At 46.8% G+C, this 57671-nt stretch carries 48 protein-coding genes (2 of these 48 running past the window's edge); 27 read left to right on the top strand and 21 right to left on the bottom strand.

Translation table 11 applies throughout. The features are described from left to right. On the top strand, window positions 1–982 hold the 3' portion of the coding sequence (locus tag H6F56_RS17640; RefSeq protein WP_190670746.1) for a hypothetical protein. 581 nt of this gene lie to the left of the window's left edge; 982 of the gene's 1563 nt are visible here — the last part of the coding sequence; the start codon falls outside the window, past its left edge; it ends in the stop codon at window positions 980–982. Window positions 983–1953: 971 nt separating this feature from the next. Next, the gene (locus H6F56_RS17635) at window positions 1954–2262 is read left to right on the top strand and encodes a DUF6679 family protein (protein WP_190670745.1); all 309 of its coding nucleotides are present in this window, start codon (window positions 1954–1956) and stop codon (window positions 2260–2262) included. Between the two features lie 303 nt (window positions 2263–2565). Here H6F56_RS17635 and H6F56_RS17630 read toward each other — a convergent pair whose 3' ends face one another. Beyond that, window positions 2566–4215: an MBL fold metallo-hydrolase gene (locus tag H6F56_RS17630; RefSeq protein WP_309236566.1), complete on the bottom strand. Its 1650-nt coding sequence runs from the start codon at window positions 4213–4215 to the stop codon at window positions 2566–2568. A 646-nt stretch (window positions 4216–4861) separates the two neighbouring features. Between H6F56_RS17630 and H6F56_RS17625 the strand changes: the two genes are divergently transcribed. The 3 genes from H6F56_RS17625 (at window position 4862) to H6F56_RS26930 (ending at window position 7657) form a co-directional block, all read left to right on the top strand. Next, complete coding sequence (locus H6F56_RS17625) at window positions 4862–5416, top strand: phycobiliprotein lyase (RefSeq protein ID WP_190670743.1); 555 nt, start codon at window positions 4862–4864, stop codon at window positions 5414–5416. A 1085-nt stretch (window positions 5417–6501) separates the two neighbouring features. Then, complete coding sequence (locus H6F56_RS17620; RefSeq protein ID WP_190670742.1) at window positions 6502–7545, top strand: phycobilisome linker polypeptide; 1044 nt, start codon at window positions 6502–6504, stop codon at window positions 7543–7545. Then, window positions 7535–7657 (top strand): hypothetical protein, encoded by a 123-nt coding sequence (locus H6F56_RS26930; protein WP_255513738.1) that lies wholly within the window; start codon window positions 7535–7537, stop codon window positions 7655–7657. The genes H6F56_RS17620 and H6F56_RS26930 overlap by 11 nt, the downstream gene beginning before the upstream one ends. An 88-nt stretch (window positions 7658–7745) precedes the next feature. Here H6F56_RS26930 and H6F56_RS17615 read toward each other — a convergent pair whose 3' ends face one another. Continuing rightward, window positions 7746–8150 carry a hypothetical protein gene (locus H6F56_RS17615; RefSeq protein ID WP_190670740.1) on the bottom strand — a complete coding sequence of 135 codons (405 nt, stop codon included), beginning with the start codon at window positions 8148–8150 and terminating at the stop codon, window positions 7746–7748. Window positions 8151–8786: 636 nt separating this feature from the next. Between H6F56_RS17615 and hslO the strand changes: the two genes are divergently transcribed. The 3 genes from hslO to H6F56_RS17600 all read left to right on the top strand — a co-directional run bounded on the left by hslO (window position 8787) and on the right by H6F56_RS17600 (window position 12807). Next, complete coding sequence (hslO, locus tag H6F56_RS17610; protein ID WP_190670739.1) at window positions 8787–9683, top strand: Hsp33 family molecular chaperone HslO; 897 nt, start codon at window positions 8787–8789, stop codon at window positions 9681–9683. A gap of 290 nt (window positions 9684–9973) precedes the next feature. After that, window positions 9974–12253 carry a chromosome segregation ATPase gene (locus H6F56_RS17605; RefSeq protein WP_190670738.1) on the top strand — a complete coding sequence of 760 codons (2280 nt, stop codon included), beginning with the start codon at window positions 9974–9976 and terminating at the stop codon, window positions 12251–12253. Window positions 12254–12435: 182 nt separating this feature from the next. Then, a complete protein-coding gene (locus H6F56_RS17600) occupies window positions 12436–12807 on the top strand; it encodes a hypothetical protein (protein WP_190670737.1) in 372 nt (123 codons plus the stop codon). Window positions 12808–13134: 327 nt separating this feature from the next. Here H6F56_RS17600 and crtD read toward each other — a convergent pair whose 3' ends face one another. Further along, a complete protein-coding gene (gene crtD, locus H6F56_RS17595; protein WP_190670736.1) occupies window positions 13135–14688 on the bottom strand; it encodes a C-3',4' desaturase CrtD in 1554 nt (517 codons plus the stop codon). 364 nt (window positions 14689–15052) lie between these two features. Here crtD and H6F56_RS17590 point away from each other — a divergent pair, with 364 nt between their 5' ends. Next, the gene (locus H6F56_RS17590) at window positions 15053–16357 is read left to right on the top strand and encodes a M16 family metallopeptidase (RefSeq protein WP_190670735.1); all 1305 of its coding nucleotides are present in this window, start codon (window positions 15053–15055) and stop codon (window positions 16355–16357) included. Window positions 16358–16451: 94 nt separating this feature from the next. Here the strand turns inward: H6F56_RS17590 and H6F56_RS17585 are convergent, their stop codons facing one another. Then, on the bottom strand, window positions 16452–17474 hold the full coding sequence (locus H6F56_RS17585) for a WD40 repeat domain-containing protein (protein WP_199313003.1): 1023 nt from the start codon (window positions 17472–17474) through the stop codon (window positions 16452–16454). A gap of 489 nt (window positions 17475–17963) precedes the next feature. Here H6F56_RS17585 and H6F56_RS17580 point away from each other — a divergent pair, with 489 nt between their 5' ends. The 4 genes from H6F56_RS17580 (at window position 17964) to H6F56_RS17565 (ending at window position 21184) form a co-directional block, all read left to right on the top strand. Next, window positions 17964–18437: a GUN4 domain-containing protein gene (locus H6F56_RS17580; RefSeq protein WP_190670734.1), complete on the top strand. Its 474-nt coding sequence runs from the start codon at window positions 17964–17966 to the stop codon at window positions 18435–18437. Window positions 18438–18543: 106 nt separating this feature from the next. Continuing rightward, window positions 18544–20055, top strand: coding sequence for a hydroxysqualene dehydroxylase (locus H6F56_RS17575; RefSeq protein WP_190670732.1), 1512 nt, complete (start codon window positions 18544–18546; stop codon window positions 20053–20055). Between the two features lie 257 nt (window positions 20056–20312). Then, a complete protein-coding gene (locus tag H6F56_RS17570) occupies window positions 20313–20654 on the top strand; it encodes a 2Fe-2S iron-sulfur cluster-binding protein (protein ID WP_190670730.1) in 342 nt (113 codons plus the stop codon). A 59-nt stretch (window positions 20655–20713) separates the two neighbouring features. Then, complete coding sequence (locus H6F56_RS17565) at window positions 20714–21184, top strand: hypothetical protein (protein WP_309236563.1); 471 nt, start codon at window positions 20714–20716, stop codon at window positions 21182–21184. A gap of 163 nt (window positions 21185–21347) precedes the next feature. On the opposite strand, the gene H6F56_RS17560 is transcribed toward H6F56_RS17565, so the two are convergent. Further along, window positions 21348–21632 (bottom strand): DUF2470 domain-containing protein, encoded by a 285-nt coding sequence (locus H6F56_RS17560; RefSeq protein ID WP_190670728.1) that lies wholly within the window; start codon window positions 21630–21632, stop codon window positions 21348–21350. Window positions 21633–21765: 133 nt separating this feature from the next. Further along, window positions 21766–22236 carry a tetratricopeptide repeat protein gene (locus H6F56_RS17555; RefSeq protein ID WP_190670727.1) on the bottom strand — a complete coding sequence of 157 codons (471 nt, stop codon included), beginning with the start codon at window positions 22234–22236 and terminating at the stop codon, window positions 21766–21768. Between the two features lie 695 nt (window positions 22237–22931). Here H6F56_RS17555 and glyS point away from each other — a divergent pair. The 6 genes from glyS to H6F56_RS17520 all read left to right on the top strand — a co-directional run bounded on the left by glyS (window position 22932) and on the right by H6F56_RS17520 (window position 30568). Beyond that, entirely contained in the window at window positions 22932–25097 is a 2166-nt protein-coding gene (gene glyS / locus H6F56_RS17550; RefSeq protein WP_190670726.1) for a glycine--tRNA ligase subunit beta, read from the top strand. A 418-nt stretch (window positions 25098–25515) separates the two neighbouring features. Continuing rightward, on the top strand, window positions 25516–26886 hold the full coding sequence (gene murD, locus H6F56_RS17540; RefSeq protein ID WP_190670724.1) for a UDP-N-acetylmuramoyl-L-alanine--D-glutamate ligase: 1371 nt from the start codon (window positions 25516–25518) through the stop codon (window positions 26884–26886). A gap of 222 nt (window positions 26887–27108) precedes the next feature. Next, a complete protein-coding gene (locus tag H6F56_RS17535; RefSeq protein WP_190670723.1) occupies window positions 27109–27585 on the top strand; it encodes a Mov34/MPN/PAD-1 family protein in 477 nt (158 codons plus the stop codon). Window positions 27586–27656: 71 nt separating this feature from the next. Further along, complete coding sequence (gene moeB / locus H6F56_RS17530; RefSeq protein ID WP_190670722.1) at window positions 27657–28829, top strand: molybdopterin-synthase adenylyltransferase MoeB; 1173 nt, start codon at window positions 27657–27659, stop codon at window positions 28827–28829. A gap of 92 nt (window positions 28830–28921) precedes the next feature. Then, window positions 28922–30160 carry an MFS transporter gene (locus H6F56_RS17525; RefSeq protein WP_190670721.1) on the top strand — a complete coding sequence of 413 codons (1239 nt, stop codon included), beginning with the start codon at window positions 28922–28924 and terminating at the stop codon, window positions 30158–30160. Window positions 30161–30358: 198 nt separating this feature from the next. Then, complete coding sequence (locus tag H6F56_RS17520; protein WP_190670720.1) at window positions 30359–30568, top strand: hypothetical protein; 210 nt, start codon at window positions 30359–30361, stop codon at window positions 30566–30568. An 85-nt stretch (window positions 30569–30653) separates the two neighbouring features. Here H6F56_RS17520 and H6F56_RS17515 read toward each other — a convergent pair whose 3' ends face one another. From H6F56_RS17515 to H6F56_RS17505, 3 genes are all read right to left on the bottom strand, one after another. After that, window positions 30654–32855 carry a tetratricopeptide repeat protein gene (locus tag H6F56_RS17515; RefSeq protein ID WP_190670719.1) on the bottom strand — a complete coding sequence of 734 codons (2202 nt, stop codon included), beginning with the start codon at window positions 32853–32855 and terminating at the stop codon, window positions 30654–30656. A 234-nt stretch (window positions 32856–33089) separates the two neighbouring features. After that, window positions 33090–33749: a deoxyribonuclease V gene (gene nfi / locus H6F56_RS17510; protein ID WP_190670718.1), complete on the bottom strand. Its 660-nt coding sequence runs from the start codon at window positions 33747–33749 to the stop codon at window positions 33090–33092. A 95-nt stretch (window positions 33750–33844) separates the two neighbouring features. Continuing rightward, window positions 33845–33991 (bottom strand): hypothetical protein, encoded by a 147-nt coding sequence (locus H6F56_RS17505; protein ID WP_190670717.1) that lies wholly within the window; start codon window positions 33989–33991, stop codon window positions 33845–33847. Window positions 33992–34119: 128 nt separating this feature from the next. Between H6F56_RS17505 and H6F56_RS17500 the strand changes: the two genes are divergently transcribed. From H6F56_RS17500 to H6F56_RS17480, 5 genes are all read left to right on the top strand, one after another. Continuing rightward, the gene (locus H6F56_RS17500; RefSeq protein ID WP_190670716.1) at window positions 34120–34968 is read left to right on the top strand and encodes a prohibitin family protein; all 849 of its coding nucleotides are present in this window, start codon (window positions 34120–34122) and stop codon (window positions 34966–34968) included. 800 nt (window positions 34969–35768) lie between these two features. Continuing rightward, window positions 35769–37091: a cytochrome P450 gene (locus H6F56_RS17495; protein WP_190670715.1), complete on the top strand. Its 1323-nt coding sequence runs from the start codon at window positions 35769–35771 to the stop codon at window positions 37089–37091. Between the two features lie 143 nt (window positions 37092–37234). Then, window positions 37235–37807: an FHA domain-containing protein gene (locus H6F56_RS17490; RefSeq protein ID WP_190670714.1), complete on the top strand. Its 573-nt coding sequence runs from the start codon at window positions 37235–37237 to the stop codon at window positions 37805–37807. A 44-nt stretch (window positions 37808–37851) separates the two neighbouring features. Continuing rightward, complete coding sequence (locus tag H6F56_RS17485) at window positions 37852–39816, top strand: FHA domain-containing protein (RefSeq protein WP_190670713.1); 1965 nt, start codon at window positions 37852–37854, stop codon at window positions 39814–39816. A 32-nt stretch (window positions 39817–39848) separates the two neighbouring features. Beyond that, complete coding sequence (locus H6F56_RS17480; protein ID WP_190670712.1) at window positions 39849–40277, top strand: hypothetical protein; 429 nt, start codon at window positions 39849–39851, stop codon at window positions 40275–40277. A gap of 250 nt (window positions 40278–40527) precedes the next feature. On the opposite strand, the gene H6F56_RS17475 is transcribed toward H6F56_RS17480, so the two are convergent. The 5 genes from H6F56_RS17475 to H6F56_RS17455 form a co-directional block, all read right to left on the bottom strand. Further along, window positions 40528–41937, bottom strand: coding sequence for a protein kinase domain-containing protein (locus H6F56_RS17475; RefSeq protein WP_190670711.1), 1410 nt, complete (start codon window positions 41935–41937; stop codon window positions 40528–40530). A gap of 120 nt (window positions 41938–42057) precedes the next feature. Next, the gene (locus H6F56_RS17470; RefSeq protein ID WP_190670709.1) at window positions 42058–42549 is read right to left on the bottom strand and encodes a hypothetical protein; all 492 of its coding nucleotides are present in this window, start codon (window positions 42547–42549) and stop codon (window positions 42058–42060) included. A gap of 198 nt (window positions 42550–42747) precedes the next feature. Then, window positions 42748–44034, bottom strand: a complete 1287-nt coding sequence (locus H6F56_RS17465; RefSeq protein WP_190670707.1) for an MFS transporter — start codon at window positions 44032–44034, stop codon at window positions 42748–42750. A gap of 122 nt (window positions 44035–44156) precedes the next feature. Next, a complete protein-coding gene (locus H6F56_RS17460; RefSeq protein ID WP_190670705.1) occupies window positions 44157–45227 on the bottom strand; it encodes a zinc-dependent alcohol dehydrogenase in 1071 nt (356 codons plus the stop codon). A 756-nt stretch (window positions 45228–45983) separates the two neighbouring features. After that, window positions 45984–47054, bottom strand: a complete 1071-nt coding sequence (locus H6F56_RS17455) for a glycosyltransferase family 4 protein (RefSeq protein WP_190670703.1) — start codon at window positions 47052–47054, stop codon at window positions 45984–45986. Window positions 47055–47209: 155 nt separating this feature from the next. Between H6F56_RS17455 and H6F56_RS17450 the strand changes: the two genes are divergently transcribed. Then, window positions 47210–47383 carry a hypothetical protein gene (locus H6F56_RS17450; protein ID WP_190670700.1) on the top strand — a complete coding sequence of 58 codons (174 nt, stop codon included), beginning with the start codon at window positions 47210–47212 and terminating at the stop codon, window positions 47381–47383. Between the two features lie 127 nt (window positions 47384–47510). Here H6F56_RS17450 and H6F56_RS17445 read toward each other — a convergent pair whose 3' ends face one another. The 7 genes from H6F56_RS17445 to H6F56_RS17415 form a co-directional block, all read right to left on the bottom strand. Next, a complete protein-coding gene (locus H6F56_RS17445; RefSeq protein ID WP_190670698.1) occupies window positions 47511–48440 on the bottom strand; it encodes a LysR family transcriptional regulator in 930 nt (309 codons plus the stop codon). A gap of 284 nt (window positions 48441–48724) precedes the next feature. Next, the gene (locus H6F56_RS17440) at window positions 48725–49570 is read right to left on the bottom strand and encodes a BMC domain-containing protein (protein WP_190670696.1); all 846 of its coding nucleotides are present in this window, start codon (window positions 49568–49570) and stop codon (window positions 48725–48727) included. 554 nt (window positions 49571–50124) lie between these two features. Beyond that, window positions 50125–50772, bottom strand: coding sequence for a carbon dioxide concentrating mechanism protein (locus H6F56_RS17435; RefSeq protein WP_190670694.1), 648 nt, complete (start codon window positions 50770–50772; stop codon window positions 50125–50127). Between the two features lie 143 nt (window positions 50773–50915). After that, entirely contained in the window at window positions 50916–52577 is a 1662-nt protein-coding gene (locus tag H6F56_RS17430) for a ribulose bisphosphate carboxylase small subunit (RefSeq protein WP_190670691.1), read from the bottom strand. Window positions 52578–52686: 109 nt separating this feature from the next. Then, entirely contained in the window at window positions 52687–52989 is a 303-nt protein-coding gene (locus H6F56_RS17425) for a EutN/CcmL family microcompartment protein (protein ID WP_190670689.1), read from the bottom strand. A 6-nt stretch (window positions 52990–52995) separates the two neighbouring features. Further along, entirely contained in the window at window positions 52996–53337 is a 342-nt protein-coding gene (locus tag H6F56_RS17420) for a carbon dioxide-concentrating mechanism protein CcmK (RefSeq protein WP_147689270.1), read from the bottom strand. 253 nt (window positions 53338–53590) lie between these two features. After that, window positions 53591–53902, bottom strand: a complete 312-nt coding sequence (locus H6F56_RS17415; protein ID WP_190670687.1) for a carbon dioxide-concentrating mechanism protein CcmK — start codon at window positions 53900–53902, stop codon at window positions 53591–53593. Between the two features lie 830 nt (window positions 53903–54732). Here H6F56_RS17415 and H6F56_RS17410 point away from each other — a divergent pair. Next, window positions 54733–56568 (top strand): NAD(P)H-quinone oxidoreductase subunit F, encoded by a 1836-nt coding sequence (locus tag H6F56_RS17410; RefSeq protein ID WP_190670686.1) that lies wholly within the window; start codon window positions 54733–54735, stop codon window positions 56566–56568. Between the two features lie 769 nt (window positions 56569–57337). Further along, on the top strand, window positions 57338–57671 hold the 5' end (the start) of the coding sequence (locus H6F56_RS17405; RefSeq protein WP_190670684.1) for an NADH-quinone oxidoreductase subunit M. Its footprint extends 1166 nt past the window's final position; the window shows 334 of its 1500 coding nt (coding positions 1–334); the start codon lies at window positions 57338–57340; the stop codon falls past the right edge of the window.

The following is a 57671-nucleotide window of genomic DNA, read 5'->3' as shown; positions in this document are numbered from 1 at the left end:
CACCATGTTCTCCTATTTGCATTGGAGCAGTTTTTTCTATCAATCACCGATACACGAATGGCAATGGTTTCATTTGCCAATTGGTAGGAATGTTGCAACTGTTCACGGTTTTATCATCCTTAGCCTTTGTCTTTGGACTTACTTGATTTGGAACTCTTTAAATCGCCGCTTTCGCAGCCCCAATACCACGCTAATCAGCAAGCAGCAAAGTTATTGGTCGGTTGCTTGTTTAGAAATGTGGCTAGTCGGATTTTTCGTCATAGAAAGATCCACTTCTGGCAGCAATGAATTTAAAGGAGAGTTGCAAGTAATTCTTTTGGCGCTGATTTTTATCAATTTGATGTGGTTTCTATTTTTAATCGCGGCTTTATCACCCCACCGGCAGGCTTTGCAAGATTGGTCTCGCTACCGGCACAAGCAGAATACAGACGTGAGAAGTCAGAGTCCAGAAGAAGTTTTGAATTCTAATTTCAGGCTCCAGATGCCTTCTGTATGCCAAGATTTGATTTGGGGAGAAAAAAGTCCGGCAGTTGTGGCAATTGGCATCAACTTAGCGATCACGGCTGCTATTTATTTACCTTGGATTCTGATGTGGCCGGCTGATACCGGCAAATTCCGGGCGATTACAAGTTTTGTCCTGAGCTTAAGTTTAATCTTGATATATTCGCTAATCGCCCAACTCATGCTGTTGTTAAAAACTAAAAAACGGGCAATGCTCGCGTTTAATGCTGTCGCGTTTGCCATTTTAGCGCCACCACTTCTTTTAATCCTGCTGTCAATTGATCCTAAAGTGCAGAGCGTGGTGTGGCTGCTGTCTACCGGCGCTTGGCCAGCTTTACAATACGCATCTGCCATGTCCGTTTTTCTGGCCTTCCTCGGTCAGTTGACTGTTATATCCTTGTTAAGTCTGCAATTGACGCGACAGCTACGGAAAGCCGGTGAATCTGCTTCAAAACCCTTGCTAACTTCATCTCCTTCTTAACCAAACTCATCTTTATTCTTTTCCCAAACGTATCATCGCTTACATTAAGTAAAGCGACGATATGCCTCAGCCCTGGACTATTGGCGCTCGTTTTGTTCCAAAGGGTAAAGCGTGAAAGGAGACATCAACAACTGTTCTCCCTTCACGCTTCACTGAATATCAATATCAAAAATTGGTGTAAAATATTAATAGGCTTATTTAAATGGCTGTGAAGTTAGTGTAAAGATTGACAGAATCAAGTAAAGATATCGGTAAGCTTCCGATTTGATACAAGAGTGTAAAGCCACTATTCAAGCTGAGGCTGAGCGGATAAACACAGTGATAAATTCACTTTGCCGCATCGTTGCCGGCTGTTACCAAAGAGGTTTTGAATAGCAATTGTATAGCTTTTGCATCGTGCTACACAAGATTGCCAACCGCTTGCTTGACCCAGATACAGGCGGATTCCAAGGAATTCATTGACCGATTAAAACCCCTGATAGCAAGCAAAATAGATGCGTCGGCTCGTTGACAACACGAAAGAGACTTCAGTAAATCACCTCTTGACACATAATCCCAAACCTGTGGCGATCATCTCCCCTGCCGCTGTTACAAGCCTCCCAGTGGAGATTCTCTAAAATCCTGCCAGTTGTTGTGCCGGCAGAGTACAATGAGCGCATAGATAAAACTTTTGAACAAACGTGAACCAGCCCGAAAATCTAGCCGAACCCTTGCCTGTTATAGTGGATGCACTCGGTCGATATTTAGCCCTTTTCAAGCTAAACTGTCAGAGCAAGAGCGAAAAATAAGCACAGTTCGGAGGCAATGAAAATTGAAGAAAGAGACAGTTGATGACTGAATCCCTCTGAACCCTGTACGCGAGACTGATCAGTCACATTTAAATGGGGTAAGAGACTCGCATCAACCCCCCATTAGGTCTGAGAATGATTCACAAAGCATTTGAAAAGTTACCTCCTCAGGAGAAGTCACCTATGCTAAACCGCAAGATCTATCAACTCTGTTGCGATGGTCGTGAAATCTGTGTTTTCTTGCGGGATCAGCAACGTTGGATTGAACGCGCTCGTATCATTGACATTGAAGGGGATTTGGTAACGATGCGCTATGAAACCGACGAAGAAGACGAAGTCTGTTCATGGGAAGAGATGGTTCGCTTAGAAAGTATTGGTGCGATTACCCAGAAACTAGCTTCAGTCCCACGCGGCAACGTTGAACCCCTAGTTTCCGACGATTGTCCGGAAGCCGAACAAATTCGCAACCCTTCAGACTCCAATCAAGACTAAAAAGCCGAGAAGGGGAAACGGTGAACGGTGAAAGCAGGACTCGCCCTCGCCCCTGATCCTCTTCTTTTTTTCCTGCTAGCAAAACAGTTTCAGATTGACGTGGGAGACTATCGGCGTCGAACTGGAACTGTTGCTTTTTTATAGGGTTCGTCGAATTGCTAGGGCTTTAAAATAATATGATATACGTTTAATTAGGCATTGTTAATCAAAAATCGCCCTGTTTAACCAGCAGCAACCTAGTTAAATCTCAATCGTTTATTAACTTTTTTTGATTAAGCGAGCGTTTAAAAGAAAATTAAATAACTATTCCTCATCGTCATCCTCAGCTTGTGCCGGTGGGGGTGCTTGAATTGGCTCAAAAACAGGACAATAGCCATCGCTAGTCACCTTGAACCCAAAAAGCGGTGAAGCTTGGTTCCAACAGCGCTGTCCCCGGTAGTGCCGGCAGTTGCCGCAGCACTCAATGTCAACCGGCACATCGCGTTCGGTAGCCTGACTCAGCAACTCCCGCTGCGATAGCCCCCGCAATACCAATTCCTCACCCTGCCAGCGGGCCTCCACCAAACCCGTATCCGCAAAATGCGGCCAGCGTGGATCAGCGGCGATCGCCTCCGGGAAGGTAATCGTCACCACCGTCCCCTGTTCCGTCAGCTCCCCTTCATAGTGCGTATCCGCCACCTCTGGCTGCATAAACGTCTCCCCAATGGGAAGTTCCACAAGCGTGCCGGCAGCGGGCAAATGCAACTGGTAGCGGTTACGCAACTCATCCAAATTTGTCAGATCAGCCAAGTAATTTGGAGATCCGTGAACAAAAATGACGTGCTGGGGGCGCAAATTATGGATCAGCTGGGTCGTAGCAGGGCCATCACAGTGCTGAGCTAGTAAATACGTTTCGACCGTAATCGAGTTTGGGGGTTGGGGGTGCCAAGTCAGCGGTTGATGGTTAACGAGTGGCTGACCCGGATGTTCAGGCATTAATACCAACCAAGGGCCGGTGTCTGGTTGGCAGAACTCGCTCAAATCAGCAGTATCGTCGGTAATCACGATACAGGGAGACTTGCCGATGGAATTGCGCTGTTCTGGACTCAGCCGGCGCACACGCGGACGCACTCGCTCATCCCAAAACAAAGGTTGGTGTCGCGCAAAATTTTGTACCGATGTGGGTAACTGGGGCAAAAGCTCCAAATACGCATCACAGCCGGTGGCCACCGCACCATCCACCCAGATATCCATATCGCGCCCTGTGAAGTGATGGTGACTCCGCAGCAGCATCAGCATTTCTTGCCCTAAACCTAGTGCCGATGTCGGCAGCAGGACGCAGCGCCGCTGGGCAATTGCCTGATTAATTCGCTCCGCCAGCTGGTTTTCTTGGTTGCGCCGGTGAGGATAGCGAGCTGTGCCGTAACTGCCTTCTAAAATTAGTACATCCGGCCCTAACCCCCGTAATTCCTCTAAAGGCAACCCGTCCACTAACCGCGAGTTCGATAAAAAACAGTCGCCGGTATACAGCAATGAGTAAGTTCGCTGCGGCGCGGTGTAGGTGAGCAAAATTGCTGCGCCTCCGGGCAAATGGCCGGCAGGGTAGAGTTGAGCACCCAGTCCGGTGCGGAACTCTACTGGCGATCGCCAAGGCAGCGCCTGACAGAAGAATAGTTTTTCTGCCGGCTCCACATCTGGCCAATTTAGTGGCAATAGCTGAGTCGTTACCTCAGTGCCGTAAATCGGCAACTTTGGGTATGCCTGGTGGAGTGCGAGCAAACCCCTGGCATGATCGGGATGAGCGTGTGTACACAGCACCAAATCTGCCGGTAGCGGCAGGTTACGCTCCGACACCAAGGGTGAGATATCTTCTAATCCACAGTCGAGTAAGATGCGGTATGGACCCATCCGCACCAACAAGCAAACCCCTTCATCTGCATGACCAACCCCATAGGGTAAACATTCGAGTTCTATCACGTTCGCGACACCTCTCCCCTGGAGAACATTCAGTCTTCGGCAAACGTTCCAGCGCAGCTTCACCGGAGCCAAATCTAAGTTCTCGTTTGTAGATATGAAAGTCGATGGCAGCTCATGACAGAGCATTCTCAATCTGGCTGCTGCTTACACTGATGTTTTTGATGCTACCAAGGTTGGGGATCACTATAGAATTTTTTGCCAGCGCTAACTTGCTAGCTAAGGTGGAACTGGGGCGGAACAGCACACACTCTTGATACCGGCATTTCACCCATCTGGGCCGTATTAACAGTTTTACAAGTCTAGAAGCTTGCACTTAATTTACATCTATTTTCTTATAAAATATTTTTTAACATACGATATAAAAAGATATCTGTGTTTATGATTAAATCTTACCCAAGCAAGTTAAATGCATAAGTCTGCAAAAATTGTCATTCAGATACACCCGATCTACGACCACCGAAAAATCAGGTAATACTGTTGTCAGAATCTTTGCAAATTTGAACCAAAGAGCTAACAAGCCGACAGCGAGCAATTCATCATTGAATTGATTTTGGTGGCCTTCCTAAGTATTTATGCTGGGGGCCGGCTCTCAAGAAAAATCAAACGTCAGGAGCAACTGACAGCGGACAAAGGATAAAAAGTCATGTCTCTACATAAGTTTCAACAATTTTTTGACTGTTGCGTCGGCACATGGAAAACAGAACGCACCTACCACTACCTGACTCACCAGGAAGTAGAGCGCTCACGCACCGAATTTACCATCCAACCCCTAATTTTCGATCTCAAAGTCAAGGTGCTAGCGGATAACGGGCGCACACCGCCTTCCAATTTAGCTCAACTGCCGGGATACCATCTAGGTTTTCAGACCATATCTGAGAAGGGGGAACAAGTCTCTCAACAGCTGAATATGCTATTTGTGCCCACTGATAGCGATTCGCCGGTTTTACAAGGAGATTACTTGCGGGATAGAGCTTACGAAGAAGCCAAACCCATCGTGGCCCATTTTCGCTTCGACACCAAAACCCAAGAGCTGTTAATGACAACTCACTACACTCGAGTCGTCTCCGTCGATTCGATTACGCTAATCAACCCTGAGTTGAGAATCCGTAAGATTGTCAACTATCAACGACCCGCCGAAGGCAAGCCTTTGGAAAACGTTGTCTTAGTTGGCTTTGGCGTCGAACAGAAAGCTGTCTAGCAGTGAGTGGTTATCGCACCTCAAAGGTCATCCTGTGAAATGCCTTTGAGGTGTGTTTTCGCTGTTTATGCCGGCACTGCTTACGCCTACGATTCTGAGAAGATGGCAAGTTTTTACCGGCCAGTCTGATTAAAATTTACAATTCTTCATGATCCCCGTTAGTGCAGCATTGTATAAATAATTTGCAAAGATGTAAAAAACTCAAAGAATCAAACTCCTGCAAGCTAAAGCTTCCTTAACCGGCTAGGGCCGAAAGGCGAGAAATTTTGTTAAGTTTATTTACATTTTTCAAATATTTTTCTGAGTAGAGTTTGTTTATACCCAGGAGATAGTTTTAATGACTTTTGAATCGACTTCCTAATTAAGCAGCGGCTTCTTTCAACACACACCCCCTGCCAAAGTAGCGATGTAACAATAATTCGTAAAGTTGTCGCATCAAAAATCAGAAATCATGCTATCCTAACTACCTTTAAATTAGGCAACTTTAGACAAACATTTTGCTTGGCAAGGTTTTTAGCAATTAAAAAAGTTAGGAGAAACCCAGATGGTAAAAGCAGCTTCAGCCGTTGAATTTGGACTTCAGTCATTTTCAGTGAAATCTATCAAATGCTGGAGTAATAGCAGGTCAAATTAAACGTAAAATATTAGATCCCTACCCAAACCCCGACCTGATGAAAAACTATTCTCTATCCCCGTTACAAGGCGGTTAGAGGGTTAGGTTTTTAGTGGATTTTATAGATGTTGCTCTACTGAATTCAAAACTTTGTATGAGCGGGTTTAATCAAAATGCCGGTAAGAAAATCCAAATAGTCGGTAAACCCGCCTCTACAAAATTTAAAATTCTGGACAAAAGCGACATTGGGTGTTAAAAACACAAACTCTCCCCTCTGTTTATCTGTTTCTTCGAGGTGCTTTTCCATGTTGGGTATAACAACGACCGGCATGATCGGCGCGGCTGGCTGCGACAACCGCACCGTGCTCATAGAGGTGAAGGGGTTTTGAAAGTTAAATTCCAAACAGGGTTGGGTTGCAGAGGGTGGGTTAAAGTCTTGCTCTTTTAATTGCTGAATTCGAGGTATTTATATATGTTGGGTACGACAACCACAGGGATTTCGGCTTTAAGTGACTATAACAACCGCGTTGTGTTTATAGAGGTGAAGGGGGGCGCGGATCACGACATGATGCGAACCAGCCACTATACACTAAAAGTTCCTTACAGCCGGCTGTCTCAGACCATCCAGCGAATCAGCCGCATGGGGGGTCATATTGCTAGTGTCAAGCTGGAATCATCTCTTCAAGTCGTTGAGCCGGCTGCATATTCCGCTCAGCCAATGGTAGAAGAGGCACCCAGCAGCCTAGCAGAAGCCCCCTCTGAACATCTGGAGGAGGCATCGGCACCAACATCAGAGGCAACTCCAGAACCAGAGGCAGTGATAGACATTGCTGATGAGCCGGCTGCTCAACACGAAGAACCGCCAGAGATCGATGCCAATGTAACGGCTGAATCTGATACAACTGTAGAACCGGAGGCAGTGGCAGAAATCGTAGATGAACCGGCTGCTCAACACGAAGAACTGCCAGAGATTGATGCCAGTGTAACGGCTGAATCTCAAACAACTGCGGAACCAGAGGCAGTGGCAGAAATCGTAGATGAACCGGCTGCTCAACATGAAGAAGTGCCAGAGATTGATGCCGGTGTAACGGCTGAATCTCAAACAACTCCAGAGGCAGTGGCAGAAATCTTAGATGAGTCGGCTGCTCAACACGAAAAAATGCCAGAGATTGATGCCAGTGTAACGACTGAATCTGAAATAGTCCCAGAAGCAGCAGTTGCCCCACAATCCGAACCAGAAGTGCAGGTGGCTCAAATAGAGGAGCCGGCGAAACAGCCACCCGACGAGCAAGTTCTGTCTCCAGAAATTATCCCTAACCTTGAGATCCCATCTGAACCCGCATCATCAGATGCCGGTGTAGCCGAACCTAAAACCACAGCTGCTAAGACAACAAAAGGCAAAACTGGCACCCAAACCACCAAAGGCAAAAAAACCACCAAAACCACTAAAAGCAAAAAAACTTCTCAAAGCAGCCGGAGCAAAAAAGGGCGAAAATCAGCGTCCAATGACTCCTAAGCTATCTCAGCACAGCCGTCATCATCGCGCCTCTAGCCAATCTTGCCCGGTGCTGACGGTTGATCCTCAAATGCAGCAACACAAGCGATCAGGAACCAGCGTGAACCTGTGAGCGAAAAGGTTGACCCAATTTGGAGGTGGCCACAGACAAGCTGGCTGCACATAACTTGTCTGAGTCACAACCAAATAGCCGATAGGCGTTAAGAAAATGATGAAACGCTTTTCCCTTGGACTGCCAGAAATTCCCGCAAACGAAGCAAGTTGAAAGTTTGGCCTAAATTGAGTGGCAGCAAAGAGATCCCTTCGAGACGGGACTGCACCCAACCATCGCCCCAATACCACTCGTGAAATCCGTCAATTCCCTGACTTAATAACAGACGCAGACAGTTAGGTTCCGCAACATCTACCAGGTGTTGAATTACCACCGGCCCTATGGAACTGGTAAACGTCAAACCAGAATGAAACTGTTCGGGCAGTCCTGGGGTAAAACGTTGGGGCCACAACCACTGCTGTAGCAAAGCAGGACGGAGCAGACTATCCCCAATAGTCGATGCCGGTGCTTCCACCTCAATTCGCAAGTGGGTTTGTTGAAAAGTCCCTAGCATAAAGAATTTGCGCTTTTTAGAGTCATCCTTCCAGTTTGACACTCTCCGCGCTGATAGCGCAGCGTGGTGTTAAGCTGATATGCATTTAATTTTTTACTTCGATTTGGGAGGAGAGCGTAAGAAAGAGAGAGGGAGAGAGGAATAAAAGATTTGGAATTGTCTCTAGAAAATGCGAATTAAATGTATTTTAGCTTAGCCATAGGGATGGAAATTGTTAAGAGATTTCCCTCTCAAAGGTTGAGTCAGCACCGCCCTAAACTTTCTGATTAACTTATCCTGCTTGCTTATATGTTTCCTAAAAATATTCTGGCCGGCATTTGTGGTATCGGCGTTGACGATTGAACCTTTAGCTCTACGCGACAGTCCGAGGTTGATACCTTTGCCGCTGATATTCATATTTGCCAGGATTTCCGAGGTTGATACCTTTGCCGCTGATATTCATATTTGCCAAGATTGCCGCTCTTCCACACAGGCCAACACTTTCCATCATAAAAAATCTTATTTTTAAGGGAAAAATCCCTAAAATTTCTAATTTTCACGTTTCACTTATTACCGTTCCCCTCTCCTTCCACTTCCCATCAAACCAACCTTTAAAATAAAGAAAGCGGGAATTGTTAAGAAACGTTAGGATTTCTCATGGCTGATCAGTTAATTCGAGCAACAGCAGCTGAGGGTGGCATTCGGGCGGTTGGAGTGATCACCACGCGCCTTGTAGAAGAAGCAAGGCAGCGGCATAAACTTTCCTACGTTGCCACAGCTGCCTTAGGGCGGACTATGTCATCTGGGCTTTTGCTCGCCTCCAACATGAAACGTGCCGAGTCCAGAGTGAATATTCGCATTATCGGCAGTGGGCCTTTAGGTGGGATTCTTGTAGATGCCGGCTTAGATGGCACAGTGCGCGGTTACGTCGATAATCCTGAAGTCGAACTGCCCCCCAATAGCAAGGGTAAGCTCGATGTGGGTGGGGCTGTGGGCAGCGACGGTTACCTCTACGTCGTCCGTGATGTGGGATACGGCTACCCTTACTCCAGTACCGTCGAACTTGTTTCAGGTGAAATTGGAGAGGATGTGGCTCATTACCTGATGACTTCCGAACAAACACCTTCTGCCTTAGTGGTCGGGGTATTTGTAGGGGCGCAGGGCGTTACCGCATCGGGAGGGATTTTATTGCAAGTGCTGCCGAAGGCTGCATCAGACGAAGCACTCGTTCAAACCTTGGAATCTCGCATCGCATCCCTGACAGGATTTACCCCCCTGTTGCAAGCCGGTAAGACACTGGCAGAAATTTTTGAGCAGTTGCTAGGAGACATGGGACTGCAAATTCTGCCAGAAATTCAAATGGTACGATTTCACTGTAGCTGTTCTCCGGATCGCTTTCTGGGAGCGTTGAAAATATTGGGTGAAGCCGAGCTGCTAGACATGATAGAAAAGGATGATGGCGCTGAAGCAACTTGCCATTTCTGTGGTGAAGTTTACCAAGCGAGTCGTGACGAACTAGCCCAGCTGATTGGCGACCTCAAAGCCGGCTCCTAATTTCAACTAGGGCAAAAACGAATCAAAAGCAACGTGCGAATTGGGCAAAAGAAATTGAAGAGTCTGGACGATTTACGTTTGCGCCCTAGAAAAAAGAGAAGATAAAAGACTTTCACCCTTGATTCTTCTACGTTTGGCGGGCAAACTTTAATTCCGCCCAGGCTACTTCACCCTTCATCCAGGCACTGTTATTTGAAATAAAATTTGGCTTTTGGTGAGTTGAGAGATACGATAGCAACGACTGCTTGTTTGCAGTAGCCAAGACCGCTGCTTTACTGTTGGTGTGGGATATGACTAGAGATCGCAAAGGTCGAGACCGGCGGCGTGTCGCTAGGTCTTCAAAGCCAGTTGAGGACAACCAATTTCGTGTGTTTCCAGCTTTACCTAGCACGAGCGCCGGGGAGCCGGTGCGTCAGCCCACTCCAGAATGGGAGGCGAGTAATGGTGTGCGAGCGGCACCCCTACAACCCAACGGATTAGGGGCTAAAGCGGATTCTGAGACGCGCCGATCTAAGCGCTCGCGAAACGCCTTAAAAAATACTTTCAAGCCCTCTCAGGGGCTGCAAAATCTGCTAAATAGCTGGCTGTTTTGGTGCGTGACAGCAGCTATCGTGTTTGGCGGAAGCGGATTTATGGCAATCGCCCTGTTGTTGCGGCTGCCGGCACTCCCCAACTGCCCAGCTATCTTTTGGCCAACTGCTTCAGCGAGCTTACGCATTTATTGCGCTCAACTGGCAGCGAACAAAGAAACTGTCGATGACTTGCTATCGGCGATCGAGCTGGTTAATGACCTGCCAAACGATCACCCAATGCGCGAGGAAATCAACCGCAACATCGAACAGTGGTCGCAGCAGGTTCTGGATTTGTGTGACAACACCTTCCAAGCCGGCAAGCTGGATCAAGCCATCGAAATGGCCCGCAAAGTTCCTTCAAACGTGCCGGCCTACCGATTAGTAGAGGAGCGGATTGATCGCTGGAAGGCTACTTGGGCGGAAGCCGAAGAAATTTATAAAAAAGCTGAAGCCGAACTGCGTAAGCAAAACTGGCCACAGGCATTTCGGGAAGCTGTACGTCTGTTGGATGTGGGCAATAACTACTGGGCAACCACCAAGTATGAAGAACTCACGCTGCTGATGAAGTCGGCGCGAGAAGATGGCAATAAGCTCGGCAAAGCTTACAACAGCGCCGAGCAAGGCGGGTTAGAGAACTTGCTACAGGCGATTAAACTCGCACAGTCCATTGACCCAAAAAGTCATGTTTATCGGGACGCCCAGGAGGCTCTCAGAAAATTTAGCAGCAAGCTGATGGATTTGGCTGAGGAGACCCTAGAAAAGCGCGATTTGCAAGCGGCAATCTCCATCGTGCGCCAAATTCCTGAGAGCGTAAATCTCAAGGACGAAGTTCAAGACTTTATTGATCTAGCAAGGGCAGAAGCCCAAAGTTGGCCAGACACTGTTGAAGGGATCGAATCGGCTATTACCGCAGCCCAAAAGATTAACCGCAAACGCCCTCTTTATAGCAAAGCCCAGCGATTGATCAGCCAGTGGCAGCAAAGCCTTGAAGGTCTGGCCTATTTAGAGCGAGCGCGTGCACTGGCTAAAGGTGGCGTGATTAGTGACTTAAAAGAGGCCATCTCTCAAGCGCAGCTCGTCTCCAGCTCTAAACCGCGCTGGGACGAAGCTCAAGCCGAAATAAAACGCTGGAGAGGCCAAATAGAGACTCAGGAAGACCGGCCCTATTTGGACAAGGCTGAGATGTTAGCCAGATCCGGAAGTGTTAGCGCTCTGCAAGCGGCAATTAATCAGGCCAATATGATTGGCGGAGGACGGGCGCTTTACGAGGAAGCTCAGAACAAAATTCAGGGTTGGAATCGAGAGATACAAACTCAGGAAGACCGGCCTGCCCTCGAAATGGCCATGCAACTGGCCCGCTCTGGTAACACCGGCTCACTGCAAGCGGCGATTAATGAAGCCCGTAAGATTAGCAGCGGACGGGCGCTTTACGAGGAAGCTCAGGATAAAATTCAGGAGTGGAAATGGCAACAACAGCAGCAGGAAGATCAGCCCTACCTCGACCGAGCGCGGCAGATGGCAGATATGGGCCGGCTGTCTGACGCAATTGCGGCTGCAGAAAGAATTCAACCAGGACGTGCTCTGTATGAGAGTGCTCAAGAGGCAATCAAAACCTGGCGAGATGAAATTCGTGCCAAGCAAGATATTGAGGATGCCTATCGCTACGCAAATTCGGGCAATCCAGAAACTCTGGCGTCTGCGATTCGTACAGCTAATCAAGTGTCAGATTCTAGCTTGTTACGGGCGGAGGCAGATGGGCTGATCGAGCAATGGAGCCAGCAAATCTTGGCCATTGCCAGAGAACGGGCAGCATCTGACTTACCTGGCGCGATTGAAATTGCCCAGAAGATCCCTTCCTATGCCGGGGCGTTTTCGGCGGCTCAACGACAGATAGAGAGTTGGCAACAACAGTTAAATCCCGCGCCGGCTCCTTCCGCCGTAGCCCCCGCGCCGGTTCCTTCAGCAGCCCCCGCCCCTCCACCTCCCGCCGCTCCCTAGCACAGAAAGCGGTGTTTTCTCTGGCTAAAGTGTGCCGGCATCAACCACAGTTGGATGCCGGCATCTTTTTATTTCCAATTTAAGATTCGGAGAAACTGTTAGAATTTATAAGCAGATTCGCTTTTATGTAGGGGCGAATCTATTAAAAATTAATCGTAATTCAGTGGATGTGATCTTGTTTTATGGCTTCAGTTACCCTGGAAGAAATCTCGCATTTCCGCTCTAAATTAGCCACTTATCCTGATATCTTGAAAGCCCTTGAGGTCATTGAAGATTGTGATGGAGATTTGGAAGATGCCGCCCTTGTACTGGCGATTGAGGTTGGACAGCAACCTGACAGTGCAGTTTGGTTAGATGGGTTTGCCAAGCGATATCGTCCCGCGCTGTGTGAGCAAGCACTAAGAGAGAATTTGTTAAATGGAGAATTAGCGGCTGTTGTTGAATATTTGACAGAAAATCAGATTTTACCCGTGATATTAGTTGCGCCGGTTCTAATGTATATAACCAAGCAAGGTGTGAATGATTTTTGCGAGCCTCTAGAGTTAAAACTGTAAAAAGCTAACACGGATCATTCATCCGGATTTATGCCCATTTTCCTCAATCTAGCCACCAAGCGGTTAGCCCTTTGTCGCTCTTTATTTGTCAGCAACAGATTGCCTTGTGAACTCCACCAGTGGAGCCAAGGCAATTCCATATTTTGATAATATCCTTGCCAAATTCCTAACTCTACGCTGGGGGGAGGAAGTGAAACGGAGGGTGATTAACCCAAGCAACATCTAATTAAAATTAGAGTTATTGAAAATGATTTGAAATTTTTGATAAATCTAAAATGCCTACTCACTAATGAGCAAAGCTAGCAACTAGCCATTAACCATTAATGATTAACTCTTTTCAATTTGTCGAACGGCTGTAAGTGCCGAATAACTGACACCGGCAGTTCCTTCCCCTGGATGTGTTGAATCTCCCACTAGCCAAAGATGCTTCACCGGCGTTCGAGTTGCAAACCCAAATGGGCCAAAAGTCGGCACTCGCTGACCAATTCCGCCAACAACGCCGCGATCACGCCCTGTAAACCGCTCAAAGCTGCGGGGCGTCGCAGCTTCTTGATACACAATGGTTGTCGGTTTCAGGTTGAAATAGGAGGAAAGACGTACGATTGCTTCCTCTGTGTAACGTTGTTTTAACGCTTCATAATCTTCACAATTGAACCAAATTCGTGTATCCGTAAACGAAGATGCCGTAATCGTGGCATAACCTGCCGGCGCACGTCCATCGCCTGGATGACTGACTGAGACAAATAAAGAATTATTCTCCCCAATTTCGCCCTCATAATCGTAGAGAAATTGCAAGTGTGGAGGACATTCAGAAGGAATTGCGCTATCTTTTACGCCTAAATACACCACAAACGCACCCGATGCCGGTGGCAGTTTTTCCACGCGGTTGCGGTAGCCTGGGATGTTAACTGCCGGCATTCGGTGTTCTTTATTCTCTACTTGCCCTTTCTCAGATTGCAACAATTTCACTAGATTTTGCACCGGCACATTTGCGACAATCAGATCAGCGGGTTCTGTCCAAACTTCCCCTGTTTTTTGATTGCGAATCACAACACCTGAAACGCCTGAATTTTCAACATTAATTTTTTCAACCGTGTGGCGCATCAAAAGCTTGCCGCCGTACTTTTCCAGCGCTTCCACCAAGCAATCGCTTAACACCTGCATACTGCCTTTCAGGTGATACAAGCCTTGAGGTTCTTGAGAAACGCTTAAAGCGGTTGCCGCATAAAGTAATGCAGTTTCTTCTGCATCGACTTGGGAATAAAGCTTAAGTTGTAAATCTAAAAATGTTCTGAGGCGCAGATTATCCGCTAATCCATAAAAGCGCAGTGCATCCCCCACCGTCCATAACGTAAAGGGAACGGTGATCAACGTATCCAGACGCACTGCTTTGGCTAGCTGCCACAAATCCCAGAGGTTACGAGGAGGCAAAACCGGCTCACGGGCTTGAAATGCCCAGCTAGCGCGGAATAACGTCGCAAATAGCTGCCATAAGGGTTCGCTGCCGGGAAACTGCCGGTTGCGTTCCGCTTTCCATCTTTCTGGATCGCGCCAAACCTTAATTGGTTCGGGTTCCCCTGGTAAAAATACTGCACAAGCCGGATCGCAGGGGATTGCCGCCGGCACTTCAACCTCTAATTCTGAAAAAATGCGGTGATGAACGCCACCCGGTTCTAAACCGGCAACCTGAGTCGCCCCCACATCAAACGTAAAGCCTCGCCGCTTAAAGGTGGAAGCGCATCCGCCCGGTACAATCGCTTGGTCTAAAATCAGCACTGAATAGCCTCGCTTGGCTAGTAGTGCACCGGCTGTCAAACCCCCAATGCCGGCACCGACGATGATCACACGGGATTTGCTGAACGTTGCGCGGGCGCTTCCCATAAACGAATACTTTACATTTCTTAATACAATTATTCATAATTTTAGATCATTTGTTTTAAATAGGCGATGCAATGCGCGGCTTTCCGCATCCAGATGCAACGATAAATGACCTCGATATAAGATTTTTCCTCTCTAGCGAGTGATATGCAGCATGAAACAAAAAAAATGATGTTGGGTCATTTACAGAAGGATTGCGGTTTGTTCTCCCCTAAATCACAGCCTTTCCCACCGGGCTAATGCAAAAATGGCATGATAAGTTGATAAGGTTGCCGGCTTAACCGACAACAGCCGTAAATAATTATTAAGATATGAGTAGGAATCACTAAGCCTGCCCTACTTGAGAATCACTAAGCCAAAGTAATTCATGACTTCAACCCTACTCAAGTCTTCTGTTGTCCCTCGTCTCAACGCCCCCACGCTGCACCAGATGCCTAACGGGTTGACGATCATTGCAGAACAAATACCCGTTGATGCAGTTAACCTCAGCTTATGGGTTAACGTTGGCTCTGCCGTTGAGTCAAATGCGATTAATGGCATGGCCCATTTTTTAGAACACATGGTGTTTAAGGGCACTCAAAAGCTGCAAAGCGGTGAATTTGAGCGCCGGATCGAGGAAAGAGGCGCTGTCACTAACGCCGCAACCAGCCAAGATTACACCCACTTTTACATCACCAGCGCACCCCAAGATTTTGCCGAACTGGCACCGCTGCAAATGGATGTGGCGATCAACCCCAGCATTCCAGATGAGGCGTTTGAGCGAGAGCGATTTGTGGTGCTTGAAGAAATTCGCCGATCAGAAGATAATCCTCGCCGGCGCACGTATTACCGCTCAATGGAAACGGCATTTGAGGTGCTGCCTTACCGGCGTCCTGTGTTAGGGCCTGCATCTGTGATCGAACAGCTCAAACCCCAGCAAATGCGTGATTTTCATCGCAGCCACTATCAACCTTCAGCCATGACGGCGGTAGCAGTGGGCAATCTGCCGGTGGAAGAATTAATTGAGATTGTGGGAGCCGGCTTTACAGAAGCATTCAGCCAGCGTGACGGTGAAATTAAGACTCAAAACTCAGAATCAATTCTCCCTTCAGAAGAACCGGCTTTTACAAATATCGTCCGTCAAGAGTTTATAGATGAAAGCCTACAGCAAGCACGGTTAGTGATGGTTTGGCGGGTGCCAGGACTTGACCGGCTGCAGGAAACTTACGGGCTAGATGTATTGGCAACAATTTTAGGACATGGACGCACATCGCGGCTGGTTCAAGAATTGCGCGAAGAACGGGCATTGGTTTCTCATATTTCTGCCAGCAATATGACTCACCGGCTGCAAGGGTTGTTTTATATTTCAGCCCAGTTGCCGGTGGAAAATTTAGAGCCGGTGGAAGCAGCGATCGCGGAGCACATCCGCAAATTGCAAACCGAATTAACCACAGAGGCAGAAATCGCTCGCGTTCGTACCCAAGTGGCGAATCGGTTTATTTTTGGGAATGAAACGCCTAGCGATCGCGCCGGCTTGTATGGCTACTACCGTTCTATGGTGGGAGAACTCGCGCCGGCACTCACTTATCCCTCCCGAATTCAAGCCCTTGATGCAGCGGATTTGCAACAGACAGCACAGCGTTACTTATCCCCAGATGCATACGGCGTTGTGGTACTGCGACCGACTGTTTAGGGGAATGGGGGATGGGGCATGGGAAGAGTATTTTCTGTTATTTATTCACTCTGCCCCTAGTGTTCTTGTTAACCAAGCCTTGCCCCATGCCCCACTAGGGCACCTGCCAAATTTTTATGCTTAAGTCATTGCTGCCACTGGCAAGGGTTCGCCCGTCCGGGCTGAAGGCAACCGCAAACACGGTTTTTGTATGATCACTTAAGGTACGCAGCAGCCTTCCGTTTCGCAAATTCCACAACTTCACGGTTGTGTCATCACTGCCACTCGCTAAGGTGCGGCCATCGGGGCTGATTGCGAGCGCATGAACAGCAAAGCTATGACCTGTAAGGGTATTCAGCAGTCTGCGCTCATTGACATCCCACAGTTTGATTGTTTTATCAAAGCTTCCACTCGCTAAAGTGCGGCTATCGGGACTGAAGACAACGGAACTCACCCAGTCGGAATGGCCGGTGAAGGTGTCTAGCAGGCTGCCGGTTCCTACGTCCCACAACTTCACGCTTTTGTCAATACTGCCACTGGCGAGCGTTCTGCCATCAGGACTAAAGGCAACACTATTAACGCCATCTGTGTGTCCAGATAAGGTGCGGATGTAGCCGCCAGTTTGGAGGTTCCACAGGATGATGGTGTTGTCCCAACTGCCGCTGGCAACAATCTGGCCATTGGGGCTAATGGCGACGGATTCGACCGACGCGGTATGCCGGAACAGTGTGTGGCGCAATTGGCCGGTTTTTAAATTCCAGAGGTTGACAGTTGTATCGTCACTGCCGCTGGCAAGGATTTCTCCATCAGGACTGGTGGCAACGGAATTGACATCCCCTAAATGCACGGAAAGGGTGTAACGCAATTCGCCGGTGTTGGCGTTCCACAGCTTGATGGTGTCCTCAATGCTGGCGCTGGCGACAACTTGCCCATCCGGGCTGAAGGCAACGCCAAACACTGCAAAGGCTTTGTCTCCAAAGGTTCGGAGTAATGGGGTGTTTTGTGCGGTGATTGGGGTGGCGTCCCGGATGGTTGCCGGCGCGGATATGGATTTGAGTGTGGGGGCGAGAGTGGTGATCGCGGTTGCTGCGGTTGCTAAGGCGATGACACGATTCCAGGACGTTTGCTTTAAAGTCATGAGTTGATTAGCCCAGAGAAGTAGCAGAAATCTCTATATATCTTCTAACGAGGAAGCTGTTTGACAAGAGCATTATGGGAAATGTGAGGGATGAAATAGTGCTTTCCCGCCACCCTAAACGCCCAGAACACCCTTCCTGCTCAAGCAAACCCAGTTCTACATTTTATACTTTAGATTTTAGATGTAAGGGTAGAAAATTCTAGAAAAATATTGAATTTCGAGCGTAGAATACCGGGCGGGGTTTCTGCAAAATACCACAATGCCGGTGAGCCATCGCGGTCAAAGTGATAGCTTTGATGCCAAAAGAAGAATGTTGGGTCGGTTTTTGGGAATGATAGGAGTGCAGCACCGGCACAATCTACCGGTTTTGCAAGATAAAAGGTTTTATGGGTGTCAAAAACATCTGATACTTAACCGCCGATCAGGCAAAAAATTCCCAAGTGTCTGCAATGGGGATATGGGTGCAACTACAACAGGAAGGTGCTTGAGATGCTGAAGCAAGATGAACTGATCTCAACGATTGAGACTGACTATTCTGTGCTGCGTGACTTGCTGGCTGCGGAGAATTGGAAGGAAGCAGATTTAGAGACGAGTGCGGTGATGTTGAAGGCTGCCGGTCGAGAATTAGAAGGCTGGTGCAATTCTGAATGTCTGAAAAATTTTCCCTGGGAAGACTTGAATATTGTTGACCAGTTATGGGTGAAATACAGTAGCGGGCATTTTGGCTTTAGCGTGCAAACGCGGCTCTATTTTGAGGTGGGAGAAGATTTCGGAAAATTAGGCGATCTCGTGGGATGGCGAGTCGTTGATCGCTGGTTAGATTATTCTGAACGTCGTTTCGATCTTGCCGCACCTGCCGGCCATTTGCCATCGGGTGGAGTTGGCTACAAGCGTTGGACGAGATGGGTTGAAGCGAATTATGCTGCACTTGCCCATAGAGTTGCGGAATGTCAAATTTGTTAGCACCGGCTGCCTGATTTACGCTGGTTGCAGAAATTGAGTTTTTGAGTTTTCAAATGCTGAATTGCCCAAATAGTGAGATCCTGAACAAAGAATTGGGAGGATCACTATGCCAGGGGAATCACAAAAGCCACGGGTTGTTGTCGTAGGTGCCGGCTGGGCGGGTTTGGGGGCAAGTTACCATTTAGCCAGACAAGGTTATAATGTGACGCTGCTGGAAGCCGGTGCTTATCCGGGGGGATTGGTTGCCGGCTGGAAGACTGCCGGTGGGCGTTCTGTGGAAGCCGGCATTCACGGTTTTTGGTATCCCTACAAAAATATTTTTAGTCTGGTTGAAGAATTAGGACTAGATCCTTTTACGCCTTGGACTCGTTCCGCCCAATATTCACCGGCAGGTTTAGAGGTTGAGTCGCCAATTTTCCAAAATGAACCGCGACTGCCGACGCCGCTAGGAACTTTTCTTTATACCCAGTTTAAGCGGTTGCCCCTGGTTGACCGGCTTTCGGCGCTGCCGTTACTGTACGCGGTGGTGGATTTTGACAATTCTGATGAGGCTTGGCGGCGTTACGATGCCGTTACTGCCCGTGAATTATTTAAGCAGTTTGGGGTTTCTGCCAGACTTTATCACGATTCGTTTGAACCGATGCTTTTGGTCGGTTTATTTGCCCCCGGCGAGCAATGTTCGGCTGCTGCTGCCCTGGGAATGCTTTATTACTTCATTTTGGCTCACCAACCCGATTTTGATGTCGTGTGGTGCCGAGGAACGGTGGGAGAAAAGATTTTTCGCCCCTGGCGTGAGCGTATTGAGGGTGCCGGTGGGCGGATTTTAACTGAACGGCGCGTGAGTGATCTCACCGTTGATGATGCCGGCAATGTAACGGGTGTGGTTTGCGGCGATGAGGTATTTGAGGCGGATGCAGTTATTTTTTCAGTAGGCATCACCGGCATGAAAAAAATTGTCGCCGGCAGTCGTACTTTACAAAGTCGGCCAGAATTCCAAAATCTTAGCAATTTAAATGGAATTGATGTATTAGCAACTCGGCTGTGGTTTGACCGCAAAATTCACATTCCTCGTCCTTCAAATGCTTGTTTCGGGTTCGATACAACCACAGGCTGGACATTTTTTGATTTGAATACCCTGCATGATGAGTTTCGGGATGAACCTGGAACGGTTATTGAGGCTGATTTCTACCATGCTAATCAATTTCTATCACTGAGTGATGAGGAAATTGTGTCCAGGGTGCAGCGGTATTTAACGACTTGTATTCCGGAATTTTCTGAGGCGAAAGTTATCGATAGCAGTGCCATTCGATTGCGGCAAGCCGTGACTCATTTCTTTCCAGGGAGTTATCAGTATTTGCTGCCGGCACTCACAAGTTTTGATAATGTGTTTATGAGTGGAGATTGGGTTGTCACTCGTCACGGTTCGTGGTCACAGGAAAAAGCGTATGTGACGGGGTTAGAAGCCGCTAATTTGGTAATCGATAAGTTTGGGATTGGAAGAGAGGCAAAAATTGTGCCGGTGGAAGTTGATGAACCACACATTCAGTTTGCTCGAACCCTTAACAAAACGGTACGGGATTTAGGTCAAAGTGTTTTACCAAAATTTTGGCTACCCTAGAACTAATCAAACTCACCCCCGTAGAGGGGATTGCGATGCTTGAAGCACAAATTCAAAAAATTTACACTTTTGAGGAATATTTTGCCTAGAATGACAAAACTGATAAACGCTACAAGTGTTGGAGAAATGTAATTAAAACTGCTTCCTGATTACTCTAAATTCAGATTCACAATTTCTTAAGCAATTCTGTTAGCTGCACTTGTGGCATTTGAGAGTTATGCTAGTAAAGAGATAGGTTGTTCAGATGTTTTCCTGAAATGGCAGTTTATCAAGTCCGCCTTATTAATCCTGCACTCAAACTTGATCGCACGATCTCTGTACCAGACGATCAATACATCCTTGATATGGCTGAAGACGCCGGCATCCGTTTGCCGGCTGGATGCAAACAAGGTGAATGTTCTGCCTGTGTTGCAAAATTGATCAGTGGTAAAGTTGACCAAAGTGAACAAAAGTTCTTGCGTCCATCTGAAATAGAAGCCGGTTATACGATTACTTGTGTGGCGTACCCTCTTTCAGATTGCACGCTGGAAACTCACCAAGAACAAGTTTTATATAAAGCGTCTCTTTATTATAAAGCCGATAAAGAGTCTGTTGAGTAATGTGAGTTTTGGAAACTTTAATTATAAAATGAACGCAGTTTTTTGAATAAAAAATTGAAGTGAGGATAGAAACAGCGAAAGTGGAAATGAATCGATTATTATACGAGAATTCAGTTTCATACCAAGGACATCTAATTATCCCGTTTATTTTTGGGGTAGCTGATGGACTAGGGATCTACTCCTACACCTTACTTTCGGAATTGGGATACAAAGGTCAATTTCATAAATTTCAAAATCCTGCCGGCATCTATTCTGATAGCATTGAAAGTATTATTGATGTTGCCAAAGAACATCTTGAAACCAACTCAGATGTAAAAAGTAATATTGATATTTTTAAATTTCGATATACTTATCAAGATAATTTAATCATTGTTTACCAATTAGCCGATAAATATTTTTACGACCATTATAAGCCAGACAGTTTAAATAATGTTGCAGCACCTAAAATTTTTGCAACGGAATCTGAGTGTATTCACTGGATAAAGCAAGGGCTTGATCGTTCTAAAGCCAGTTCAGGTTTTGAGATTTAAGAGCGAAATTAAGGAGTTTTATCCTTTTTAAAACAAATAGAAATAAAGAGATAGAGGGTTTCGCAGTTAAAACTTAATTTTAGAAATCAAGGTTGCCGGTGAGCTGCTCAATCTTGTCTTACAGCATGGGGTTGTTATTGAGAAGACTCACCGGCATCTCTGACTATTTTGATTTTGCTCGTGCCTGTTTAACCATTTCAATAAGAGTATGGTGAGCATCTTCAGCACTTTCTAAAACGTGATCAAACTCAACTCGCACCGGCACAGGCGTATCATTGACTTGTGCGGTTAAATTCATGCCATGCGGATCAATTGAAACCATTTCTGCCGCTGTCGCCTCCGGAGAACCGCCAAATGCTTGAGCGTAGAGAACGACAGCATTTGCATGATCTTCGTTCATGTGGGCGCAAATACGTTCGCTTACTTCAGGCGTAATTTGTTCAGACATCAAGAAACTCCTTTTATTAAACAATTTTACCATTCCAAATAACTTTTACAAAATGGTAAAATCGAAACTATTAAATTCGTTCTGCCGGCAAATCAAGTTATACAATAAAGCAAATCACCGGCAGAATACAAAGTTAGCTCAATCGCGCGGTACATTCCAAAATCAACTTTTGATTGATCAGCGCGTGAGGCTGAATTTCTAGCGCTTGTCGAAATGCTTGAATCGCAGTTGGATAATCTCCTAAAGCTGCATAACATAACCCCAAACCGTGAAGTGCGCCAAAATGAATGGGGTTGAGCTTTATAACTTGCCGGCAGTCGCTGATAGACTGCTTGTAATGCCCTTGCATATAGTAAAGCACAGCCCGCCGGTTCCAAGCTTCTGCAAAATCTGGCTGATCGCCAATCAAGTCTGTAAGCAAATCTTCCGCTTCAGCAATTTGTCCCGCTTCGAGCAACTTTTGACTACGTTGAAGTAGTTCCCACCCATACATCCCCTTTTGCATAAACCAGCGATGCCAGAATTCTTGGGTGGCTTGATCACGAATCTGTTCATCAGGATTTTTCAAGTCTTCAAGTAACTGAGCGATAGATGATTCATTCATGGAGGTGTGTGCTTTTAGAAAATGTTCTATTAGAGCAGATTGATTTGATGCTGAACGCTAGTTGAGAATTATTTCAGTCAGGGTATTTCACCGCGACTGGTTGGGATTTAAAAAAAACGTCATTTCATGGTTTGGTAATCCAGAAAAGCTAAAACTGCGTTGCCATCTCCTATAGTTTCATTAAAACGGAAATGAATTCAGTCAAGATTTTTTGTTGTTTTTATCTTCCGATAGAAAAGTTATAATTTCTAACCTGCCGCGCTCACCGGCAGCCGGTTTCAATCGGTATAATTTTAAAAATGCCATCAGGTATTCTTCCCAAGGATTTTACAGGCAGCACAAGAGGAGGTTCCCGTTATCCAAATCTGCTGTACATCTCGAAACAACTGTTTCACTTCCTCTGGATCGCAGATATTGAAAGATCAACCACCGACTTCTAAATTCTAGCTTTAGGAGGCCGGCACTTTTCTCCCCACTGACACCTTTGCCTTTTAACAGCTTATCGATTGCGGTGCAACTTTGAACAGGTTTAGATGAGAAACATCCCAACGCGGTAAACTGTTTTAACCGGCTGTTCCTGCAGGCGGATTCTATGTGCCTCGCACACCCCACAAACCCTTCCTTGCTGACGCGGTTTGCCGGTGATGCTACCGCTACAATCGCTTAAACATCTTGCATTCCTGAAATCGTGCGCTATGCCAGCATTTTTATTAGAAGTCGGTACAGAAGAATTGCCCGCAACCTTTGTCGGTAATGCTATTGAACAGTGGCAATCGCGCATTCCTGCGAGTCTCACTGAACATTTCTTAACAAATGATTCGATTGATGTGTATGCAACACCCCGGCGCTTAGCCGTATTGATCAAAGGACTGCCGGCACAACAAGCAGACCGAGAAGAAGAGGTCAAAGGGCCGCCGGCAGCCGCAGCCTTCAAAGATGGCAAACCGACGCCGACAGCCGCAGGATTTGCCAAAAAGCAAGGTGTCGAACTCGATGCCTTGGAAGTTCGCCCTACGGAAAAAGGCGATTTTGTGTTTGTCCGCAAAAGCATCCCCGGACGCCCCACAGCAGATATTCTCAAGGAACTAGCTTTGCAGTGGATTACCAGTTTAGAAGGCAAACGCCTGATGCGCTGGGCAGATGGAGATTTGAGATTTCCGCGCCCGATTCGCTGGTTGGTGGCACTCCTGGATGAGGTGGTTTTGCCGATTGAATTGGTGAACAATTCGCAGCCGGTGAAAAGTGATCGGATCTCTTGGGGTCATAGAGTTTTGCACGCCTCGCCAGAGAACAAAGGCAAAATTGAAATTACTCAAGCAAGTGATTACGTTGAATGCCTGCGTTCTGCATACGTTGAAGTTGATCCAAATCAGCGGGTTGCTAAAATCCAAGAGCAAGTAGAAGCCGCCGCTCAAAAAGTTGGAGGAGAGGCAGAGATTTCCCCGAACTTATTGCAAGAAGTCACCAATTTAGTTGAATGGCCGACAGCAGTTATCGGCAAGTTTGATGATGACTTTTTAATCCTGCCGGCGGAAGTGATCACCACTGTTATGGTCACACATCAGCGTTATTTTCCTGTGCTAAAAAGCAAAGATTCTACGGAATTACTGCCCTACTTCATCACCATTTCTAACGGCGATCCGGCGAAATCAGACATCATTGCCACCGGCAACGAGCGAGTGATTCGGGCAAGATTAGCAGATGGTCAGTTTTTCTATAAAAGCGACCTGGCCGAACCGTTAGAAAGCTATGTACCGCAGCTAGAAACCGTCACCTTCCAAGAAGATTTGGGTTCAGTGCGCTATAAAGTTGAGCGATTTAGCAAGATTGCTGATTTAATTGCTGAACACCTGCAACTCACAGATGATGAATGCAAGAATATTCAACGGGCTGCTTTGCTGTGTAAAGCCGACCTCGTCACCCAAATGGTCTATGAATTTCCCGAATTGCAAGGGATTATCGGGGAAAAATACGCCCGTGCCGGTGGTGAATCTGAAGCGGTTGCCAAAGCCATTTTTGAACATTATTTGCCCAGAGGTGCTAACGATATTTTACCGGAAACCCTCACAGGCCAAACTGTCGGAATCGCAGACCGGCTCGATACATTAGTCAGCATTTTTGGCTTAGGAATGCTCCCCACCGGCTCCTCAGATCCCTTTGCCCTGCGCCGTGCTGCCAATGGCATCATTAACATTACTTGGACAGCCGATTTAACGATCAATTTGCAGCAATTGCTAGAACAAACGGCCAGTAATTTCGCTGCCGATCATCCCAAAGCTTCCCCGACAGAATTAATCGAACAATTGCAAGAGTTCTTTATTCAGCGCATCCGCACTTTACTGCAAGAAGAACGGGGAATCGATTACGACTTGGTGAATGCTGTTTTGGGAGAAAATGACCCAGAATATACAGAAAGGGCGTTAACAGATTTATTAGATGTGCGAGATCGTGCTCTTTTCCTCCAAGAAATTCGGAACAACGGCAAGCTAGATGAAATTTATGAAACGGTCAACCGTTCCGCCCGTCTTGCCAAGCAAGGTATTTTAGATACCGCTCAACTGGAACCGGCACCTGTTGTCCGTCCAGAACTGTTCCAAAAACCCTCCGAGCAAACCTTTTATGATGCAATCACTCAGCTTGTTCCAGAAACAAAAGCATCTCAAGAAACGCGCAATTATCAGCAGCTTGTAAACGCCATCGCTGCCATTACACCTACCGTCAGCACCTTCTTTGATGGCCCGGAAAGTGTATTAGTCATGGATGAAAATTTAGACATCCGGGGTAATCGATTAAATCTGTTAGGATTGTTGCGAAATCATGCTCGTGTCTTAGCAGATTTTGGCGCAATCGTCAAAGGCTAAGGCAAGTTTTCTGTACCGTTTCTTAATGTTCTAAAAAGGTGGAGAAAGATGAGTCTAAAAGATATGCGTACCTTGTCTAAAAACCCAAGAGTCGTAACTTTGTTGTGTACTCTCTTTCTCGGCTCAATGGAAATTATACTTTGGCAAGTTGTTGGGACTAGCGCTGTGCTAATTTTCTTGAGTGTATTGACCTTGATAACATTTGCTTCTCAGTTTTATCTTGTGGCAACTTTAGCCAAAGAAATGGTTCAGTTGCATGAGAAAATAACAAATCTGGAAAGACGCATTTCTTGAAACTTTGCCTGCATTAGTTTGATATCTTGCCGTTGTTTGAGTAGATGTGGAATCTTGGTGGTTTTGTTCGCTATCTGAACGGTAAGATAAAGTTTACTCAATCAGGGAAATCCTTAAACTAGCTATGCCCATCGCTCACGTCATCGGACTCGGAAAATCGGGAATTGCTGCCGCACGACTGCTAAAACGGGAAGGTTGGCAGGTGACGGTGAGCGATCGCAGTAATTCTGAAACCCTGCAAGAACAGCAACAGCAGCTTGCGCCTGATGGAATTCCTGTACTGCTGGGCTATTCTTTTGACCCAGATAACCCAGACAACCGGCCTCAGCTCGTTGTTGTCAGTCCCGGGGTACCGTGGGATGCACCGGCATTAGTCCGCGCCAGAGAACTTGGCATCGAAACCATTGGCGAGATGGAACTCGCTTGGCGCTATCTCCAGTCGCGCCCTTGGGTAGCAGTCACCGGCACCAACGGCAAAACCACTACAACTGCCCTAATTGCCGCTATTTTCCAAGCAGCCGGTTTCGACGCCCCCGCCTGTGGCAACATCGGTTATGCCGCCTGCGAACTGGCTTTGCAGGAAACGCCTCCAAATTGGGTAATCGCCGAACTTAGCAGCTATCAAATCGAATCTTCCCCTTCAATCGCACCTCGCATCGGAGTTTGGACAACGTTTACCCCGGATCACCTCAGCCGGCATAAAACTTTAGAAAATTACTTCAATATCAAAGCTCATCTCCTCAACCAATCTCAGCAGCAAGTGATCAACGGAAACGATCCCTACCTGCGCCAAAATACCCCGCAACGTTGGCCAAACATCTGCTGGACAAGTGTTAAAGGTCAAGCCGAATTTATCAGCGATTCTAGCTGGTCAGCATACATTGAAGATGGCTGGGTTGTGGCGCTGGGTGAACCTGTGTTGCCGGCAGCCTCGTTGCGGATGGTTGGGGAACACAACTTGCAAAATTTGCTGATGGCGGTGGCAGCAGCGCGTTTAGCCGGCATTGAGAAAGAAGCCATTGCCCGCGCCATTGCCACCTTCCCCGGCGTTTCCCATCGGCTGGAACACATCTGCACGTTTAACGGCATTGACTTTATTAATGACAGTAAAGCCACCAATTACGACGCTGCTCAAGTTGGACTATCCTCCGTCCCAGCACCGGCAATTTTAATCGCTGGGGGAGAAGCCAAAGCCGGTGATGATACTGGCTGGATGCAAATGATTCAAACGAAAGCCGCAGCCGTTTTACTCATTGGCAGCGCTGCCGGTGCCTTTGCAAAACGGCTGGAGGAAATTCATCATCCCCGTTACGAAATTGTGGCAACAATGGAACGCGCGGTTCCTAGAGCTGCTGAATTGGCAGCACAGTTGGGAGCTAAAGTTGTTTTGCTTTCGCCGGCTTGTGCGAGTTTTGATCAATATCAAAATTTTGAGCAACGCGGTGATCATTTCCGCCAAATGTGTCTGGAAGTGATGCAAAGTCCACCAGAATAATGGCTTTCTTTTGCCAAAAATGAGAAAGTAGGGTGCGTCAGTGATGCACTGATTAAATATTTGTTAACCCAGATAAACGCAGATGGGTTAAGGGTTGGTGACAGGAATTTTGCGACTCTCGATTGGGGCGGGCTGGTTATTGTGAAGCAAGGGGAGGGAGAACTGATATAAATAAAGTATTGCTGATTTGTTTGGTGTCTTGCGGGAGAAGCATCTTACTTTATGGTTCTAACTGTGCATCCTGAGCATCTTCAAGTTATCTGCAATCATGGGATGAGCGCTTATCCAGAAGAGTGCTGCGGCTTGCTCGTTGGCCGGCTCTTTAATGGCGGTAAAATTTTGGTAGAAGTGTGGCCGGCAGAAAATGCTTGGAGTGCGGAAGCATCACTAGCGGTATCTGGTGAGGAAGAATTTAGCAAAAAGCGCCGGTATGAAATCCCCGCTCAATTTATGTTCGAGGCGCAACGGAAAGCACGCGACCTCGATCTGTCAATTATTGGCATCTATCACTCGCACCCCGACAACCCCGCCATTCCCTCTGAGTGTGATCGCCAATATGCTTGGCCACAATATTCATATATTATTGTCTCTGTTCAACAAGGCAAAGCCCAAGACCTACAGAGTTGGAGCCTTGATGATGCCCATCAGTTCCAGCCAGAAGAAATCCTCACCAGCGAACCGACAGCGGTTGAACAATAACTTTAAAAACTGTACAACGCAAAGATCCGAAAGATTTAGATAAGATATTAGTCTTCTCACTACCGACTGCCATGTTAAACCCGAATCTGGATGAGATCCAGCTGACAAAAGACGAATACGAACGCTACTCACGCCACCTCATCTTGCCCGAAGTCGGACTTGAGGGGCAAAAGCGTCTGAAATCCGCCAGCGTGCTGTGTATTGGCACCGGCGGACTCGGTGCGCCGCTGTTACTCTATCTGGCAGCTGCCGGTGTTGGACGAATTGGCATTGTAGACTTCGATATCGTAGACAGTTCTAATTTGCAACGGCAAGTTATTCACGGCACCTCTTGGGTAGGCAAACCTAAAATCGAATCCGCCAAAAACCGGATTTTGGAAATTAACCCCAATTGCCAAGTTGACTTGTACGAAACTCGCCTCTCATCTGAGAACGCGCTGGATATCATGAAGCCCTACGATATCGTGGTGGATGGCACCGATAACTTCCCCACCCGGTATTTAGTTAACGATGCTTGTGTGTTGCTGAATAAGCCCAACGTTTACGGTTCCATCTATCGCTTTGAGGGACAGGCAACCGTCTTTAACTACGAAGGTGGCCCTAACTACCGCGATCTTTACCCCGAACCCCCACCACCGGGGATGGTGCCTTCCTGTGCTGAAGGCGGCGTTTTAGGGATTCTGCCAGGAATTATCGGCGTTATCCAAGCAACGGAAACGATCAAAATCATCCTGAAACAAGGGTCAACTCTCAGCGGACGGCTGCTGCTGTTTAACGCTTTGGATATGAAGTTCCGGGAACTGAAACTGCGTCCAAATCCTGTGCGCCCTGTAATTGATAAATTAATCGATTACGAATTTTTCTGCGGTGTGACTCAAGCCAAAGCAGAGGAGGCTAAACAACAGATGGAAGTTTCTGAGATGACGGTGGCGGAACTTCAGCAACTTATTGACAGTGGTACGAGTGACTTTGTGCTGGTGGATGTTCGCAATCCCAATGAGTATGAGATTGCTAAGATTCCAGGAGCGGTTTTGGTGCCTTTACCAGATATTGAACGCGGCGAAGGTGTCGAGAAGGTTAAGCAGTTGCTCAATGGCCACCGGCTGATCGCTCACTGCAAGATGGGTGGACGTTCTGCAAAGGCGCTGGGAATTTTGAAGGAAGCCGGCATTGAAGGTACGAATGTCAAAGGCGGGATTACTGCTTGGAGTCGAGAAATCGATCCGTCAGTTCCAGAGTATTAAACACGGGGGTGGGGGCGGTTCGCACCTGTTACAGTCCGCGAACGCTTCCCCTAACCTCTGTCTTAACTACCGGCAACGGAATACAAAAGCTTATGAACAGCTCAGACTCTCAACCGGCGGTCACTTCAGCGGATCGCCGGTTTATTTTATGGCGGCAAGTTTGGGGTTTAGCGGCGGTGCAGGGCGCAATTACCCTAACTTGGGTGATTTACAAGCTGTATTTGCCGAAACTGCTAACCGGCTTTGGTTTTCCCGCAGGACTTGCCGCAACGCTGCTGATTGTTGAAAGCGCCCTAGCTGTGGTGATGGAACCGCTGATGGGGGGACTGTCTGATCGCAGGAAGCAGTGGGTGGGAACACGTTTTCCGTTTATCTCTGTCGGGGTGATTCTATCCTCGGCTTTGTTTATTGCCATCCCCTGTTTTGCAATATTTGTCAAACCTGATAGCGTTTTTAGATTACTCTTACCGGCATTTGTGGTGGCGTGGGCGCTGGCGATGACAATATTTCGTGCGCCGGCGCTGGCGCTGTTGGGGCAATATGCATCGGTGCCAGAGTTACCTCAAGCAGCGAGTTTGCTAACCTTAGTCGGCGGGATAATTGCAGCGTTTGGTCCGATTTCTAGCCAGTTTTTGCTGAGTTTAGGTGCGCCTGTTACCTTTACTCTCGCCTCTTTAGTTTTGCTGGCGGCAGTCGCGCTGCTGCGTTCGCTTCATCCCCCAGCTACAGCGGTAGAGGATAGCAGACAGCAGGCCGGTTCCAAAATGCCCGTTTCGATTGCTGCTTTAGCCTTAATTTTTGGCACCGGCATCTTTGTGGCATGGGGTTCAAGTTTCCTCATGTCGCTGCTGCCAAAGCTGCTCAAAAACCAGTTTAATGCTGCCGATATCAAGTTAATTATCTTTGCCTTTTCCATACTTTTAGCCTTAGCCGCAGTGCCGGCGGGAAAAATAGCTGTTCAACTCGGTAATCGGCGAGGAATGCTGATAGGAGTTGCCGGAACAGCGCTGTGGTTGCTAATGCTCGCAGTATTTTTACCTAGTGGTTTACCTCTGATTGCTAGTGCAATCCTATTGATTGCTTTTTTAAGTTTGGTAAACAACGGAGCTATTCCCTTTGCTTTATCTCAAGTGCCGACACATCGGGCGGGATTGGGAGTAGGAATGTATTTTGGCGGGATAGGAACCGCAGTGAGTTTATTCCCCCTCATTTTTGGTCAATTAAGTGAAATAACGCCGGTTTCTGCCGCTATTAAAGGTACAATTGTGTTCATTGCTGCCGGAGTTTGTATCGCCGTTAGCATCAAAACGCAGCCGGTACAATCTGCCTAGATTAAGATTTTATCTAAAATAATTAATGTTAATTTAAAAAGTAGACAATGAAGTGTCGCTTTAATTGACCCCTGCTAGTTATTAAGCTATTTTACAACAAGGCTAATTTAATTACAAAGTTGGGAATTATAAAAATGGGGAGTGAGGTGCCTGCAGTGCCGCGCCTGCTCCCCTAGGAAATATCTAAAGGAGATAACAATGCTCGGCCCAATAATGGAATTCAACAGGCATCAAGGAGGGGAATCTCCCCTACAAATGCCTTGGGAAGGCAGCAGCACACGCCCTTCTCGTTCCCGAAGGATTCGTGAGCGAAGCGCTTACTATTGCCGCGAAGAGATTGAAATGACGGCTCAATTAGAAGGATTATCAGAACGGATAGCCTCGCTAGAAAGCTTTCAAGAAAAATAAAACCCTTGAATAGTTTTGTAATAGGTTCTATCAATTTTGCCGCTTACAAAACTGTTCGCATCAGATAGCAAGACTTTTTACTTTCTTACTCTTTCTCTACATTTGTGTGCTTGGTTTCCTCTGGTGCTGCCGACGAAGAATTGTCTGGATTTTGGGTAAGTTCTTCTAAATGGCTTTTGATTAAAGGGGAAAACTCGCGAGAAGTCGTTTTCGCTGCCGGCATATCAGGATAAAGCGAGAGCGCCTGATTATTCGCCTCAATTGCCTCTGGGTATCGCCCTAAATTGCGAAGCGCTTCCCCTTTGCGAATCCAAGCATCTCGAAAGTTAGGTTTCAATTCCAAAGCCTTATCCAAACTTGCAATTGCCTCTTCATAGCACCCTAAATTGTTCAGCACAATTCCCCGGTTATACCAGGCTGGCTCATAATCAGGATTCAGATCAATTGCCCGATTGTAGCCGGCAAGGGCTTCCTCATCGCGCCCCAATGCTCTCAGCGTAGTGCTGCGATCATTCCAGGTAATATGGAAATTTGGTTGAATTTCCAGTGAGCAGTTAAAGCTTTCCAATGCTTCTTCATAAAGCCCTAACTCAAAAAGTGCGTTTCCCTTCCCATTCCAGGCAACGCTATCTTTTGGTTGAATCTCCAAAGCATGGTTAAAGCATTCCAACGCTTCTTCAATGTGCCCTAACTCAGAAAGCATTGCGCCCTTATTATTCCAGGCTGCATGAAAATTCGGTTGAATTTCCAGTGCCCGGTTAAAGCAGTAAAGTGCTTCTTCAATCCGCTCTAGATCTCTAAGTACATTACCCTTCGCATTCCAGGCAAAGTGATAGTCTGGTTGAATTTTCAATGCCCGATCAAAACACTCCAAGGCTTCTTCAGGACGCCCTAAATAAAACAGCGTCACACCCTTGCCATTCCAACCAAAATAGTAATTGGGTTGAATTGCGAGGGCGCGGTTATAACTATCAAGCGCTTCCTCAATTTTCCCTAGATCTCTAAGAACATTGCCTTTCCCATTCCAGGCATCGTAGTAGTTTGGTTGAATCTCTAGGGCGCTGTTAAATAAAGTTAGAGCTGTATTGATATTGCCGGCATAATATTGCTCAACGCCCTGATTGTATAAAGCTGCTGCTTCCCCTTCACTGCTTGCCGGTTTAACCTGAAGGTTGCGATTTGGGGAACTAAGGGCAATGGCTTGATTGTTGGCTTCCACTGCCTCCGCATATAGCCCTAACTGCTGCAATGCCATGCCTTTATTTATCCAGGCGTCATGAAGATTGGGTTGCAATTCTAAAACTTTATCCCAACAAGTAATCGCCTCTTCCCAGCGCTGCAAACCCGTTAACCCAATGCCATAATTAAACCAAGTTTCAGGATCATCGGGGTTGAATTCTAAGGCTTTCTCCCAGCTAGCAACGGCTTCCTCCCACCGGCTCAAACTCCCTAGTGCCAGCCCCCGATTGTACCAAGTTTCAGCATCGTCGGGTTTCAGCGCCAGAGTTCGATCCCAGCAGGTGATCGCTTCTTCATAACGATTTAAATCAAACAGCACATCGCCCCGGTGATTCCAAGCGACGCGAGATTCCGGGTTAAGGGTGATGGCATGATTATAGGAGCCGAGCGCTTCTTCAAGACGCTTTAAGTTAAACAGCGCATTGCCTCGGTTTACCCAAGCGCGGTGGTGGCTGGCATCAAGTTCGAGTGTGCGGTTAAAGGCAACGAGGGCGGCTTCACTATCCTCCGCTTCTAGTTGCTCTACGCCCAGCTTAAACCAGGCATCCGCGTCTTCTGAAGATTCCAAACTTTCGGGTGCGGATAAATCAATATCTGGCTTTTCTTCAAAGGAAGGATCTGGACTTGTCTGTGCGGTTTTTTCGAGGAGTTTAGTGCCGATTTGGTAAGAATTTTCGCCAATTTCTGCGATATCTGGAATTTCTCTGGCTTTTTCGCTCAATTGCAGCAACCGGCATCCTAATTCATAATTCGGCACGGGCGATGCTTCCAAACTAGCGCCAAAGCGACGTAGCCACAGCACCCATTCTTGATTCGTAGCGCGAGCACTTAGCCCTTCAAAAAACCTGGCAACCCGCACTGACTCCCAGCCCTGATTCACCCCTTCCAGCAGTTGCAGGAAATAGTGTTCATACTCTGCCTCACTCAGCGGTTGAATTGTTTGTGCCGGCGCTACTGCTGCCCCTGCCGATGCCGGTGACGAATTTCTAAAAATAGCCAACAACCGCTGAAATAACCTAACGAGCCGTTGCCAAATTCGCCTTAGCATCTGTCACACCTCTGCATTGCATTTATTGACAATTGTAAAGACTGTTGATTGCCTTTTTATGTTTTAAATTGTGAAATTAATGGCTAGGTTTCCCTTTGATGAAGCATAGCTAAGAAATTATCTAAAATATTTCATCTCAAATAAACTTGAGATAACTCACTGTAGTTAAAAAAAGAATTCCCAAAATTCTGCTATTTCATCCCAACACAAAATTGGTATCTTCTCTATCCCTGTTTATCCCGATGCCAGCCGATCTGCCAAACGAGTTGTCTCTGGGAGCCGGTACTTGGGGGTGCAGCGCAACACATAATCAATTGCACTTGCCAAGGAAATCTGATGGCCGGTTGAGACATAGATCGGCTTAGCACCGGCACGAGTTGTCAGCACAGCCCCAATCACTTCACCCTGATGTCGCAACGGTTGCCAACTGCCCCGATCCGCCGGCACCGGATCATGTTCTCCAATAAACCGCGTCTTTGCAACTCCAATTGCCGGGATATTTGCCAAAACGCCCAAATGACAAGCCAAACCAAAGCGACGGGGATGGGCTAATCCTTGCCCATCACACAGCAACAAGTCAGGCGCAACCGTCAGCATTTCTAACGCATCCAAAATTGCCGGCACTTCCCGAAACGAAAGAAACCCTGGAATGTAAGGAAAAGTTGTCGGTTGCAAAGCAATGGCTGAGGAGTGCAATTGCAAGTCTGGAAAACTCAAAACCACCACAGCCGCCCGCGTTATCGAGTTGGCGAGATCATAACCCACATCCACACCGCCAACATAGCGCACCTCCCCCAGTCGATCTTCTGCAATCACCTGAGATCGCAGTTGCTGTTGAATTGCGATAGCCTCCTGAGTCGTCTGAGGCCAAGCATGAGTCCTGTCAATCTTCATTTTCTTATATTATATTCAGGCTGACACCTATCATTTTTACTCTCCAGCATGATAAAAGAGGGATTGCTAAGATTACGATCAACCTGATGGCATCCTTAAAGCAAAACGAGCTTGCCGGCAACTTGAGCGCTAGTCGCCGCGCACAACATCAACTTCCCTAAATCGCACCGACGACGTTTGCGATAAAGGATCAGCAAGCTTTGTCTGGAGACGGCGTTATTCCTAAACTTGATAATTAGCATAGGATTTGCCGTAAAATTTAGGATATTTTTTTTCAGAAACATCAAAGCCGGCACAATCTAAATTTGTCCCACTCTCCCAGTTACAGCAGTACAATTCAGTATCATCAAATCCTTGAGGCGAGCGAACTATGAAAGATGCAAAATTTCTTTACAACCCCACCCTTATTTCTTATATTGTCGGGGGACTCGTCCTCGTCTTGGCGGCAATCTTATTCAAGCCTTTTGCCATTGTGAATCCTGGCGAGCGTGGCGTTGTGATGCAGTTTGGCAAAGTTCTGCCCAATGTTTTGGATGAAGGTATTCACCCCATTGTGCCGGTTGTGAACACGGTTAAAACAATCAGCGTTAAGGTACAAAAAAGTGATGTCCAGTCAGAAGCATCGTCCAAAGACTTGCAAGACGTAAAAACACTGGCTGCCGTCAACTGGCATATTGACCCCAAGCGAGTGAATGAAGTTTACCAGCGCATCGGTGATGAAAACGAGCTTTTGAATCGGATTATTGCACCTGCCGTATCTGAAGTTGTTAAAGCATCGACGGCAAGAAAAACGGCTGAAGAAATTATTACCCAGCGCACAGAACTTAAACAAGAAATTGACACTACACTCAAAGAACGTCTAGCCGCTTACGGAATTTTAGTTGATGATGTGTCTTTGGTAGATATATCTTTTTCTCCGGAATTTGCCAAAGCAATTGAATCAAAACAAATTGCCGAACAAGAAGCCAAACGCGCAGATTTTACTGCGTTGAGAGCTGAAAAGGAAGCCCAAGCAGAAGTTAACCGCGCTAGAGGTCAAGCTGAAGCACAGCGGTTGCAGCGACAAACTATATCCGCTGAGTTGCTACAACAACAAGCGATTGAGAAATGGAACGGCCAGTTTCCGATGGTGATGGGTGGCAGCAACACCCTGCCTTTCATTAATCTCAATCCGTCAAACTTGTCGTCTGGTTCAGCTCCAGCGGCTCCCGCACAATAAGTTTTTTGCTTGAAAAAAGGTTATTAGCTATTAGCTTGATGCTGTTTTTTAAGTGTCTTTTGTTGTTCAGAAATAAAAGATGATCAATCTCGGAAAGACTAATAGCTAATAACTATAAAAAGGGGCATGAAGAATAGAGAAGTATCACAAAATACTAGGGGGTTTAATAAAATGTAAGTATCTGAAAATTGAACAATTTATTAATATAAATATGAAAAATTTATGATAACTTTCTATTGTTTAAAATTAAAACATAGTAGTTACTGTAAGAAACGTTTTCAAGAAATTTATAAAAATATTAAAATTGCACAAACTTGGGCACTAAACTGTTAACCTCATCTGCGTTTATTTGCGTACATCTGCGGTTAAAAAATCAAATTTTGCAATAAATATACTATCGATGTAATGCCGGCTTTAAAAATTAGCAGGATAGATGAGGAGGTATAATTTTAAATTAGTACATCTTCAATAAAATATAATAAAAATAGCTAAAGGCAATAGCACGACAAATTGCGAGAGACTTTGTTTTGCTGAAGACAGCGGATCAGGACGTTAGGGGCTGAATAGGGGCTATTTTCCCCGAAAAACCGCTTAAACCTTAACGCAGAGTTTAAGAAGTTGTTAAATCTTCCGGAAAAGCCAGATTTCTGTGGCTAACTATAAATCATAAGATACCTCCTAACTGCGTTCTTTGCCCCATTTGCGCCCTCCGTGCCAGATGGGGTTTTATGTTTGAGGGGGTAGGGGTGCAAACCGGCACCGAAACTGGTACGCTGGGTCAATTGGTTGATAGTTGATTTATGCACCGCAATCGGCTTCCTCCGGGCAAGATGGGTTTGCCTGGAATCGGTCAAACTCTGCAATTTCTTTTTGACCGGGATTATCTTAAGAATCGCTACGCCCAGTATGGGCCAATTTTTAAAACTCGGTTGTTAGGCAAACCGGCTGTATTTATGATTGGCCCAGAAGCGAATGAATTTCTCTTAGCCAGTCATGCCGAGCATTTTTCCTGGCGAGAGGGTTGGCCTGAAACATTTAAAATTTTGTTGGGAGAGTCGCTGTTTGTTCAAGATGGCGAAGAACACCGGCGCAACCGGCGGCTGATGATGCCGGCATTACATGGCCCAGCGCTGACTAGCTATCTCGCCACAATGGAATCTATTACGCAGCGCTATCTTCAGCAATGGGAACAGCAAGAAGAGTTCCGCTGGTTTGAAGAATTTAAACAGCTAACCTTTGACATTGCCAGTGAGTTGCTGCTGGGTGCAAGTGCCGGCCCTGAAGTCGCTAGACTCAGCCAGCTATTTTCTACCCTGACAATGGGTTTATTTTCCCTATTTCCGGTGCGCTTGCCGGTGACGCAGTTTGGTAAATCGGTTGCCGCCCGAAACCAGCTATTGCAACATATCAGCGGGGTTGTGCGGCAACGCCAGCAAAACCCAAAGAACGATGTACTTAGCTTGTTATTACAAGCTCGTGATGAGGAAGGCAACAGCCTCAGCCTCAAAGAACTCACCGCCCAAGCAATGCTGATGCTGTTTGCCGGCCATGAAACCACCACGTCGATGCTGACTTGGATGTGTCTGGAGTTAGGCCGGCATCCTGAAATATTAGAACGCGCCAGAACAGAACAGCAAACCCTAGCAGAAAAAGGGCCGCTAAATTTAGAACAATTGGGGCAAATGCCCTATTTAGAGCAAATTCTGCTGGAGGTGGAACGCTTGCATCCGCCGGTTGGAGGTGGGTTTCGCGGCGTGGTGAAACCGTTTGAGTTTAATGGTTATTATGTGCCGGCTGGGTGGCTGGCACTGTACTCGATCAAAATGACTCACAAGCTGCCAGAAATTTACCCCGAACCCAACCGATTTGACCCAGATCGTTTCAGTCCCAGCCGGCAAGAACATAAAAAACAACCCTTTAGTTTAGTCGGGTTTGGTGGTGGGCCAAGAGTTTGTATTGGCATCGCCTTTGCCAAGATGGAAATGAAGATCGTTGCGGCGCAATTATTACGACACTATCAATGGGAGTTGTTACCCGATCAAAGTTTAGAAACCGTTGAGGTTCCCACGCGCCGGCCTAAAGATGGCTTGCGCGTGCGATTTCAAAGGCTACAATCCGAATGAGATGGGCGTTAGCTTAAAACAAGTCTGATTAGATGTAACAATCCTCAATGTCAAGATATTAAAGACCGGCTTATAAAGTTGAATAATATTAATAGTTGATTCCAGCGGGATGCTACAACAGAAAAGAGCGCTGCGGAGGAGAGATGAATCAACTAATTTTAGAGTGGTCAGAAGCCGGTCAGCCCAGATCCCAAACCATCCAAGACCAACAACCCAGCAAACATCCGGGAACCGTCCGCATCGGTCGAGATCCGAGCCGGTGTGATATCGTATTGACGCATCCAACCGTATCAGGGCTGCACATCGAAATCTTTTTTAACCGGCAGCAGAATAACTTTTCATTGCGGAACCTTCGCGATACAAATCCACCTGCTGTTGATGGACACCGCCTGAGTGTGGGAGAACTACCTCTCCACCCAGACAGCAGAATTCTCTTAGGAGAAGTGGAACTCAATGTTGTTGCAGTATCTGTGGCAACTTCCGGGGTTGCGCCGACAGTTATCGCATCTCCACTGGCAGCGATTCCAGCATTTCCCTCCCCCGGAAAGCCGGTTAAACCAGCGATTTCCCCAACTGTCCCCCCAAATGCTAATTACGGTTTGGAGTGTCCCTGTTGCAACCGCATTTCCCCCTACGAACGGCTAGATTTGGGCTGTCCTTGGTGCGGCACTTCCCTGGCAGCAGCAGTTAGTGTTGTGATGCCTCCTGGTACTTAGGGGAATGCCCCATTCCCAAAACATCTAATATCTAAAATCCTAAGATGGTAACACCTATACAAATACGATTAAGATGGGACGATCCGGCGACTGGGGAACGGCGGGAACCAGTGCTAGGTTTGCCTATTGCCCTAGGACGAGAATTTTCTCAAATGCCTGGGGAAATTGCCGGCACTCGCATTTCCCGTTTGGTGCTTAATAGCGATCAAGTTTCTCGCTTCCATGCCTTAATTGATATGGAGTCGGGAGGGTTAGTCGTTGTTGATCAAGGTAGCCGTAATGGAACGTTTGTCAACGGGACGCTTCAAAAGCGCTGCGCCTTGGCGAATGGCGATACGCTGCAAGTTGGCCCTTACCAGATTAATGTCTCCTTTGCCGGTTCTGCCGCTGCCCCAACACAGGCAAGTAATTCGCCAATTTTATTTAATCCCCATACGGATCTGCCTGATCCGACCCAACCACCACAGCCGCCGGTGATTGCTAGCGGCTTTCCACCCCAAGCATTTGTAGATTCTCAAATCGTGCCGGTGCAAGATTTGCACGCAACAGGGTTGCCGGTGGATGAAATCGATTATGCGGCGATTGGTGCCGGCTTGGGTAGTTTTATCTGGGTTGATTTGTTGCGGATTTTTGGGGTTAAACCTGGGCAAATAGCTGCTTTAGGCATGGAGAAAGAACCTTACGCCCGTTATCGCCGGCTTTGCCTCAATTCCCAAATTCCTTTACACGAACGGTTGCGTTCCAATTCAGATTCCTGTCCCGATAATATATGGGGTTGGCCGAGTTATGCCTTGCGCGAAGCTTGGGGCGACTTTTTTAAAGGGCAAATTGGGGCATCTTTTAAATATTTGTGGCAAGTCTTTGCAGAACCAACCTTTGCTGAAACTTACACACCTCGCGCCGGCAATGTATTTAATTCCATTGATCGAGAAGCCACGCGGATTGGTTGGGATGGCATCTTTCGCTACGGGCGCATTCGGGCAATTCGCAAAACCGATGATGGACGCTATGCCATCGCTTATTCGCGGGGAGATGCCAGCCGGCGAGATCGGGCGTTTCTGCTAACCAAATATGTGCAAATCGCCACCGGCTATCCGGCGATTCAATTTCTCCCCGATTTGCAAGATTACCGCGAAAAAACTGGCGATTTTAAATCAGTCGTGAATGCCTATGAAGATCATAAGCACGTTTATGAATATTTAGAGCAAAAAGGTGGCACTGTATTAATTCGTGGACGAGGTATTGTAGCCTCTCGAATTGTGCAGCGAATTTATGAAGCGCGGCAGCGAAATCCGAATATTTCCCTGTTACATTTGATGCGATCTCCTAAGCCTCAAGGTAACAAATTTGGCAGTGCTCAGCGTCAAGTTGCCAATCACTATGAATTTCAACCATTTAACTGGCCGAAAGCCGGTTGGGGTGGAGAAATGCGGGCAATACTAGAACAGGCAACTCCAGAACAGCGAAAGCGTTTACTAGCAGACTGGGGCGGCAGCACAACGGCAGATCGCGGCGATTGGAAACGCATTGTTCAAGAAGGGTTAAATCAGGGCTGGTATCAGATTGCGTTTGGTGAAGTTGAACGCGTTGAACGTGAACAGGATGGCATTATTACTTATATTCAGGAGAAAGGATTTAAGGGACAAGTAAAACTAGAGGCTAACTTTATTATTGATGCCACCGGCCTTGATGCCCATGTAACAGCAAATCCTTTACTAAATGACTTGGTTAACTGTTACAATCTCCCACTCAATCATTTGGGACGCATGAGTGTTGCCAATGATTTTGAATTGGTGGAAATGCGGGCAGATCGGGGTCGAATGTACGCCGCCGGTGCGATTACATTGGGCGGCCCTTATGCGCCGGTTGATAGCTTTTTAGGCTTACAATATGCGGCACTTCGCACGGTTGATAGTTTAGCGGCAGCGCGTGCGATTGGAATCAGCCGGCTCAATGTTCTCACTTCTTTAAGGCAGTGGTTAAAATGGGTGGCAAATCAATCGCCTTAATCAAAAAACTTCTCTCTCAAACTTAAATCAACATGACTCCAACTTTACTAGGCCGGTGGCAAAGCCGGTTATTACTCTTCGCTACCGTAGGCGTGTTGCTAACTCTTCCCTTTTTTCTGGGCATGATTGGCAATAAACCGGGCACAATTTATTTTTGGATACTGGGATATTTGGCATTTTTTGGCCACGGTTGGGATGTCCTTTATAACTACCTACAAAAATTTCGCTGGGATTACGACTGGCCCGGAGTGTTTCAACTGCTCGCAGGCATTTGGGAAGGGATTTTTGTAGCGATTTTAGCAATAGCAATTGGTCTGCCCGGTGTGCCAAAAGGGCAATTTGAATTACCTTTATTTGTACTTCATTATAGCCTTGTGTGGTTAGGAATTTATATCGCTTCTCAATCCTTAATGCGGATTTTGTTTGTGCGTTCGCGTTTTAAAGGCGGTCAGTGGTTGTAAGAGTTTTGCTTAGATTGGCAGTAAGATATAAGGATTTTTTATTATAAATTTTCTTGTGACTGGCGAATATATACTGATGAATAATAGTTAATAACTAACTTGTTGCTAGATAAAAAAATCCCATTATCAAACGCATTAAACTATGCAAATAACCTGTCCTTATCTACGCTTATATGCGTGCATCTGAGGTTAAAAGAATAAAATTCTAATGGAAAAAAATTGCTGTTTTCATTAAAAACTAAGCAAGAATCTAACCCTTCCAATTGAAAGCAGCGAATCCAATGCCTAAAACAAGACAGACAATCACCACCAAAAGGATCAATAACATAATTACCCAGAAAATAAAGCCGGCAATTGCCCAAGCTCTTTGATGGGCTTTAAAAACAGCAATACTATGCCACCGGCGGCTTTTCCATGCCCATTCATTGCCTTTCAATCCTAAAATAATTGCCATTGTTGGCAAAGCTAAACCGAAGGTAATAATTGAGACATCTAGCCAAGCTAATGCACCAATCCAAACTTGATTGGTAATAAACCAGAAACCTGGCAGCAAAAAAGCCCCCCAGTTCCAGCCGAGAATTTCCTGTGGCACTTCTATAGAATTGTCAAATAGCCCACCTTGCCCAGAATTATTAGACACAACCGGCTTAGAATTAGGCGGATGAGTAGGTAGACGGTTTGGCGCAACAGATTGGGTGACTTGAGTTGCCGGCAAATTAAAATAATTATTCAGTAATTGCTGGATTTCTTCCGCATATTGAAACCGATCAACCGGCTGAGAAGCTAACATTCGTTTCAGAATCCCCTTCAGTTGAGGGCTGATTGTTTTTAGGTGCTTCTCCCAAATCCAATTCATTGTATGGGAATCGATCAAGTCTTGCGGCTGTTTGCCGGTCATTAATACAATTGCAGTCATAGCTAAAGCATACAAATCACTGTGAGGTGCAACAATACCGGCTTGCATTTGCTCATCTGGGGCGTAACCAATTTTACCCAAACGTGTCGCACTCGCAGAAGCTTGTGAACCGGCAACCTCATTGGCAATTTGCTTAACACCGCCTAAATCAATTAACACCGGCATCCCATCTCGTTCGCGGCGAATAATATTATCTGGGGCAATATCTCGGTGAATAATTCCCTGCCGGTGTAAATAACTTAAAACCGGCAGCAATTGCTGTAATAATTCAACAATTTCTGCTTCGGTAAAACCTTGACCTCGCTGTTGCCGGTTATCCAACAGCGATTGATAAGTTTCTCCTTCAATAAAATCTTGCACTAAAAACAGCCGTTTTCCCTCACGAAAAAATTCCCAAAAACGAGGAATTTGGGGATGCTGAAGTTTGTGCAGCATTGCTGCTTCCCGCTGAAATAGTTCCTCTGCTTTCTGAACAGCATACGTTCCTTGCAAAGAAGGCGTAAGTTCTTTAAGCACAACAGGTTCATTAAAACGCCCCGTATCTTCGGCTAAATAAGTTTTACCAAATCCCCCTTGACCGATAGGATTTTTTATCAAGTACCTGTCCCGCAACCGCATTCCCGGCATTAAATCTCCAGCGCTTGCTATGCCGGCATTCTGTCCCTGCAAAGATTCACCGCAGTTTTCGCAAAAACGTGACGTAGCCGGATTTTGATGGCCGTTGCTGCAAGTAATCACACTCATAAAGCTCCTTACCCTGTGCTGATCACCCCACGTATCTAAATCAATTCTAGCGAGTGTTTGAAGAAGACAAGACACATTGGTGTTTCAGGTGAAGATCGCGCATTTTCTTTCGGCAAGTTACTATTGCCGTTTGGCAGGGCCATCTCTGACCTCAACCAACTCCTCAACTGTTGCGCCCAGAATTCGCGCTAATGATATTAATTGACTGTTAATAACTTCTTCGCCGGCATAAATTTCTTGCAATTCTTGAGGGGATAATCGATAAGAATCGCAGAACCGAGCAAATTCTTGGTCGCCAACATTCAGTTCGGCTTGCCGATCCCGCAGCATCACAGCGATGGCCCTACTTCCATATTTGGGGCGATCAGCCATGAGTAAGTATTTGTGGATCAGCTCATCAAGTTTTCTTTTGTCCCCGCCAGACTGCTTGAGCAACTCAGCACAAGCGAGTTCTAGGGCTTTGCGTAGCTTTTCTTCATTATTCATGACTTGAACAATTTTTGCCACATATTCCCGCCTGCCAAATCCGACTAATGCCCCCTCATAGAAAATCGGAAAATAACCAACCTTTGTCCCAAACTTCCAAGGTAAATCGTTATTATTTTGTGTCATAGATGCACCCTCTTCAGTGGTTCAATTTCTCAAATTTAATGACAACCAACTCCCATCAATTTAAGTTGTAACAATTTTTGGAGTATTTTTTTAGGTTACACTTTGGAAGTTGGTTTAGATGGCTCTGTATTTAAGCAACAACTGCTAGAATTAATATTGCTTATGTTGATTTTCAGAAAAAACAGCTTTCCGAGACTTTCAAGCTTTTTGATTCTGTTCCACTTCATTTAAAGGAAGGAACAAAATTGTTATCATTCCGGGAATTGTTAGAATGCAGACAATAATGAAAAAGTTATAATAGCCAACTCCTTGCTGAATCGGGCCGCTGATAAATTCAGCCACCATTTTCCCCAAAGCCATGAAGCCGGTTGAGATGGCATAATGAGAAGTTTTATATTTACCCTTCGAGGTGTACATTAAATAAATCATGAAAGCGGTGAAGCCTAATCCATATCCGAACTGTTCGATTGAAATAAGGGGATAAAGCCACTGGACTGGAAGCTGACGAGAAGCGATGTAAACATAAAATACATCGGGGACATTTAAGGCTAAAGCGAGCGGCCAAATGGTCTTTTTTAAGCCATATCTCGAAACGATCAATCCTCCTAAAACGCCTCCGATGATGAGCGAAGTTACTCCAAACGTGCCATAGATTATCCCCACCTCTTTCGTCGCGGATGCTATATCTAAACCACTTTGTTGGAGATAATCTAACAAAAATAGTTTTCCAACTTTGCCCAGCATGACTTCCGCAAAACGATACAATAAAATAAACGCCAATGTTGCCCAAATTTTAGGTTGGCGGAAGTACGAAGCGATAACTTCTAAAAAAGGGGCTGTCTCTTGGCTTTCTCTGTTTCCTGCGTTGGATAAATCACTATCAGGGAACGGTAAAATTATCTGGTGATAAATAAAACTAGCTCCAAAGATTAAAGCTGACAGACCTAAAGTTATGCTCCAGCTTAAAGGAATATTACCCAGTGTTCCGCCAAGCTGACCGGCAAAGGCGACTAAAAATCCAGTGCCAAAAATTAAAGCGACTCGAAATGCAACGTTGCGAATGCCGGCAAACAGCGCTTGCTGTTCTGGACTTAATGCCAACATATAATATCCATCTGCTGCAATGTCATAAGTCGCAGAGATAAATGCAGCGACACTAAAGGCTAGCAGTGAGAGAAAAAAGAAATTCGGTAGAGTGAACGAGAAGGCTGCCAAAATTAAGCAGCCAATCATGGCTAACTGCGTGTAAAGTACCCACTTTCTTTTGGTTGAGTAAATATCGACAAAAGGTGCCCATAAGGGTTTAAGTACCCAAGGGAAATTCAGTAAACTTGTGAAAGCGGTAATTTGGGCGTTGGGAATTCCCAGACTTTTATAAATGATATCCAAAACGCCAGTGATGATAACGTTAGGAAGACCTTGAATAAAATAAAGACTGGGAATGAAAGTCCAAGGATTGCGATAATTAACTTTTTTTGATTCCATTAGATTGAGCTGGGTGGAAGCTGAATGAATTTGATTTAAACATTTGTGAGGAGAAGGAACAGAAGAGATGAGGTGAAATTTTCACCCCATGACTCTGATCAGTTCCCATGTCTCACTTATTTTTATCCGGGTTTAATGGCGACTTTAATGACTTGCCGATCACGCATTTCATGGAACACTCGCTCTAAATCTTTCAAAGGCCGGTGTTCGCTAATCAGTAATTCAAACGGAATCGTGCGACTCGCTAAAAGTGATAAGGCTTCCCGAACATAAGCCGGTGTGTTGTGAAAAACTCCTTTGAGGGTGAGTTCGCTGTAATGCAATTGTTCTGTATTCACCGTGATGGTGGTGTCACGCGGACAACCGCCAAATAAGTTTACAGTGGCACCGGCACGAGCACACGCAATTGCTGTTTCCCACGCTGCCGGCACTCCAGTGGCTTCGATCACGACATCCGCACCCCATCCTTCCGTCATCTGTCGCACGAGTTCGGGAATATTGGTCGCCTGACTCTCCACCACATCTTCCTGTTGCTGCAAATGGGGTAATTGATGATAATTAAACGCCTCAGATGCGCCCAATTTTTTACCAATCTCTAGCCGATTGTCGTTGCCACCAAATAATATTACCTGTGCATCCCGATTGGCTAAGACTGCCACAAACATTAATCCAATTGCGCCATCTCCGAGCACCACAACGCGATCACCGGCTTTAACGTTCGATCTCGCCACACCATGAAGTACACACGCTAATGGTTCTGTCATCGACGCCAAAGCGTCTGGTAAACCTTCAGGCACTGGTAGCATATTATGCTCCACAATTGGCGCAGGAATCTTCAGGTACTCGGCAAAGGTGCCGTTATTCCAGGTCAAATTTGGGCAAAGCGAATATTCTTGCCGGCTGCAAAAGAAACACTTGTAGCAGGGTGCGGAGTTGTTCGCAACCACGCGATCTCCCACACGCCAGCCGGTGACGCCTTCTCCGAGGGCGACAATTTCGCCGGCAGCTTCATGGCCAAATAATGTAGGTGGTTTCAGCATTTTCGCATGGCCACCACGCCGCCAAACTTTCAAGTCTGTGCCGCAAGTTGTTGCGGCTGCCACCTGAACAACCACCTCACCGGCAGCCGGTGAAGGATCGGCGACTGATTCTAAACGTAAGTCTTCTTGTCCGTAGAGTAACGCTGCTAGCAAGATAAACTGCCCCTAACCGTCGATTTCCCCGATTGTATCAGGGCAACTGTTGCGATTTGAGGGATAAGGGTTCAAACTAACGTGGATATTTGAAATTAAACTTTTTTTAGAATTTAGATCATGCCGTAGATGGATACTATAAATTTCGTAAATATAAATATTTTATTACATTTTCTTATCATAATTAAAAACCTTAAACGTTTCTATCTATAACTGTGTTTCTACAAATTAATAAAATAGGAAATATTATACAGGCTCCTTTTTTTACCTTTTCTCTTCCACTAACTTTTTTTAATAAAAAATAAAAGAAAAAGGGTTTCAAAGCCTTTTCTTGCTTGAAACCTCTAGATTTAAAGGAAAAAAGACAGGGTTTCAAAGCCTTTGCTTGCTGGAAACCTCTAGACTGGAAATAAAGAAGGTCATAGGAATTTATGTTTCTAAAGATGCTGAAAGGTGCGACGGTTGCCTGATACTCTCATGCAGAGGCTGGAAACTCGAAATTAGGAGTGGCATTTCTTGCCGGCAGGTCATGCAAAACCAATACATACCACCATGTCTTATGTGACGTAGCATTTCGTAACTACCGCAACAAGGACAGGTCATGCTTCGCATATTCATCTGCTTTACTCCTAAAAAAATTTGTTAACCCTGTAGATATAAATCGTAAGGGTTCAGACCCAGTCTCTAAATCCTCCCCTGGGAATATCTCAAGTTTTAAAACTTGAATATTTACATTAAATGAACTGGAGGATTCGCCTAAGCAGACACACGGGGATCAAGGAGATGACCATTGATAGTAGATAGGTGACCTTCTAAAAGTTGTTGGTAAGTGGCCTCATATCCATCAACCATTGTGCTTACGCTGAAGTCGCTTATTACACGATCTCGACAGGTTTGTCTGTTCATTTCTAACGCAGCGGGGATCAAAGTTGCCATTTCTTCATAGCTTTGGCAAACGAAGCCGGTTGTCCCGTGAGCAATTACTTCTGGGACAGAACCTAACCCGATGCCAAGCACAGGAGTACCAACGGCCATTGATTCAATCATGACTAGGCCAAACGGTTCGCGCCAACTAATCGGAAATAAAGTGGCGGCAGCATTGGCTAAGAGTTCAACTTTTTCGGAGTGGTTGACTTCACCTAAATATTCGATTTGTTTGCCATCAATCAGTGGGGCGAGTTCCCGTTCATAAAACTGCCGATCCACGGTATCCAGCTTGCCGGCCATCTTTAAACGCCAGCCGGTGGCGCGGGCAATCGCAATCGCGTGTTGCGGGCCTTTTTCGGGAGAAAGACGCCCCAAAAAAGCTAGGTAGGTAGGGTTTTGAGGGTGAGGGTTGAAGGGATAATCTTCAGGGTCGATGCCGTTGTAAACGGTGCGAATGTAGTTCAGTCCCGGTTCTCGTTGGGCGTCGCTGATGCTGATATAAGGTTGCTGCCAGTGGTAGCTAAATAATTTACGGTTTTCGGGTGTTAAAACGCCATGAAGCGTGTGGACAGTCGGGGTTTTCACCAAATTGCAAAAGGGCAGGGCAGCACATCCCATGTGGGAGTGGATAATGTTAAACTCTGCTGCTTGTTCGTAGACGCGGCTCAGTTGCAGCATTTCATAAATCCCGGATTCTCGCACATTCGGGTCTGAACGCAAGGCGCGGGGGTGAACAGATTCTAACCGCGCTAAGGTTTCAGAATCACCAGAGGCAAAGAGAGTCACTTCATGGCCCCGACGAACCAGTTCATCGGTTATGTGGCCGACAACCAATTCAATGCCGCCGTAAGCAGGAGGAGGAACTCGTTCCCACAATGGTGAAACTTGGGCGATTTTCATAGGTTTGTCCCGTCCTTTTTCAAAGAGCTTAAACTATATCTCTATGTAGAGATATATAGACATAGGGGCAACTGCTTGATGAAAGTTAAGGCGTTTAAATGGAGCAAAGCAGATGAGCTAAGCCTTTTACAGTTGCAACGACAGTTGCTCAGCTCATGTCTGACAAAACATTAACAGGAGTGCCGGTGGAAGCGCGAGTCGGGTTAACCGTCACAAAATGTAAAGGAACATTAAGACAGTTGACAACACAAGTCGTGATTACCGTACAAAGGAGCAGGAGATATCCCAATGGGCAACCCCGTGGAGGCAATTGGATGCTACTCCACTGAGTTCATTTGCTCAGATTGAGAGGAATTTAAGATGTTGATTGATTTGCCGGCAGCCCAGATTAAATAGGCTTTACCTTACCCACTTGTCTGGTTAAACATCCTACTCTTTGAAAATCCGGCCTGAGTTTTATTCCCTAAATTTGAGCGCGGCAGTTTCTTCGGCTACCCGCTTGCCTTCATCAAGCAGATAATCAAAAAATGCCTGTGCAACAACCGAGAGCTGTTTGCCCTTGGGATAGATGACATACCACTGCTGGCGGATGGGAAAGTTTTCGACATCCAAAATTGTCAGCATACTTGTGCCCCCTTCTAGGGCTAAAACATGGCGAGATAAAACGGATATTCCTAAGCCGCCGGCAATCGCTTGCTTAATTGCCTCATTGCTGCCCAGTTCTAGCCGGATCTTGAGTTTAATGCCGTGTGCGTCAAACATTTTCTGCACCGCTCCCCGCGTTCCCGATCCAGGCTCACGAATGATAAAGGGTTCGCCAGTGAGGCGTTCTATGGGGATGTTTTTTTGTCCCGCCAGTGGATGATCGTGCGGTGCCAACACCTCTAAAGGATTTTCCAGAAAAGGGTGGCAGCTGACGTCAAAGCTGGTTGGGGGTTGGCTCATAATTTGCAACTCGTCCAGGTTGTCATTCAGGCGGTCTAATAAGCCTTCGTGGTTGGTCACCTGGAGGGAGATATCAATTCCGGGATAGCGCCGGCAAAATGGGCCTAGTAAACGCGGCACAAAATATTTAGCGGTCGTGACAACGGCTAGCCGCAGTTGGCCCTGTTTGAGACCCTTCATATCTGCGACCGTCATCTCAAATAGAGAGAGCCGCTCAAATACCTCTCGGCAGGTGGCCAGCAGTTCGCGACCGGCATCCGTGAGATAGAGCCGCTTCCCCACCTGCTCAAACAGTGGCAACCCGACTGCCTTTGTCAGCTGCTTCACTTGCATCGAGACTGTGGGTTGAGTGAGAAACAATTCTTCGGCTGCGCGGGTAAAGCTACCGTGCCGTGCAGCCGCTTCAAAAACCTTCAATTGATGAAGCGTTGCCTGCTTCAAGGGACTTACTCCTGAACCTAATCATAGAATATTATCTATGATCTTAATTACAAACAATTACTTCTGTTTATGAATTTAGCAAGTTATTATCAAATTAATCTCACGAGCGTAATTCCTCTTCCAATGGGTGTTGCACTGGTGTGTGAGGATTTAGGAGCAGAGCTTTCTTTAGACTCCTATCCTGAAGTGGGTTTTCTGTAGGAACCAACCACGGATAATCCTCGCGGCCTTACCAAGTCAGCCGGTGCTACACTTTTTCATCTCATCACTAAAATCGGCCAATCTTATGGGTCTGCCTGTTGTTCTTTCTGTTTGGGTAACTCCTTCAACTCAGGAAGTTCCACAAGTTCCTTCTCAGCGTCATTAGAAGCCGGCAACTTTGCTAAATCTGGTAACTCTACCAGTTCTTTTTCTGCCTGCTTCTCTTTCTCCTTAACATTAATTGGCATTAAGAGAGGTTTGTGCTGCTCGATCCAGCAACTCGCCACCGGCAGCGTTTTCTCCAAATCCTCCAAAGGCCGGGGAATGACCATTAGCGAGTTAAAGTCCCCTATCCGCTCAGCCTCATACATACCGGCCTCAACTGCCACGGCGACGTCCGCCACGGAACCCCGGATAATCACCGTACACAGGCCATCCCCAATCGTTTCATAAGCAGCCAGTTGTACGTCGGCTGACTTGAGCATGGCATCAGCCGCGCCCACCATTGCCGGAAACCCCCGCGTTTCCAAAAGACCGATTGCCAGATTGCTCAAGCGACTGTAACTATTGCCTTGAACCATCTCATTCCAACGAGTGCCGATAGGTAAAATCGCGTCAAGGTTAGGCAAGGGTCGGGCGAGTACCACCTTTGATATTAACTGGCCAAACTGTTCAGCCGTGTCTGCCCCTGCTTCCACAGCGATTCTGACATCGGCAATTTTGCCCCGCACGATGGCTGTGCAATAACCGCTGCCAATTTTTTCGTACCCTACTAAAGTCACGCCGGCAGACTTCACCATCATGTCGGCAGTGCCAACAATGGCTGGAAAACTCCGCGTCGAGACTAAGCCTAGGGCACTTTCCCGAAGCGGGTCTAATTCCCTCGTTTGTTCGAGGGGAGCCGGCAGTTGTTTTTGTAATTCCCTCATGTTGTAGATTTCGATAAAAATTATATGGGCCTATCAAAATCTTTTCTAAAAGCCAATCTATTTTGACTTTTCTGGGGCAACATCACACCCTCACTGGGGAATAGTTTTTGGCAACCGATTCCCTCGAAATGAATTCTGGCAAGTCTCAAGCAAAACTTCAAGTTGCCGTTTTGTGGAGAGATCGGCCACGAGTGGTGCGTCACACGCATTTATTTTAGGAGGATTTCCCGGTGTTGGCAAGCAACAATCTTTTGCCCGATAAGCCTTTTGCCGGCACCTTCCGAAGTACCGGGGTTCCATAAAATCAAAGTTTTGATAGGTTATTATTAAGTTTTGGCAGTTAGTTAAACCATAATCTATAAAACCGGACTGAGCAACTGCTCTATCAGGTGTTGAGAAGTAGGGGCGCTGCTATGCCAAGCAGAGGGGACGCGCGGACGCCCATACAGAAGAGAGAAGGGGTTTCAACTTCAAGTGAAATTTTTCCGTTCCTCGTTATCCTTCTCACCTGTCCCTGATGCTACAGTGAGCAGGAAATGCCGGCAATGGCTTGACTAGGTTCCATCGGTAGACGGCCCGTTTTGCACGTTGCGATTTAAGGATTGGCCGTGAGGAAATAAAGTCAGCATCAGCCGATTTAATTGACGTTGGCCGTGGGTTGGTGTCTGAGGCTGTGCGGGGACTTCTGCTGCTGCCTCGGTCGTGTCAGAAGCATCGGCGTCAGGAGTCGGATCGGTGCTTTCAGGTGTATTTGCGGGAGTCTCGCTGACATCAGGATTTGACTGTTCAACCGAGTCCTTTGGGCCGGCTACAGGAGTATCAGTTGGGGTTTCTGGAGTTACCACCTTGTGACGGCTGCTGTCTCCAAACACCGAACCAGCCGGCACCACTTGCTCTTGTTCAATGTCGCTCGACAAAATCGTGGAACACGCACCGATGCAGGCATTGGCTCCAATTTTGCTAGTGCCTACGACCAGCACCCCCGCCCCAATGATCGCGCCCGCCGCTACCTCCAAGTTTCCTTTGTGTGCGTGGAGAATCGCGCCCATACCGACGCACGCACCGGCAGCGATAGTCATCCGACAGCCGGCATCTGCTTGCAGAATCACCCCCGGCGCGATCGCCGCACACTCATCAATGACCACATCGCCACTAACAAAAAAGTCAGCGCTGCCTATCGGTCGCAGTAGCGGCAAATACATGGAAATAGGAACCTCTTTTTCATCCAAAGTCAGTTACCAGCACTCAGAAGTCAGGGGTTAGCGATTAATTCTTGGGAACAGTGCAGTTCTCTATTAACAACTCACCACACTCCCCTGAGCGCTGGCAATTCCTTTAAAAGCCTTTAGCGACGCGAAGCCGTAGCATTAGGCCGCTGGATAATGGTTTCCAGCACGCGGCGCTTGGCTTTGGGGTCAATGCCAATCAGGCGCACGTATTCTCCTTGATGTTCAGCGATGCAAGCTTCTAGGGCAGCCACCACATCGGCTTCACGAGTCCCTTCTATCGGGCTACAGCTCTTCCAAGAACTGGTTTGGAACCGGCGCTCATCGGCGTGTTCCGTGCCAATCTTGTATCCTTGACTCATCAGTTGGCGCACCTGCTCGATCGTCTCGCTGGCAATGCTGGAACTGCTGACGGATGCACTCGAATAGCTTGAACGAGAGACCTGTGCAGAGGCGGGGGCAGAAGACTTAGACACTCTGCCATTAGGCCGCTGGATAATCGTCTCCAGCACGCGGCGCTTGGCTTTGGGGTCAATGCCAATTAAGCGCACGTACTCGCCTTGATGTTCAGCGATGCAACCTTCTAGAGCAGCCACCACATCGGCTTCGCGATTCGATTCAATCGGCCCGCAGCTCTTCCAAGAACTGGTTTGGAACCGGCGCTCATCGGCATATTCTGCCCCAACCCGGTATCCTTGACCCAAAAGCTGCCGGATTTGAGCGTTCAAATCGCTATCGAGGTTTGCACCACTGCCCGATGCAGACCCGCCACTGCGGTTACGTCCTAGGGATGCCGGTGCAGCTGTTGTCGAGCGGTTGGATGCCTTATCATGGGGCCGCTGAACAATGATCTCCTGTACCCGACGCTTAGCTTTGGTGTCAATCCCGATCAGGCGCACGTACTCGCCTTGATGTTCGGCTAAGCAGCCTTCCAGTTCAGCAAACACGTCTGCTTCACGACCCGACTGAATTGGCGTACAACTTTTCCAAGAACTGGTTTGGAACCGGCGCTCATCGGCGTGTTCCATGCCAATCTTGTAACCTTGTGCCAATATTTGGCGTACCTGTTCAACGACCTCGGCACTCAAACTCTTACTCTGCATCGAACGACCTCTTGAGCCATTACCATTATTAGATTTTGTTGTATTAGATGTTCCTTTCTCATCACGGACGATGGTAATACAGCCAGCATCCTGAGCGCAGTGATACCCAATTCGCAGTGCATCATTAATTCCCACCACATGGCGAGAAAAATGCAGATCGTCTTCTTGAACGTCTGGCAGTCGGTCGGCTTGCTGCTGGTTGGTAATCACAGCCCCCGAAGGAACGTATTTTCCTGGGGGAATCTCCACATCTTGGATCAATGCGTGCATCATCACGATGCAACCTTTACCTACGCGAGCATTAAATACGGTGGAACGAAAGCCAATAAAGCACTCATCGCCGACATAAGCCGGCCCGTGAATCAGTGATAAGTGGGTAATTGAAGCATTGCTGCCGATCCAGACTGAATAGCTTTTTTGGTCATCCCCTATCACGCGGCCTTGCTCAAGTCCGTGAATCACCACCCCATCTTGAACATTCGTGCCTTCACCGATATGGAAAGGGCTGCCTTCATCGGCCCGGATATAAGTTCCTGGCGCAACCATGACATTCTCGCCGATGCTTACATCTCCAATGATGTTGGAGAAAGGATGCACGAAGGCGGTTTCATGAATGCTGGGTTTTGCCAAATTCTTTGACCAAGGGGTTGGGGGCGCCGCTTGATTGCGGGCTGGCATAAATAAGTTCCTCCTTAAAAAGCTTTTTGTCAGGGTTCAGTCGCCAGATGTCAGTTTTCCTTGGCTTTTGAGGAATCACCGCTAACCACGGAACTCTGACAATTGACAGTTATCGATATTGGTCTTTCTTGCTGTAAAGCAGGCGATTGTCCACACTTACGGTATCGATAATCGCCACAACCAAAGCATCGAGGGGCCGATTTTCATTCCCTGGAACTTGGCGGGCGGCACTGCCCCGGGTGACAAGAACCCACTCATCAACGCCGGCCCCGACCGTATCCGCTGCCACCTCATATCCGGGCAAAGGGCGTCCCTCCTCATCTAGGAGTTGCAACAGAAGCAGTTTAGAGCCTCTAAGACTTGGTTCCTTTTGGGTGCTGACGATCGTGCCCCGAACTTTGGCCATTTGCATTAGTTTTTACGGTCTGCCAATCGAGCGAATGCCACCCAGGCTTTCACGAAACTGTTCAACGGCTTCGGTGTAACGAATAGGCAGAACGTACTCTAGGTTCTCGTGAGGACGGGCGATGATGTGCGTAGACAAGACTTGTCCGCCATTCACGCGCTTGACATTTTCTACGCCGGCAGAAACAGAGGCTTGTACTTCAGAGACATCTCCGCGCACAATGACCGTTACACGACCGCTGCCGATTTTTTCATAGCCCACAAGGGTGACGCGGGCGGCTTTAACCATTGCATCGGCTGCTTCTACGACTGCCGGAAAGCCGAGTGTTTCTACCATTCCAACTGCAATTGACATTTGTTCTACTCCTAAATTAAGTTTTGCGGAAAGGACTTTTCCGAGAAATTCCCTGGTTTTTACGTGGCAAAACTGGGCAACAACTGCCAAGTTCTTTTTGAAAGCGTTTAAATCAACGATTAGTGGAGGTTGTGGCCAACTAAAACCTATCGGATGACGCGATTGCCACTGGACAGGTAAAACTCACTAAATTACATTTTCCCCCTGTCTCTGTCTTTTGCGAAGGGGTCAAAGTTTTCTCCCAAAAGGAGTGTTAGTAGCTTCGGAACTGTTCAACTGCTTCGGTGTAACGAATGGGCAGAACGTACTCTAGGTTCTCATGCGGACGGGCGATGATGTGGGTGGACAAGACTTCTCCCCCATTGACCCGCTTTACTGATTCAACCCCAGCGGCGACAGAGGCTTGCACCTCTGAGACATCCCCCCGGACAATAACGGTACAGCGAGCACTGCCGATTTTTTCATAACCCACGAGGGTGACGCGAGCGGCTTTGACCATCGCATCTGCAGCTTCCACGACAGCCGGAAAGCCTTTGGTTTCAATCATTCCAACTGCGATTGACATCCTTTATCTCCTGTAGTCCGAGCGTAATTAACTGGGTATACCCAATTAAGATCCCATAAAATTTTGACGGAAATGCTGATTTTTCCTAAATGAGAAAAAACTTTAGCCTTACCAAATTTAAGAATAGGGAACGTTGGCTACCTTGACAATATAAATCATTATGATTAATTTAAATTAAGTAAATTAAAAAAACTTAACCTTCCGTTCATTGTTGTGATCGGCTGCATCGAAGATGGCACGTTTATGGGCCGGCTGCAGCAGTTTTATAATTTTTTTATTACTTTTACACAAGAGAGACTTTTATCAGCGCCATCCCACACGCCAATAAATCAGGGGCATCATTGCCAGCCGGTTGCCGATTCCTGGGCTTTATTGGCTGGAAAAACATTATAAAATCCTTATTTTACAAGACTTTGAGGGCGTAGGTAGAGTTAAGAGGAAACGCTTTGGTGGATGCTCCTCAAAAGATTGAGGGTTGCGCTTATCCCCAATTTGTGCGTAGCTCAACCGGCAAACGTTGCTTGTAACCGTGAGCGCAACCTTTGCCGGTTTAAACACCTATTGCAGTTGAGTGCAAAATCAAGTTGTCTCAGCTAAATAGGTAAAAACGCTTAATCTCTCTAACGCGTATAAGTAAAAATTAGAGGCGTTATTTATGATTTTTTTGTCCGGAATACTTAACTTTCAGGGCAGCGATAGGTTACGCTAGACAGAACAAAAGTTAAAAATTATTCATTGAACTTAGGCAGAACTCTCAGGAAACACGGAAAGCGTTTCAACACAGTTCGGGCAAGGTTCAATAAAGTCGGTAATTTCATAAGGAAATTTAGATGAGAGACTTCTTCCTCCAAACAAGTTGGTGGATACCTTTCTATGGCTTAATTGGCGGGATATTAACCTTGCCGTGGTCAATCGGGGCGATCCGTCGCACGGGGCCACGACCGGCAGCCTACTTTAACCTGTTGATGACCGTCTTGGCTTTTGCTCACGGTTGGGTACTCTTCAACTCAACATGGAACCAAGAACCCCAAGAGATCATAATCCACTGGCTGCAAACAGCAGATTTAGATTTATCCTTGGCCCTAGACATTTCCAGCGTCAGTGTGGGGGCAATGGAACTGATAACCGGTTTAAGTCTGCTAGCGCAAGTCTTTGCCCTCGGCTATATGGAGAAAGACTGGGCGCTGGCTCGCTTTTTTGCCCTCATGGGATTTTTTGAGGCGGCAATGAGTGGGCTTGCCATTAGTAACTCTTTATTTCTCACCTACGCCCTGCTAGAAATTCTTACCCTTTCCACCTATTTACTGGTGGGATTTTGGTACGCCCAGCCGCTGGTGGTGACGGCAGCGCGAGATGCTTTTTTGACCAAGCGGGTGGGAGATATCCTGTTGCTGATGGGCGTTGTGGCGCTGGCAACGATGTCGGGAAGCTTGAACTTTCCCGATCTGTATGAGTGGGCAGAAACAGCCCATCTCTCTCCCGCAGCGGCTAACCTCTTAGGCTTAGCGTTAATTGCAGGACCCATCGGCAAGTGCGCTCAATTTCCCTTGCATCTTTGGCTAGATGAAGCGATGGAAGGGCCAAACCCGGCTTCTATCTTGCGAAACTCAGTCGTCGTCGCTTGCGGCGCTTATGTGTTGATTAAACTACAGCCCATATTGGTACTCTCGCCGGCAGCCCAAACAGCACTGGTTGTCTTAGGCACGATGACAGCCATTGGTGCCTGTTTGGTGGCAATCGCCCAAATTGATATCAAGCGAGCGTTATCTCATTCCACCAGCGCATACTTAGGGCTGGTGTTTATCGCAGTGGGGTTGCAATGGACGGGTTTTGCCCTGCTGTTGCTGTTTGCCCATGCGATCGCAAAAGCACTTTTATTCATGAGCATTGGCTCTGTGATTCTAACAACCAACAACCAAAACCTCACAGAAATGGGTGGGCTTTGGTCACGGATGCCGGCAACCACCACAGCTTTTATCGTGGGTTCTGCTGGGTTAGTGGGACTGCTACCTTTAGGCGGTTTTTGGGCGCTTAGACAAGGCGTTGATGTTTTTTGGGTCAGCCATCCTTGGGTCGTGGCCGTTGTATTGTCGGTTAACTTCCTCACCGCAATTAATTTAACCCGCGTGTTTCGTCTGGTGTTTTTAGGCAAGCCCCAGCCTAAGACTCGCCGCGCACCCGAAGTTCCCTGGCCGATGGCAGTACCAATGGTGTCTATGATAGTGATCACGCTGTTAGCGCCTCTGATGATGCTCCACTTGTCACTGTTGCCAGACTGGGCTTACCTGAACCCAGCCGCTGTTGCGCTGCTAATTTTATCCGGCTTAGGCGGCGTTATTGTGGGCAGTTCGCTTTATTTGGAAAGAGCGTGGTCTAGATCGATTCTCTCACCTGTAAGATTCGTACAAGACTTGTTATCTTACGATTTTTATGTAGACCGGCTTTACCGGCTCACGGTCGTTTTTGCCGTCGAGCGATTTTCAAAGATTACAGCTTGGGTTGACCGCTATGTGGTAGATGGAGCCGTTAACCTTGTGGGAATAAGCGCTATCTTTAGCGGGGAAAGCTTGAAGTACAATGTTTCCGGTCAGTCACAATTTTATGTACTGACCATCCTTATTGGAGTCAGTGTTTTGGTGGTTCTGATGATGGGTTATGTGCAATAACTAAGCGGCAAATTGAGAGAAGCGAGAATCGGAAATTTGTTCCACTGTTCTCGCTTCTTTCTGTCTCTGGACTATTTTTTATGCCGATTGTTTGATGAAGCGGTCAAATTTGCCAAACAAGAAGGGTTTGGCTCGCTCCTCCCTAAACTTTCAATCCTACAAGAACTAGAGTTGAGGCTCTACAATATTTGTGAGCTGGTGATATTTTCAAAAAGTCAAGGAAGTTGGAGACAAAGACATCTTCGCTTTTTGTCCTCACTTGCTTTTCCAATTTTGTGAAACAGATATTGAGACATTGACCCTCTTGACATACAATAGTTTTATATATCTAGTAAATCGTTGACGGCGACCTAATTTGTGTTAGGGGAAAAACTTTTGCCCGTTGCTGTTAAACATATCTGAGGCTGAAGGGATGTGAGTTTAAACTGGCTCGGCTTGGGTATCCAGTAGGAAATGTTGTCATCACTCCTATTAAAAGGCGAGCCGGCAATGAAAATCCTCTAAAGCTATCATTGAAAACTTGGTAAAATAAGAAAATCGAAAAATTCTTGCTCGCCTTGACAGGTGAAACAGCAGAACTGTCTGGCTATCTCAAAATGTTGCTAAAAACGTTTTACGACTGATTAAAATAAATGATTTTGTTTTGGCCGCGCTGCAATCCCTGGTAATTAAAAAGAATAGAGTTAAATGCAGGTTAAGATAAGTTATGAGCGCTCACAATTGATGAGCCGATCATTATAAAATTTTAATAAAGGAGGGAGATTTATTAATGCTTAGTGCCTTAATTTGGGTGCCAATACTCGCTGCTGCTGTCATTGGGTTCTGGCCAACAGCAATAACGCCGGCTCGATCTCGCCAGCTAGCTTTAGTCATTGCCGGCGGGCTGTTTATCTGGACGCTAATTCTGCTCAGCAAGTTTGATGCCGGCGCGGCGGGCTTTCAGTTTGGCGAGTCCATGCCCTGGATTGAAGCCTTAGGTTTGACCTATAACCTCGGTATGGATGGTTTGTCTTTACCACTGATCGTTTTAAATGGTTTGCTCACTTGTATTGCCATTTACAGCAGTGATGAAGATGTGCAGCGGCCTCGATTTTATTACGCTT

It is taken from the genome of Microcoleus sp. FACHB-672, from assembly GCF_014695725.1.
Taxonomy (GTDB): Bacteria; Cyanobacteriota; Cyanobacteriia; order Cyanobacteriales; family Oscillatoriaceae; genus FACHB-68.
Note: the sequence above shows the minus strand (reverse complement) of the source record. Positions and strands in the feature narration are given on the sequence as shown.

What these genes read in the sequence shown, in the direction of transcription:
- H6F56_RS17470 (WP_190670709.1), bottom strand. Translation starts at nt 42,549, where the DNA reads ATGACACAAAATAATAACGATTTACCTTGGAAGTTTGGGACAAAGGTT.
- H6F56_RS17555 (WP_190670727.1), bottom strand. Translation starts at nt 22,236, where the DNA reads ATGAATGAATCATCTATCGCTCAGTTACTTGAAGACTTGAAAAATCCT.
- H6F56_RS17420 (WP_147689270.1), bottom strand. Translation starts at nt 53,337, where the DNA reads ATGTCAATTGCAGTTGGAATGGTAGAAACACTCGGCTTTCCGGCAGTC.
- moeB (WP_190670722.1), top strand. Translation starts at nt 27,657, where the DNA reads ATGTTAAACCCGAATCTGGATGAGATCCAGCTGACAAAAGACGAATAC.
- H6F56_RS17490 (WP_190670714.1), top strand. Translation starts at nt 37,235, where the DNA reads ATGAATCAACTAATTTTAGAGTGGTCAGAAGCCGGTCAGCCCAGATCC.
- H6F56_RS17455 (WP_190670703.1), bottom strand. Translation starts at nt 47,054, where the DNA reads ATGAAAATCGCCCAAGTTTCACCATTGTGGGAACGAGTTCCTCCTCCT.
- H6F56_RS17580 (WP_190670734.1), top strand. Translation starts at nt 17,964, where the DNA reads ATGCTGAAGCAAGATGAACTGATCTCAACGATTGAGACTGACTATTCT.
- H6F56_RS17440 (WP_190670696.1), bottom strand. Translation starts at nt 49,570, where the DNA reads ATGAGGGAATTACAAAAACAACTGCCGGCTCCCCTCGAACAAACGAGG.
- H6F56_RS17430 (WP_190670691.1), bottom strand. Translation starts at nt 52,577, where the DNA reads ATGCCAGCCCGCAATCAAGCGGCGCCCCCAACCCCTTGGTCAAAGAAT.
- H6F56_RS17635 (WP_190670745.1), top strand. Translation starts at nt 1,954, where the DNA reads ATGCTAAACCGCAAGATCTATCAACTCTGTTGCGATGGTCGTGAAATC.
- H6F56_RS17515 (WP_190670719.1), bottom strand. Translation starts at nt 32,855, where the DNA reads ATGCTAAGGCGAATTTGGCAACGGCTCGTTAGGTTATTTCAGCGGTTG.
- H6F56_RS17480 (WP_190670712.1), top strand. Translation starts at nt 39,849, where the DNA reads ATGACTCCAACTTTACTAGGCCGGTGGCAAAGCCGGTTATTACTCTTC.
- H6F56_RS17410 (WP_190670686.1), top strand. Translation starts at nt 54,733, where the DNA reads ATGAGAGACTTCTTCCTCCAAACAAGTTGGTGGATACCTTTCTATGGC.
- H6F56_RS17505 (WP_190670717.1), bottom strand. Translation starts at nt 33,991, where the DNA reads ATGCTAATTATCAAGTTTAGGAATAACGCCGTCTCCAGACAAAGCTTG.
- hslO (WP_190670739.1), top strand. Translation starts at nt 8,787, where the DNA reads ATGGCTGATCAGTTAATTCGAGCAACAGCAGCTGAGGGTGGCATTCGG.
- H6F56_RS26930 (WP_255513738.1), top strand. Translation starts at nt 7,535, where the DNA reads ATGACTCCTAAGCTATCTCAGCACAGCCGTCATCATCGCGCCTCTAGC.
- murD (WP_190670724.1), top strand. Translation starts at nt 25,516, where the DNA reads ATGCCCATCGCTCACGTCATCGGACTCGGAAAATCGGGAATTGCTGCC.
- H6F56_RS17575 (WP_190670732.1), top strand. Translation starts at nt 18,544, where the DNA reads ATGCCAGGGGAATCACAAAAGCCACGGGTTGTTGTCGTAGGTGCCGGC.
- H6F56_RS17615 (WP_190670740.1), bottom strand. Translation starts at nt 8,150, where the DNA reads ATGCTAGGGACTTTTCAACAAACCCACTTGCGAATTGAGGTGGAAGCA.
- nfi (WP_190670718.1), bottom strand. Translation starts at nt 33,749, where the DNA reads ATGAAGATTGACAGGACTCATGCTTGGCCTCAGACGACTCAGGAGGCT.
- H6F56_RS17495 (WP_190670715.1), top strand. Translation starts at nt 35,769, where the DNA reads ATGCACCGCAATCGGCTTCCTCCGGGCAAGATGGGTTTGCCTGGAATC.
- H6F56_RS17605 (WP_190670738.1), top strand. Translation starts at nt 9,974, where the DNA reads ATGACTAGAGATCGCAAAGGTCGAGACCGGCGGCGTGTCGCTAGGTCT.
- H6F56_RS17485 (WP_190670713.1), top strand. Translation starts at nt 37,852, where the DNA reads ATGGTAACACCTATACAAATACGATTAAGATGGGACGATCCGGCGACT.
- H6F56_RS17590 (WP_190670735.1), top strand. Translation starts at nt 15,053, where the DNA reads ATGACTTCAACCCTACTCAAGTCTTCTGTTGTCCCTCGTCTCAACGCC.
- H6F56_RS17415 (WP_190670687.1), bottom strand. Translation starts at nt 53,902, where the DNA reads ATGTCAATCGCAGTTGGAATGATTGAAACCAAAGGCTTTCCGGCTGTC.
- H6F56_RS17465 (WP_190670707.1), bottom strand. Translation starts at nt 44,034, where the DNA reads ATGGAATCAAAAAAAGTTAATTATCGCAATCCTTGGACTTTCATTCCC.
- H6F56_RS17435 (WP_190670694.1), bottom strand. Translation starts at nt 50,772, where the DNA reads ATGTATTTGCCGCTACTGCGACCGATAGGCAGCGCTGACTTTTTTGTT.
- H6F56_RS17450 (WP_190670700.1), top strand. Translation starts at nt 47,210, where the DNA reads ATGTCTGACAAAACATTAACAGGAGTGCCGGTGGAAGCGCGAGTCGGG.
- H6F56_RS17570 (WP_190670730.1), top strand. Translation starts at nt 20,313, where the DNA reads ATGGCAGTTTATCAAGTCCGCCTTATTAATCCTGCACTCAAACTTGAT.
- H6F56_RS17425 (WP_190670689.1), bottom strand. Translation starts at nt 52,989, where the DNA reads ATGCAAATGGCCAAAGTTCGGGGCACGATCGTCAGCACCCAAAAGGAA.
- H6F56_RS17535 (WP_190670723.1), top strand. Translation starts at nt 27,109, where the DNA reads ATGGTTCTAACTGTGCATCCTGAGCATCTTCAAGTTATCTGCAATCAT.
- H6F56_RS17600 (WP_190670737.1), top strand. Translation starts at nt 12,436, where the DNA reads ATGGCTTCAGTTACCCTGGAAGAAATCTCGCATTTCCGCTCTAAATTA.
- glyS (WP_190670726.1), top strand. Translation starts at nt 22,932, where the DNA reads ATGCCAGCATTTTTATTAGAAGTCGGTACAGAAGAATTGCCCGCAACC.
- H6F56_RS17625 (WP_190670743.1), top strand. Translation starts at nt 4,862, where the DNA reads ATGTCTCTACATAAGTTTCAACAATTTTTTGACTGTTGCGTCGGCACA.
- H6F56_RS17500 (WP_190670716.1), top strand. Translation starts at nt 34,120, where the DNA reads ATGAAAGATGCAAAATTTCTTTACAACCCCACCCTTATTTCTTATATT.
- H6F56_RS17620 (WP_190670742.1), top strand. Translation starts at nt 6,502, where the DNA reads ATGTTGGGTACGACAACCACAGGGATTTCGGCTTTAAGTGACTATAAC.
- H6F56_RS17585 (WP_199313003.1), bottom strand. Translation starts at nt 17,474, where the DNA reads ATGACTTTAAAGCAAACGTCCTGGAATCGTGTCATCGCCTTAGCAACC.
- H6F56_RS17520 (WP_190670720.1), top strand. Translation starts at nt 30,359, where the DNA reads ATGCTCGGCCCAATAATGGAATTCAACAGGCATCAAGGAGGGGAATCT.
- H6F56_RS17525 (WP_190670721.1), top strand. Translation starts at nt 28,922, where the DNA reads ATGAACAGCTCAGACTCTCAACCGGCGGTCACTTCAGCGGATCGCCGG.
- H6F56_RS17475 (WP_190670711.1), bottom strand. Translation starts at nt 41,937, where the DNA reads ATGAGTGTGATTACTTGCAGCAACGGCCATCAAAATCCGGCTACGTCA.
- crtD (WP_190670736.1), bottom strand. Translation starts at nt 14,688, where the DNA reads ATGGGAAGCGCCCGCGCAACGTTCAGCAAATCCCGTGTGATCATCGTC.
- H6F56_RS17560 (WP_190670728.1), bottom strand. Translation starts at nt 21,632, where the DNA reads ATGTCTGAACAAATTACGCCTGAAGTAAGCGAACGTATTTGCGCCCAC.